We start from the raw sequence: 56,827 nt of genomic DNA on the forward strand, positions 1-56,827 counted from the left end.
TCACTTCGTGATCGCCTTCGGCGACCCTTGACAGCCCGACCCGCCCCGGAAAGCCGAAAGACTGCCGGGAAACCCCCAAAAGAACGGTCACGGGGGAGAGGAGGGAGGGACGGGCCTGTCATGGACGAGACGAGCGGCCGGGCGCCGGCCACCGGGCATCCGGGCCCCCAGGAGCCGAGATCCGGGACCACGGGTGCTCTACCTGCACGGAAGGACGACAGGACCGTCCTGCGGACCACCCAGGCGCGACCGATCGCTACGCGCTCCTCCCGATTTGGCGTCCGGCGACCGTCCGGGGCTGATACCTGCGCTAGAGGACGACCAGATCGACCTGGGGAGCCGCCAGGCGCGGCAGATCGCTACGTGCTCCTCCCGGCTTGGCGTCCGGCGACCGTCTGGGGCTGATACCCGCACCAGAGGTTGATCAGAGCAGTCCAGGTCGCCGGTGGGCGCATTGGATCGCTACGTGGTGCCCAGATCACCGCGTCTCACGGTGATCTGGGGCGACCGGCACGGTCAGGGGGCGATGGGGAGCCGGCGCTTGTGCTCGGTGAGGCGGTAGCGGTTGACGATGGTCTCGAAGGCGCGCTCGTCGACCGGCTTGCCCTCCAGGAAGTCGTCGATGTCGTCGTACGTGACACCCAGGGCGTCCTCGTCGGCCTTGCCCGGGTCGAGGGTCTCGAGGTCGGCCGTCGGGATCTTCCACACCAGCTCGGCGGGTGCGCCCAGCAGGTCCGCGAGGGCGCGCACGCGGCGCTTGGTCAGGCCGGTCAGCGGGACCACGTCCGCCGCGCCGTCGCCGAACTTGGTGAAGAAGCCGGAGATGGCCTCGGCGGCGTGGTCGGTGCCGACCACCAGCCCGGCCTGTGCACCGGCGACGGCGTACTGGGCGATCATGCGCTGGCGGGCCTTGATGTTGCCGTGCACGAAGTCCTGGTGGTGGGCGTCGCGGAAGGTCACGCCGGCGGCCACCGACGCGTCGAGCGCCGCGTCGCTGGCGGGCTTGATGTCCACGGTCAGGACGTGGTCGGCCTGGATGAAGGACAGCGCGAGCTGGGCGTCGTGCTCGTCCGCCTGGACGCCGTAGGGCAGTCGCATCGCGTAGAACTCCGCCTGGTGGCCCGCCTCACGGGCCCGCTCGACGGCGAGCTGGCAGAGGCGGCCCGTGGTGGTGGAGTCGACGCCACCACTGATGCCGAGTACGAGGGACCGCAGTCCCGTGGAGGTCAGCCGCTCGGCGAGGAAGGCCACCCGGCGCTCGATCTCCCGCTCGGCCTCGAAGGTCTCGGCGACCTGGAGTTCCCGGGCGATCTCCTGCTGGAGGGCGATGGCGCTCACGACTGCTCCTTGTTCCGGTTCACGATGTGCCGTCCACCCTAGCCGGAGCAGGGTTTCCGGAGAGATGGGGCGCATGAAGCGATCCCGTGCGCCTGACCGCTCCCCACGCCGCTCTGCTCAACCTCCAGTGCAGGTATCAGCCCCGGACGGTCCCAGGACGCTCGGCAGAGAGGAGCGCGTAGCGATCGGTCGCGCCCAACTGCAACCTGGACTGCTCTGATCAACCTCTGGTGCAGGTATCAGCCCCAGACGGTCGCCGGACGCCAAGCCGGGAGGAGCGCGTAGCGATCGGTCGCGCCTGGGTGGTCCGCAGGACGGTCCTGTCGTCCTTCCGTGCAGGTAGAGCACCCGTGGTCCCGGATATCGGCTCCTGGGGGCCCGGATGCCCGGCAGGCCGGCGCCCGGCCCCTCGTCTCGTCCATGACAGGGCCGCTCCTCCAACCATGGACCGTGCCGTTCTTTTGGGGGTTTCCCGGCAGTCTTTCGGCTTTCCGGGGCGGGTCGGGCTGTCAAGGGTCGCCGAAGGCGATCACGAAGTGACGCGACGAAGGAGCGCCCTTGAGGGACCGGCACGACACGGAAGGACGATGGGACTGACGGGAAGCCCCCAGCGCCTCCCTGATTCGGCCCAGGGGGCTACCGCCCCGGTTACCCCGCCGTGCTCTTCTTCCTCTGCGAGCGCACCGCGCCCATGCTCGCCGCGATCACCAGGGCGATCGCCAGGGCGTCCAGCGGCGACAGGGCCTGGCTCAGGAGCAGGAAGCCGGCGGTCGCCGCGATGGCCGGTTCCAGGCTCATCAGGATCGCGAAGGTCGGGGCGGGGAGGCGGCGCAGGGCCAGGAGCTCCAGGGTGTACGGGAGCACCGACGACATCACCGCCACGCCGAGGCCCAGGGCCAGCGTGCTCGGGTCGAGGAGGTCGGAGCCCGCCTCCGCCACGCCCAGCGGGAGCGAGAGGACGGCGGCCACCGCCATCGCCAGGGCCAGGCCGTCGGCCTGGGGGAAGCGGCGTCCGGTGCGGGCGCTGAAGACGATGTACGCCGCCCACATCGCGCCCGCGCCCAGGGCGAAGCCAACGCCGAGCAGGTCGAGGCCGCCGAGGCCTCCTCCGCCGTGGCCGGCGAGCAGGGCGACGCCCGCCAGGGCCAGGGCGGCCCACAGCAGGTTCACCAGGCGGCGCGAGACGATGACGGACAGGGCCAGCGGGCCGAGCACCTCCAGGGTGACGGCGGCGCCGAGCGGGATGCGGTCGATGGATTGGTAGAAGAGGCCGTTCATGCCCGCCATGGCGACACCGAACGCGAGCACCGTGCCCCAGTCGGAACGCCGGTAGCCGCGCACCTTGGGCCGGCACAGGACCAGCAGCACCAGTGCGGCGGCCGCGAGCCTCAGGGTGACCACGCCCGCCGCGCCCACCCTGGGCATGACCATCACCGCGAGGGCGGCGCCGAACTGCACCGACACCCCGGCCGCGACCACCAGCGCGACCGGCCCGAACCGGGACCCCCGGGCGGGGGCGGAAACCGGGGTGGCGGTCGTCGGGGCGGCGGTCGTCGGGGACGAAGGGGAGGGTGCGGGCATGAATCCAGCCTAAGGGGTGCGTAAGCCCCATCAACCCGAGTTTTTCCTTACACCCCTTCCCCCGCCCCCTCCCCCTCCAGCCCCTCCGCCAGGAGTTCCGCCAAGTGGCGGGCCCGTCGGCCGGCCAGCTGCGCGATCTGGGTGCGGCAGGAGAACCCGTCCGCCAGCACCGCGGCGTCGGGGGCGGCCGCACGCAGCGACGGCAGCAGCTGTTCCTCCGCGCACGCCACCGAGACGGCGTGGTGGCCGGGCTCGAAGCCGAAGTTGCCCGCGAGGCCGCAGCAGCCGCCGCTGAGCTCCCCCGTGAGCCCGGCGCGTGCGCGGAGCCGCCGGTCGGCGGCGTCGCCGAGGACGGCGTGCTGGTGGCAGTGGGTCTGTCCGGCGACGGGCCGGTCCAGGCGGGGCGGGGTCCAGTGGGGGGCGTGCTCCTCCAGGGTCTCCGCGAGGGTGCGGACGGCTGCGGCGAGGCGGTGGGCGCGGGGGTCGTCGGGGAGGAGGGCCGGGAGGTCGGTGCGCAGGGCCGCCGCGCAGCTGGGTTCGAGGAGCAGGACGGGTCCGCGTACCTCGCCCAGGGCCTCCAGGGTGTGCCGGAGCACGGTGCGGGCGCGGTCCAGGCGGCCGGTGGAGACGTAGGTGAGCCCGCAGCACACCCGGCCGCCCGCGGGGACGATGACGCGGAGCCCGGCGTCCGCCAGGACGCGGAGGGCCGCGCGGCCGGCTTCGGGGGCGAGGTACTCGGTGAAGGTGTCGGGCCACAGGGTCACGGTCACGGCACCGGCACCGGCGTCTGCGCCTACGCCAGACCCGGCACCGGCACCGGCACCGGCACCGGCACCAGACCCGGCCCCGGGGCCGCCCGAAGACCCCGCCCCCGCCCCCGCCGTCAGGGCCCGTACCGAGCGGGTGAACGGGACCCGGGCCAGTTCCGGCAGGGGCCGTTCGCGGGCCAGGCCGGGTACCCGCAGTGCGCGTCCGGCGGCGTTGACGGCTCGGGCCGCGCGCAGTCGGGTGATCAGCCGGAGCCACGTGGGGAGGCCGCCCAGGGTGTAGTGGGCCAGCGGGCGGGGGCGGCCGGACCAGTGGCGGTGCAGGAACTCCGCCTTGTACGCGGCCATGTCCACGCCGACCGGGCAGTCGCTGCGGCAGCCCTTGCAGGCCAGGCAGAGGTCGAGGGCTTCGGCGACCTCGGCCGAGCGCCACCCGTCGGTGACGATCTCCCCGGCCAGCATCTCGTGCAGCAGCCGGGCCCGGCCGCGCGTGGAGTGCCGTTCCTCGCCGGTGGCCCGGTAGGAGGGGCACATCACCGCGGGTCCGCCGGTTTCGGTGGTGCGGCATCGGGCGACGCCGACGCAGCGGGTGGCTTCCTCGGCCAGCGGGGCGCCCTTCGGCACCACCGTGAAGCGGAGGTTCTCGTCGAGCCGGGCCGGGCGGACGAGGATCCCGGGGTTCATGCCGCCGGCCGGGTCCCACACGTCCTTGTACGCCGCGAAGACCCGCATGACCTGCGGCCCGTACATCCGGGGCAGGAGTTCCGCGCGGGCCTGTCCGTCGCCGTGCTCCCCCGACAGGGAGCCGCCGTGGGCGACGACCAGGTCGGCGAGTTCCTCGGAGAAGTCCCGGAAGCGGGCCAGGCCCGGGGCCGTGACCAGGTCGAAGTCGATGCGGACGTGGACGCAGCCTTCGCCGAAGTGCCCGTACGGGGTCCCGTGCAGCCCGTGCCGTGCCAGCAGGGCCCGGAACTCGCGCAGGTAGGCGCCGAGCCGGGCGGGCGGTACCGCGCAGTCCTCCCAGCCGGGCCAGGCCATCCGCCCGTCCGGGGTCCGGGTCGCGGTGCCGGCGGCGTCCTCGCGGATCCGCCACAGGGCGCGCTGCGCGGCCGGTTCCGTCACCAGGGCGGCGTCGAGGGCGTCGGCCTCCCGCAGCAGGCGCCGTCCGGCGGATTCGTCGGGCATCTCCACGAACAGCCAGGCGCCGCCCCTGGGGAGTCCGGTGGCGCCGCGCACCAGGTCTTCGGCCATGCCCTCGACGGTGAGCGGCCCGTGTCCGAGGAGCCCGGCGGCGGCGTCGGCGGCCGCCGTCTCGTCGGGGTAGCCGAGTACGGCGAGGACGGGTGCGGGGGGCAGCTCGACGAGGCGCACCACCGCCTCGGTGACCACGCCGAGGGTGCCTTCGCTGCCGCAGAAGGCGGCGGCGAGGCGGGTGCCGCGTTCGGGGAGGAGGGCGTGGAGTCCGCCGTAGCCGGAGACGCGGCGGGAGAAGGAGCCGGCGGCGAGGCCGGTGCGGAGCACCGCGAGGTCGTCCCGGACCAGTTCCCGCAGGCCGGCCGGTGCTCCCGTCCAGCCGGTGGCGATGCGGTGCTCCGCGCCGCCGTAGGCGGTCACCGCCAGCTCCGTCACGTTGTCGGCTGTGGTGCCCCAGGCCACCGAGTGGGCCCCGCAGGCGTTGTTGCCGATCATCCCGCCGAGGGTGCAGCGGGAGTGCGTGGCCGGGTCGGGTCCGAAGGTGAGCCCGTGGGGGCGTGCGGCGTCGCGCAGCCGGTCGAGGACGAGTCCGGGCTGGACCACCGCGGTCCGGGAGGCGGGGTCGAGGGACAGCAGGGCGTTCATGTGCCGGGTGAGGTCGAGGACCACGCCGACGCCCGTGGCCTGTCCGGCGAGGGAGGTGCCGCCGCCGCGCGGTACGACGGGGACGGCGGCGTCGGCGCAGATCCGCAGGGCGGCCGCGACATCGGCGGCGTCGTGGGGGGTGACGACGCCGAGCGGGACGCGGCGGTAGTTCGAGGCGTCCATGGTGGCGAGGGCGCGTGCGGCGGCTCCGAAGTCCACCTCCCCGCGCAGTTCCGTCCGCAATGTCCGTTCGATCTCCCGGGGTGAGGTCACGAGGGACACCTTCCCACCGGCCCCCCGCGTCTCACCGGGTGGACGCGCCTCCGACGCGCGGTCCGGGACCCGCTACGCTCCGCTCGTGGCTGAGATCCAGATTCCCGCTGACATCAAGCCCGCCGACGGTCGCTTCGGCGCGGGCCCCTCCAAGGTGCGGACCGAGGCGCTGGACGCCCTCGCCGCCACCGGTACCTCCCTGCTCGGCACCTCGCACCGCCAGGCCCCGGTCAAGAACCTGGTCGGCTCGGTGCGCGAGGGCCTCCGGGACCTCTTCTCCCTGCCCGAGGGTTACGAGGTGATCCTGGGCAACGGCGGCTCCACCGCCTTCTGGGACATCGCGACGGCCGGTCTGATCGAGCGGAAGTCCCAGCACCTCACCTTCGGCGAGTTCTCGTCGAAGTTCGCCAAGGCCGCGAAGCTCGCGCCGTGGCTGGACGAGCCGTCGGTGATCTCCTCCGAGCCGGGCACGCACCCGGACCCGGTCGCCGAGGCGGGCGTGGACGTGTACGCGTACACGCACAACGAGACCTCGACGGGTGTCGCGGCGCCGGTGAAGCGCGTCGCGGGCGCGGACGCCGGGTCCCTCGTCCTGGTGGACGCGACCTCCGGTGCGGGCGGTCTGCCGGTGGACATCACCGAGACCGACGTCTACTACTTCGCCCCGCAGAAGTCCTTCGCCTCGGACGGCGGCCTGTGGCTGGCGGCGTTCTCCCCGGCGGCCCTGGAGCGGGCCGCGCGGGTGCACGCCTCGGGCCGGCACATCCCGGAGTTCTTCTCGCTGCCGACGGCGATCGACAACTCGCTGAAGAACCAGACGTACAACACCCCGGCGCTGTCGACGCTGTTCCTGCTGGACCAGCAGCTGAAGTGGATGAACGCGCAGGGCGGTCTGGAGTTCACGACGGGCCGTACGGCGGCCAGCGCGCGCAACCTGTACGGCTGGGCGGAGGCGTCGAAGTACGCGAGCCCGTTCGTGCAGGACGCCGGCAAGCGTTCCGCGGTCATCGGCACGATCGACTTCTCCGACGACGTCGACGCGGCGGCGGTGGCGAAGGTGCTGCGCGCCAACGGCATCGTGGACACCGAGCCGTACCGCAAGCTGGGCCGCAACCAGCTGCGCATCGCGATGTTCCCGGCGGTGGACCCGGCGGACGTGCAGGCGCTGACGGCGTGCATCGACTACGTGATCGAGCAGCTCTGATCCGATCGGCAGCTCTGATCCGATCGCGCGAGGCACTGATCGCGCGAGGCGCTGATCCGATCGGGCAGCCCTGATCCGACGGGATCCTCCGTCCCGTCCGTGCGTGTGGAGCCCCCGGCGCCTTCCCGGCGCCGGGGGCTTCCGTGTTCCGTCGCGGAGGGCTGCGGCGGCCTGCGAACGGCTGCGGAGGCCTGCGGCCACTCCGGGTCTTTGGTCCCAAAATTCGGGGCAAAGCCTCCGTAAACGGGCGGCCATCACCCCTCTCCCGCCTGCGGATTCGCCTCCCGGGACCTTCGGCCCGACCGTCCCGGCCGCCCCGGACCCCCGAAACCGAACGGGCGGGATGTCCCTCTTGTCCGGTGTGCCGGGAACGGAACCCGGCCCGCCCGTTCAGGAGGAACTCATGCGCAAGGCACTCACCATCACCGCCGTGGCCCTCACGACGTCCCTGGCCCTCGGTGGCGCCACCGCCGCCTTCGCCGCCGGCACCCCCACCCCCTCGCCCACCGCCACCGCGAGCACGCACCCCGCCGTCTCCGCCCGCGTGGAGGTGCCCTCCTCCCCCGTGAAGCCCGGCGACGCCGTCAGCGTCACCGTCACCGCACCGGCCGGCTCCACGCACCCGGCCGTCTCCTCCGCCGCCCTGGGCGACGTCAAGCTCACCCCCGCCAAGGACGGCGTCTGGAGCGGCACCGCCAAGGTCGCCGACGTCAAGGACGGCTCCTACGGTGTCTCCCTCACCGCAACCGCCCCCGACGGCACCAAGCTCCAGGCCACCACCCAGCTCACCGTCAAGAAGGGCGGCACCCCTGCCCCGCCCACCCCGGCACCCTCCACCCTCCGCCTCTCCACCGACTTCGGCCGCCCCGGCGACAAGGTCACCGTCACCGTGAAGACCACCGCGAAGGAGGCCTACGTGAAGTCCGCCGCCTTCGCCGGAGGCCGCGTCGACCTGAAGAACGACGGCCACGGCACCTTCACCGGCACCGCGACCGTCGCCAAGGACGTGAAGAGCGGCTACTACGGGGTCGACGCCTTCGCGGGCGGCAAGAAGTTCGACACCGCCAAGTTCTCCGTCGAGGCCAAGGGCAACCCGGACGTGACCCCCGTGACCCCGGTGACCCCCCTCAAGCCCTCCGAGCACAAGACCCCCAAGGGCTCCGTGAACACCGGCCAGGCCCCCGCCGATGCCTGAGCCCGCCCCCTCCCCCCGCCGGGGCGGCCGCGCGCACCGCGCCGCCACCCTGGCGGGGGCCGCGGCCCTGGCCGTCGCCGCCCTCGCCACCGGCTGCTCGGCCGGCGCCGAAGCGCACGCGACCACCCCCCGCACGGCCGCCACCGCGCTCCCCGCGTCCGTCCCCGACCGGATCGAGATCCCCGGCATCAAGGTCGACGCACCCCTCGACACCGTCGGCCTCGACGCCCAGGGCGTCATGCAGGAGCCCGACTTCGCCAAACCGAAGGACGCCGCCTGGTACAAGGACGGCCCCACCCCCGGCGAGGCGGGCGCCTCCGCGATCGTCGGCCACATGGACACCCCGCAGGTCCCCGAGGCCGTCTTCTTCCGCCTCAAGAACCTGAAGAAGGGCCAGGAGATCGACGTCCACCGCAGCGACGGCACCACCGCCGTCTTCTCCGTCGACGCCGTCGACACCTTCCGGAAGGACTCCTTCCCCACCGGAAAGGTCTACGGCGACACCCACGGCAAGGCCGAACTGCGCCTGATCACCTGCGGCGGAAACCTCACCGCCGACCGCCACTGGGACGCCAACGTCGTCGTGTTCGCGCACCTCACGGGCAAGGCGTAGCCCACCACACGATACCTTCAGCACTCCAGAGGCAGTACGCAGCACAGCGTGGAGGCAGCGGCGTGAACGTGCGAGTGACGGCGGCCCAGAGCGGCGTTGACCCCTTCGGCACCGCCCGGCTGCGACGCGGGGTGCTCGACGCGTGGGGCGCGGGGCCGGCCCGGTTCCGGGAGGACGCCAACGCCGAGGAGGACCTCGCGCTCGGCGGCTACCGGGACCGGCTCGTCGTCGAACTGGCCCAGAACGCCGCCGACGCCGCCGCCCGCGCCAAGGTTCCCGGCCGGCTGCGCCTGACCCTGCACCCCGCCGGACCCGACGGCCCCGCCGTGCTGGCCGCCGCCAACACCGGCGCCCCGCTCGACGCGACGGGCGTCGAATCGCTCAGCACCCTGCGCGCCTCCGCCAAGCGGGAGAACGACCAGGGCTCCGTCGGCCGCTTCGGCGTCGGCTTCGCCGCCGTACTGGCCGTCTCCGACGAACCGGCGGTCCTGGGCCGCCACGGCGGCGTCCGCTGGTCCCTCGCCGAAGCCCGCGAGCTGGCCCGGGACGCCGCCAACGGCAGCCCCGGCCTCGGCGACGAACTCCGCCGCCGCGACGGCCACGTCCCGCTGCTGCGGCTCCCGCTGCCCGCCGAGGGCACCGCCCCCCAGGGGTACGACACCGTCGTGGTCCTCCCGCTGCGCGACGCCGCCGCCGAGGACCTCACCGAACGCCTGCTGGCCGGCATCGACGACGCACTCCTGCTGACCCTGCCCGGGCTGCGCGAGGTCGTCATCGAGACCCCGACCGCCGGACACCGCGTCCTCTACCGGCGCATGGACGGCCCGTACACCGTCATCGAGGACTCCGCCACCGGCACCCACCGCTGGCGCACCGTCCGCCACACCGGCCCCATCGACCCCGCCCTCCTCGCCGACCGTCCAGTCGAGGAGCGGCTGCGCCCCGACTGGACGGTCACCTGGGCCGCGCCCGTCGACGCCGACGGCGCCCCCGTACCGGTCCACACCGCGCCCGTCGTCCACGCCCCGACCCCCACCGACGAGCCGCTGGGCGTCCCCGCCCTGCTCATCGCCTCGCTGCCGCTGGACACCTCCCGCCGCCACCCCGCGCCCGGGCCCCTGACCGACTTCCTCGTCGAGCGCGCGGCCGACGCGTACGCCGAACTCCTCGGCGCCTGGGACCCGGTGACCACCGCCCTCGTCGACCTCGTCCCCGGGCAGCTCGGCGGCAGCCCCCTCGACGGCGCCCTGCGCGCCGCCGTACTGCAGCGGCTGCCCCGCACCTCCTTCCTCGCCCCGGCCGCCCCCACCGAGGAACTCCCTTCGCTGCGCCCCTTCGAGGCCGAGGTGGTGGAGGGCGCCGGCGCCGACACCGTACGGGTCCTCGCGGAGGTCCTCCCGACGCTGCTGCCCGCCGGGCTGGAACGGCGCCCCGAGCTGCGCACCCTGGGCGTGGGCCGGCTGCCGCTCGGCGACGCCATCGAGCGGATCGCGGGCATCGACCGCACCCCCGACTGGTGGCACCGCCTCTACGACACCCTGGCCGGCGTGGACCCCGACCGGCTGTCTGGGCTGCCCGTGCCGCTCGCCGACGGCCGCACCACCATCGGCCCCCGCCACGTCCTGCTGCCCGGCCCGGACACCCCCGCGGACCTGGCCCGTCTCGGCCTGAAGGTGGCCCACCCCGAGGCCGCGCACCCGCTGCTGGAGAAGCTGGGCGCCCTCCCCGCCACCGCGCGCGCCGTCCTGACGACCCCGCAGATCCGTGCCGCCGTGGCCGCCTCCCTGGACGCGGGAGAGGTCTGGGACGAGGACGCGCTGGATCCGGACGAGCTCGCCGAGACCGTCCTGACCCTGGTCCGGGCCGCCGGGCTGGCCCCCGGCGACGAGCCCTGGCTGGGCGCGCTGGCCCTGCCGGACGAGGACGGGGAGCTCACCCCGGCCGGTGAACTGCTGCTCGCCGGAAGCCCGCTGGCGTCGGTGCTGCGCGAGGACGAAGTCCCGTACCTGGACGCCGAGCTGGCCGCCCGCTGGGACGCGGACACGCTGGCCGCCTGCGGGGTGCTGACCGCGTTCCAGCTGGTCCGGGCCACCGACGTGGTCCTCGATCCGGACGAACTGGAGCCCCGCGAGGGGGACTTCGCCGAGCCCGACGACGCGGGCCTGCTGGACGCGGTCGACGTGTGGTGCGAGGACCTCCTCGACCAGTTCCCGGACACCCCGGTGCCGCCGGTGGCGACCGAGCTGATCGCCGTCCGGGACCTGGACCTCGTCGACGACGACCGCTGGCCCCAGGCCCTGGCGATGCTCGCGCAGCCCCCGCTGCGCGACGCCCTGACCCAGCCGGTGCGGATCCTGCTCCCGGACGGCACCACGCGCTCGGTGCGCTCGTACACCGCGTGGTGGCTGCGCGACCACCCGGTGCTGGACGGCCGCCGCCCCGCCGGGCTGCGGGCGGCCGGCGGCGATCCGCTGCTGGCGGGCCTCTACACCCCGGCGGACGCGACCGGCTTCGAGGACGAGCAGGTGCTGCGGGCCCTGGGCGTACGGACCTCCGTGCGCGCCCTGCTGGAGGAGCCCGGCGGCGCGGCCGAGCTGCTGGGCCGGCTCGCCGACCCGGAGCGCGAGGTGAGCGGCCGCCAGCTGCACGGCCTGTACGGGGCGCTGGCCGACCTGGACCCGGAGCAGGTCACGCTGCCGGACGAGCTGCGGGCGGTGGTGGACGGGGAGGTCGTCGTGGTGGACGCGTCCGAAGCGGTCGTGGCCGACGCCCCCGACCTGCTCCCGCTGACGGCGGGCCTGCCGCTGCTCCCGGTGTCCCCGGCGCGCGCCGCGGACCTGGCGGAGCTGTTCCAGGTGCGGCGCCTGTCGGAGACGGTCCCGGCGGAGGTGGCCACGCCGGGCGAGCGGCACGAGGTCCCGGAGTCGGTGCGGATCCTGCTCGGCCCCGGCACCCCGGCGACGTACGTGGAGCACGAGGAGCTGGTGGCGGGCGGCACGGAGCTGGACTGGCGGCTCACCCCGGACGGGGTGCTGCACGCGGCGACCCTGGAGGGCGTGGCGGCGGGCCTGGCCTGGTCGGCGTCCCAGTGGCCGCGCCGCTTCGAGGTGGCGGCCCTGCTGGAGGACCCGTCGCGGACGGCGGAACTGGCCCGCGACAGGTGGTTCGACTAGCCGGCCGGGCCCCGGCCGGGCCCTTCTATGCCGGGAAGCGGCGGTCCACCCACCGGAAGGTGAACTCGATCAGGGCCGCCGCTGCCGCCGCGACCGCGACCGCGATCCACGGCATGGTCACGCCCTCCAGCTTGAGCTGGAAGAACTCCTGGAGCCACGGCACGACGAGGACGACGAGGAAGGCCGCGCCCATCGCGCCGACGAGGGCCACCCGCCACCACGTGTAGGGGCGGGCGATGATCGCCAGCACCCACATGGAGGTCAGGAACAGGGCCAGGGTCGCCGCGCTGGTCTCGGCCTTCAGGGCGTCCGGGCCGCTGTAGTGGGCGCGGGCGATCAGGTACGTGGCGAAGGTGGCGACGGCCGCGACCACGCCGCCGGGGATCGCGTACCGCATGACCCGCTTCACGAAGTGCGGCTTGGCGCGTTCCTTGTTCGGGGCGAGCGCCAGGAAGAAGGCGGGGATGCCGATGGTGAGGGTGGACAGCAGGGTGAGGTGGCGGGGCAGGAAGGGGTATTCGACCTGCGAGCAGACCACCAGGATCGCCAGCAGCACCGAGTAGACCGTCTTGGTGAGGAAGAGGGTCGCGACGCGGGTGATGTTGCCGATGACCCGCCTCCCCTCGGCGACGACGGAGGGGAGGGTGGAGAAGCTGTTGTTCAGCAGCACGATCTGCGCCACGGCCCGGGTCGCCTCCGAGCCGGAGCCCATGCTGACGCCGATGTCGGCGTCCTTGAGGGCGAGGACGTCGTTGACGCCGTCGCCGGTCATGGCGACGGTGTGGCCGTTGGACTGGAGGGCGCCGACCATGTCCCGCTTCTGCTGCGGGGTGACGCGGCCGAAGACCGAGTTGCCGTCGAGGACCTCGGCCATCTCGGCCCGCTCGGAGGGCAGCTCGCGGGCATCGACGGTGTTCGCCGCGCCGGGCAGCCCGAGCTTGCCGGCGACGGCTCCGACGGAGACGGCGTTGTCACCGGAGATGACCTTGGCCTTGACGTTCTGCTCGTCGAAGTAGCGCAGGGTGTCGGCGGCGTCGGGCCGCAGCCGCTGTTCGAGGACGACGAGGGCGGTGGGCCGGACGCCGGTGGCGACGGCGGGGTCGTCGAGCTCGCGGGAGGAGCGGGCCAGCAGCAGGACCCGCAGGCCCTGCTCGTTGAGGTCGTTGATCTCGTCGAGGGCGGGGTCTCCGGCGGGGAGCAGCACGTCGGGGGCGCCGAGCAGCCAGGTGTTGTTCTCGCCGTCGCCCTCGCTGAAGCTGGCGCCGCTGTACTTGCGGGCGGAGGAGAAGGGCAGTGATTCGGTGCAGCGCCACTCCGTGCTGTCGGGGTAGGCGTCGATGATGGCCTGGAGGCTGGCGTTGGGGCGCGGGTCGGACTCGCCGAGGGCTCCGAGCACCTTCTTGACGTACGCGGGTTCCGTGCCGCCGAGCGGGCGGAGCTCGGTGACGTCCATGCCGCCCTCGGTGAGGGTGCCGGTCTTGTCGAGGCAGACGACGTCGACGCGGGCGAGGCCCTCGATGGCGGGGAGCTCCTGGACGAGGCACTGTTTGCGGCCGAGCCGGATGACGCCGATGGCGAAGGCGACGGAGGTGAGGAGGACGAGGCCCTCGGGGATCATCGGGACGATGCCGCCGACGGTGCGGGCGATGGAGTCCTTGAGGTTGGAGTCCTTGACGACGAGCTGGCTGATGATGAGGCCGATGGAGGTCGGGACCATCATCCAGGTGACGTACTTGAGGATGGTGGAGATGCCGCTGCGCAGCTCGGAGTGGACGAGGGTGAAGCGGGAGGCCTCTTCGGCGAGCTGGGCGGCGTAGGCCTCGCGGCCGACCTTGGTGGCGGTGAAGGCGCCGCCGCCGGCGACCACGAAGGAGCCGGACATGACCTGGTCGCCGGGCTTCTTGAGGACGGGGTCCGCCTCGCCGGTGAGGAGGGACTCGTCGATCTCCAGTCCGTCGGCCTCGCCGACGACGCCGTCGACGACGACCTTGTCGCCGGGTCCGAGTTCGATGACGTCGTCGAGGACGATCTCGGAGGTGGAGACCTCGGCGGTGGTGCCGTCGCGGCGGACGCCGGGTTTGGCCTCGCCGATGACGGCGAGGCCGTCGAGGGTCTTCTTGGCGCGGAGTTCCTGGATGATGCCGATCCCGGTGTTCGCGATGATCACGAACCCGAAGAGGCTGTCCTGGATGGGCGCGACGATCAGCATGATCACCCAGAGGACGCCGATGATGGCGTTGAAGCGGGTGAAGACGTTGCCGCGGACGATGTCGGCGGTGGAGCGGGAGGAGCGGACGGGGACGTCGTTGACGTCCCCGCGCGCCACGCGCTCGGCGACCTCGGCGGTGGTGAGGCCGCCCGGCTTGAAGCGGGGGGCGGGGGGTTTCACCGGGTGTACGGGGTCGAGCTCGGCTCCCGCGTCGATGGCGGCGCCGCCGGCCCGTTCCGGCCCGTCATGGTCGATCCTCGCCCGCTGCGTCATGCTTTCGACGGTAAAGGCGGTTCGAACGCTTCACCCCCCGAGCGGCCGGAAGATCCGACTTCAGGATGACCAGGATCGTCCCCTGGGCTAGGGCGTGTCCGGTTCGCCGGCGGCCCGGGCGGCGGCCTGTTCCGCCGCGTGGCGCTTGAGGGCGGCGTCGCGGCCGCGGACGTACCAGATGCCGATGAGGCCGAGGCCGCCGCCGGCGGCGCAGGTCCACAGCCACCACAGGAGGTCGCGGTCGGCGAACCAGCCGTAGAAGGGCAGCTGGACGAGGAACATGGCGAACCAGAGGATCGTGCCGCCGGTGATGGTGGCGACAACCGGGCCCTCCAGGGGCTCGGGCGCCTCGTACTTCGCAGTCCACTTCGCCATGCGGTCAAGTCTAGGTGGCGCGTTTTGGGGTCTACGCGCGGAGATGGACTGCCCTTCGTTCATGTGTTCATACTGAAACGGTTTGCCTGCGACCGGATTCGTTCGTAGAAACCGCCCAATAGAACCGTTTGAGGACCGCATGAGCACCTCGGCACCCGCCGCGGCCCCCACCACCGGCCTGGACCGCTACTTCAAGATCTCCGAGCGCGGCTCCACCGTCGCCCGCGAGGTCCGGGGCGGCTTCGCCACCTTCTTCGCGATGGCCTACATCATCGTGCTCAACCCGATCATCCTGGGCAGCGCGAAGGACATGTACGGGCACCAGCTCGACGCCGACCAGCTCGTCACCGCCACCGTCCTGACGGCCGCCTTCTCCACCCTCCTGATGGGCGTCATCGGCAACGTCCCGATCGCGCTGGCCGCCGGCCTCGGCGTCAACACCGTCGTCGCCCTCCAGCTGGCCCCGCGCATGAGCTGGCCCGACGCCATGGGCATGGTCGTCCTGGCCGGCTTCGTGGTGATGCTGCTGGTCGCCACCGGTCTGCGCGAGCGGGTCATGAACGCCGTCCCGCTGGGCCTGCGCAAGGGCATCGCGATCGGCATCGGCCTGTTCATCATGCTGATCGGCCTCGTCGACTCCGGCTTCGTCACCCGCATCCCGGACGCCGCGCACACCACCGTGCCGCTCCAGCTCGGCGGCAACGGCCACCTGCACGGCTGGCCGGTCCTGGTCTTCGTCGTCGGCGTGCTGCTCACGCTCGCGCTGCTGATCCGCAAGACGCCCGGCGCGATCCTGATCTCCATCGTGGCCATGACCGTCGTCGCCGTCGCGGTGCAGCTGATCACCGACCTGCCGGACCTGGCCTGGGGCCTGACCGTCCCGCAGTGGCCGGGGAACCCGGTCGCCGCGCCCGACTTCGGCCTCGTCGGCCAGGTCAGCCTCTTCGGCGGCTTCGAGAAGGTCGGGATGCTCACCGGCGTCCTCTTCGTCTTCACCGTGCTGCTGTCCTGCTTCTTCGACGCGATGGGCACCATCCTCGGCGTCGGCGACGAGGCCAGGCTGACCAAGCCCGACGGCACCTTCCCCGGCATCAACCGGGTCCTGCTGATCGACGGCCTGGCCGTCGCCTCCGGCGGCGCCACCTCGTCCTCCGCCACCACCTGCTTCGTGGAGTCCACGGCCGGGGTCGGCGAGGGCGCCCGCACGGGCCTGGCCAACGTGGTGACCGGCGGCCTGTTCACCGTCTCGCTCTTCCTGACCCCGCTGGCCACGATGGTCCCCTCGCAGGCCGCCACCCCCGCCCTCGTGGCGGTCGGCTTCCTGATCCTCGCGGGCTCGGTCCGGGACATCGACTGGAGCGACTTCACCATCGCCGTCCCGGCCTTCATGGCCATGGTGATGATGCCCTTCACCTACTCGATCACCAACGGCATCGGCATCGGCTTCATCAGCTTCTGCGTGCTGCGCCTGGCGACCGGCCGGGGCCGCGAGGTCCCGGCCGCCATGTACGCCGTCTCCGCGGTCTTCGTCTTCTACTACGCGATGCCGGCCCTCGGCCTCACGTAGCTCACGTAAGACCGTAGAACTTCTCCGTCTCGTCGACGGCGGCCTTGAACCGCTCGTCGAAGTCATCGCGAATGAGCGTCCGGACGACATAGTCCTGGACGCTCATTCCGCGTTTGGCGGCATGGTTCCGGAGCCGGTCCAGCAGCTCCCCGTCTATGCGCATGCTCAGCACATGTGTCCCCATGCCCGAAAGGGTCGGGCCAGACGGTGCGGACGCGTGTCACTTTCCGCCGCTCACTCACCCGTACGAGTGAGACGGGAAGCACTCCGAACCCGTTTTTCTTTAGGCAGAGTAATGAGTTACTCTAAAGACATGCATGACCTCTCCCATGGCGACGACGCCGCCGCCGTGAACGATCTGCGCTCCGCCGTGATGCGGCTGGGCCGGCGCCTGAAGCACCAGCGCGTCGACGAATCGCTCAGCCCGACCGAGATGTCGGTGCTCGGCACCCTCGCCCGCTGCGGCCACGCCACCCCCGGTGAGCTGGCCCGGCGCGAGCACGTCCAGCCCCCGTCGATGACACGCATCGTCGCGCTGCTGGAAGCCAAGGGACTGGTCACGCTGGAGCCGCACCCCGAGGACCGCCGCCAGAAGGTGGTCCGCCAGACCGCGGAGGCCGAGGCGATGCTCGAAGAGAGCCGCCGCAAGCGCAACGCGTTCCTGGCCGGGCTCGCGGCCGAGCTCACCGAGGACGAATGGGCCAAGCTCCGCGCGGCCGCACCCGTCCTGGAGAAGCTCGCCCACCTATAGGAACGACGCCAGGAGGCGAACGCTTTTGAGTACGGGAACCGGAGCAGACTCCGCACCCGGCCATACATCCACCCCTACACACAGCGCGGGCAGACAGTCCACGTTCAGCTCGCTGAAGATCCGGAACTACCGGCTCTTCGCCACCGGCCAGGTCGTCTCGAACACGGGCACCTGGATGCAGCGCATCGCGCAGGACTGGCTGGTCCTCTCCCTGACCGGCTCCGCCTCCGCCGTCGGCATCACCATCGCCCTGCAGTTCCTGCCGATGCTGCTCTTCGGGCTCTACGGAGGCGTACTCGCCGACCGGCTGCCCAAGCGACCGCTGCTGATCGCCACCCAGAGCGCGATGGGCCTCACCGGCATCGGCCTCGCCGCGCTCACCCTGGCCGGACACGTCCAGGTCTGGCACGTCTACCTCGCCGCCTTCCTGATCGGCCTGGTCACCGTCGTCGACAACCCGGCCCGGCAGACCTTCGTCTCCGAGATGGTCGGCCCCGCACAGCTCGCCAACGCCGTCAGCCTGAACTCGGCGAACTTCCAGTCCGCGCGGCTGGTCGGCCCGGCGATCGCCGGCGTGCTCATCACCGCCGTCGGCTCCGGCTGGGCCTTCCTGCTGAACGGCCTGTCCTTCGCCGCGCCCATCGCGGGCCTCCTGCTGATGCGCACCCGTGAACTGCACCCCGTCACCCCGCAGCCGCGCGCCAAGGGACAGCTCCGGGAAGGCCTGCGGTACGTCGCCGGACGGCCCGAGCTGGTCTGGCCGATCGTGCTCGTCGGCTTCATCGGCAGCTTCGGGTTCAACTTCCCGATCTGGCTGTCGGCCTTCGTCGACGACGTCTTCCACGGCGACGCCGGCACGTACGGGCTGTTCAACACCCTCATCGCGGCCGGCTCCCTCGCCGGAGCCCTGCTGGCGGCCCGCCGCGGGCACGCCCGCCTGCGGCTGCTGGTGGCGGCGGCCGTGCTGTTCTCCGTCCTGCTCCTGGTCACCGCGTTCGCCCCGGGCCTGTGGCTCTTCGCGGCGCTGCTGGTGCCGATCGGGATGTTCGGCCTGACCGTCAACGTCGTCGCGAACTCCAGCGTGCAGATGGCCACCGACCCCGAGATGCGGGGACGGGTCATGGCCCTCTACATGATGGTCTTCACCGGCGGCACGCCCGTCGGAGCACCGCTGGTCGGCTGGATCACGGACACCTACGGCGCCCGCCTCGGCATGGCGGCCGGAGGCCTGATCTCCCTCGCGGCGGCGGTCGCGGTGGGCCTGGTCCTGTCCCGCGTGGGCAACCTCCGCCTCCGCCTGAACCGCCACGGAGTCGTGTTCGTCCCGGCCCCCCGCCGCGACCTGGCACCCGCCGCCTGAACCCTGGCCGGGCGCGGGGCCCTGCGGTGCCGTCCGTACGGGCCCTCCGCCCCGGACCCCCCGGCCGGGCGCAGCGCTCCCGTCGCCGCAGACGCCGGCGGGGCTGAGGTCAGCCCCGCCGGCGTCTGCGGCGCGGGGGCCTGGGGCGGGCCCGCAGGAACGGGGTCCGGGGCAGCGCCCCTGGGGGTACCGCCCAGCGGTAGCTGGGGGAGGAACGGGCGAAGGGCGGGGCGGGGACCTCGCCCCGCGCAGCGGCGCCCACCCTCCGCAGCCGCCGCACCAGCCACACCCGCCGCACCGGCCCCGGCGGCACCGGCGGCACGGCCGGAGCGATCGGCCCGCGCGGCCGGCGCGTCCGGCATAGGGTCGGGACCGTGAGGCTCTTCGCCGCCGTACTGCCCGGCACCGCCGCCACCGCGGAACTGCGCGCCGCCGTCGCCGCCGCGCCGCGCCCCGACGGCCTGCGGTGGACCGCGGAAGCGGGCTGGCACTTCACGCTCGCCTTCATGGGCGAGGTCCCCGACCCCCTCCTCCCCGACCTGTACGCCCGCCTCGCCCGCGCGGCCCACCGCAGCGCCCCCTTCCCGCTCCGCCTCCACGGCATCGGCCACTTCGGCCACCGCGCCCTGTGGACCGGCGCGGCCGGCGGCATCGACGCGATGCGGCTGCTCGCGGACCGCGCCGACGCCGCCGCCCGCCGGGCCGGGGTGTCCATGGAGCACCACCGCCGCTACACCCCGCACCTCACCCTCGCCCGCGCCACCCACCCCCACACCGACCTGCGGCCCTGCCTCGACGCCCTCGCCGGCTTCGACGGCACGCCCTGGCAGGTCGACACCCTCAGCCTGGTCCGCAGCAACCTCCCCACCTCCGGCGTCCCCGGCGAGCAGCCCCGCTACGAGGTCGTCCAGGCCTGGCCGCTGACCGGCTGAGGGGCGCGAAGGCCCAGCGTTCGGGGACGGTTCACCCCCTGGTGGCCCGTACTTCGGGGCGCGGAATCCGGATTCCGGTGAAACAGAAGCAGTAGAGGCGACCCCGGCATGCTCCGGATCACGTACCTGGCAAGCCGCCCGCTGACGCACGCACGCACCGCACCACCGGTCGCCCCGCCACCCACCCGCGGGGCGGCCCGGAATCCCTCCGGCCACCCTCGAAGGAGTCCCCGTGCCGCTCACCGAGCCCACCGCCGCAGCCACCACCACCCCCACCCCGGCAACGGCGGCGACCGCGCCCACCACCCCCGCGCGCGTCGCCACCCGGCGCAGGCTGCTCATGTGCCGTCCCCGGCACTACGACGTCACGTACTCGATCAACCCCTGGATGCACCCCGAGAAGAGCACCGACCCCGCCCTCGCCGTCTCCCAATGGGAGCGGCTGCGCGACCTGTACCGCGAACTCGGCCACTTCGTCGAGGAGATCGACCCCGTCGAGGGCCTGCCCGACATGGTGTTCGCCGCGAACGGCGCCACCGTCGTCGACGGCAAGGTCTACGGCGCGCGGTTCCGGCACGCGCAGCGCACCGCCGAAGGACCGGCGTACCTGGGCTGGTTCGAACGCCGCGGCTACCGCGACGTGCTCTGGCCCGAGTTCGTCAACGAGGGCGAGGGGGACTTCCTCACCGTCGGCCGCCGGCTCCTCGCCGGCACCGGCTTCCGCACCGACCCGCGCTCGCACGCCGAGGCCCAGGAGTTCTTCGGCCTGCCGGTGACGAGCCTGACCCTCGTCGACCCGGAGTACTACCACCTGGACACGGCCCTGGCCGTGCTCTCCGACGACGAGGTCATGTACTACCCGGCCGCCTTCTCCGAGGGCAGCCGGTCCGTGCTCCGCACGATGTTCCCCCACGCGATCCTCGCCACCGCCGAGGACGCCGCGGTCTTCGGGCTGAACGCCTTCTCCGACGGCCGCCACGTGCTGCTGCCGGAGGCGGCGACCGGCCTGATGGCCCAGCTCAGCGCGCGCGGCTTCGAGCCGATCGGGGTCGGGCTCTCCGAACTCCTGAAGGCGGGCGGCAGCGTGAAGTGCTGCACCCTGGAGCTGCGCGACCGCTGAGTCCCCACCGACGTCACCCCGACGTATTTCCGGAAAGGACCGTTGTGACCTCTGCGACCGCGATCGCGGACAGCTACGCCCGCCTGCTCGACCTCCTGGCGGACGGAGGAGCCGACTACCGGCTGCTGCGCCACGCCCCGGAGGGGCGTACCGAACTCGCCAGCCTGATACGCGGCCACCGCCTGGAGCAGGCTGCCAAGTGCCTGGTCATCAGGGTCGCGCTGGGACGCAAACAGCGCCGCTACGTGATCGCCGTGGTCCCGGGCCACTGCCGCGTGGACCTGGAGGCGGTACGCGCCGAGTACGGCGGCACGAACGCCTCCTTCGCCGTCCGCGAGGTCGCCGAGGAGCTGACGGGCTGCGTCAGCGGTTCGATCATGCCGGTCAGCTTCGACCCGGACGTCGACGTGGTCGTCGATCCGGCGCTGCTGGAGCACGACGAGATCTGGTTCAACGCGGGCCGCCTCGACGTGTCGGTGGCGCTGCGCACCGCCTGGTACCTGGCACTGGTGCGGCCGAGGACGGCCCCGATCAGCGAGGAGCCCGCGTTGGTCTAGAGGACGCCCCCCTGGGGTGCGTCGTCCACGCGGCGGGTGAGGGTGACGTACAGGTACTCGTCGATGACCTTGGCCAGGCTGATGCCCGGCCGGCCCAGGTCCGCGGTGAGCGCGTCCTCCTCCAGCCCGCTCTCCGCGAGCGCGGCCCGCGCCCAGGCCCGGCCGGTGCGCAGGTGCCGGCCGAAGGCCCGCTCGTCGCGGGCGCCGTGCAGCCGCAGGGCGATGGCCTCGTCCCAGGGCATCACGGTGCGCGGCCGCACCGCGAACAGGGCCTTGGCGGCGGCCGTCGGGCCCAGGGTGCGGCGGCCCGCCGGCAGGGCGGCCAGCTCCGCGTACCCGGCGGCGAGCAGGCCGATCTCCCGGTCGGTCAGGGCCGCGAGCGGGGCGTCGGGCAGGGAGTGCCGGCCCCACCAGCTGCCGAGCCCGGCCCCGAGCGGGTCGGGCTCGCCCGCGCGCGGGTAGCGGATGCGGCAGCCCCAGGCGTTGAGCCAGCGGTGCAGGGCGGTGCGGTGCGCGGCGTCGGAGAGGTCGATGCCGGGTGCGGTGGCCGTCCGCAGGGCCTGCCAGCTGCGGTCGGCCCGGTAGCCGGCGAACACCTCGGCGGCGGCGCGCAGCCGTTCGAGTCCGGGCGCGGGCGGCAGGGCGCCGTCCAGGTGGGCGCGGGCGACCTGGGCCGGTACGCACATCCGCCAGGCGTCGGTGACCAGTTCCTCCAGCTCCGCGGCGTCGAGGGCGGCCATGCGGGCGTGCGCCCAGTGGTGGCGCATGTCCGCGGCGCCGGGGAGGGAGAACGTGCCGGGCCGGGAGGCGACGAGCGCGGCCCGTTCCTCCTTGGGGAAGGCGAAGCCGAGCTCGGTCTCGTCCCGGGAGAGGGCGAGGTAGACGATCCGGCCTGTGCGGAACTTCACCCGGTCGCGGATGAGGTGTTCCTCGGTGCGCGGCAGCGCGAGCGCGAGCCGCCGTACGTCGTCGACGGTGACCATGAGGGAAGTCTCGCAGCCCCTGGCGCGGGGCGTGGGCGGGAGGGCGTTAGTCTCGACGGGTGGATCCGAAGACCAGAAACCGTGTCATGGCCGGTGTGCTCGTGCTGATGTTCCTCGTCGTGGCGGTGGCGTCCGCGGTGGGCCAGTAGGCCCGTCCGGGCCCCCGCCTCGACGCGTACCCCGCAACCGCCCGCCCCGCCCGCGCCGAAGCGCGTGCGGGGCGGCGCCGTAGCCGCCGGGCCCTACCAGGCGAAGGCCTCCGGGGAGGGTCCGGTGCCCGGGAAGATCTCGTCGAGGGCGGTCAGGACCTCATCGGAGAGGTCCAGTTCCACCGCGCGCAGGGCCGAGGCGAGCTGGTCCGCAGTGCGCGGGCCGACGATCGGGCCGGTGACGCCGGGGCGGGTCAGCAGCCAGGCCAGGGCGGTCTCGCCGGGTTCCAGGCCGTGCTTGTCGAGGAGGTCCTCGTACGCCTGGATCTGGGCCCGTACGGAGGTGTCGGCCAGGGCGTCCGCGGAGCGTCCGGAGGCCCGCCGGCCGTCGGTGGCCTCCTTCTTGAGGACGCCGCCCAGCAGGCCCCCGTGCAGCGGGGACCAGGGGATGACGCCGAGCCCGTACGCCTCGGCGGCCGGGATGACCTCCATCTCGGCGCGCCGCTCGGAGAGGTTGTAGAGGCACTGCTCGCTGACGAGGCCGACCATGCCGCGCCGGGCGGCCGTCTCGTTGGCCTGGGCGATCTTCCAGCCGGGGAAGTTGGAGGAGCCCGCGTAGAGGATCTTTCCCTGCTGAATGAGGACCTCGATGGCCTGCCAGATCTCCTCGAAGGGGGTCCGGCGGTCGACGTGGTGGAACTGGTAGACGTCGATGTGGTCGGTCTTCAGGCGGCGCAGGCTGTCGTCGACGGCCCGGCGGATGTTCAGTGCGGAGAGGCGGTCGTGGTTGGGCCAGGTCTCGCTCTCGCGGGACATGGAGCCGTAGACCTTGGTGGCGAGGACCGTCTTCTCGCGCCGGCCGCCGCCCTGCGCGAACCAGGTACCGATGATCTCCTCGGTACGGCCCTTGTTCTCGCCCCAGCCGTACACGTTGGCGGTGTCCAGGAAGTTGATGCCCGCGTCGAGGGCGGCGTCCATGATCGCGTGGCTCTCCGGCTCGCCCGTCTGGGGGCCGAAGTTCATGGTGCCGAGTACGAGGCGGCTGACTTTGAGACCGGTGCGTCCGAGCTGCGTGTACTTCATGGGGCACTAGCCAACTGCCTGGAGTGCGCTCCAGGCAAGAGCCTTTCCGCGCAAGGGCCTCAAGGGGCGGCTGCGGGCCGGTAGGGGCCGCCGATGCCCCAGGCCTGGTGCAGGACGGCCGCGAACTCGCCCGCGAGGCGGTGTTCGCCGGAGGCGTTGGGGTGCGTGCCGTCGTAGGTGTCGTGGTGGATGTCGTACGCGGCCGGGCGCGCGGCCAGCAGGATCGGCGAGGCGTCGGTCGTCAGGTCGGCGACCGCCTTCGCGAGCAGTTCGTTGAACCGGGCGACCTCGGCGGCGAAGGGGGGTTCGTCCTCGGCGCGGACGTTGGGGATGACCGGCATGAAGATCATCCGGATGGCGGGGCGGGCCCCGCGCGCGGCCGCGACGAAGCGGCGGACGTTGGCGGCCGTCTGCTCGGCGTTGGTGTAGAAGCCGAGGTCGATCAGGCCGAGGGAGACGAGCAGGACGTCGGCCCGGGCCCCGGCGGCGGCGGGCCCGACGAGCGGGGCCATGTGCTGCCAGCCCTCGCCCCACCCGGCCAGGTGCCGGCGCGCGTGCTCCGGGAAGTCCGGGGCCGCGTAGTCCTGGTTGACGGCGGCGTCGGCACCGGTGTCGTACAGCGCGGTGCGCGGGCCGACGATCTCGAAGGAGCCGTCGCCCAGGGTGGCGCCGAGGTGCTGCCACATGCGGTAGCGCCAGGTGTAGTCGCCGGCGCGTCCGATGGTCATGGAGTCGCCGACGAACATGAAACGCATCCGGTCATCATCGCGGATCACGCGACGGGAGCCCCTGTGATGCCGGACACGCCGTACGCCCTGGCACGCTTGGGGGATGCGCCTGCTGCCCCGGTCGACCGCCGTTCCCGCCGCTCTCGTGCTCGCCCTGCTGCCCGGTGCCGCGGCCGCGGCCGAAACCCCCGCCGGGACGGCCGCCGGTACCGCCGCCGGTACCGCCACCGGGTTCACCATCACCGATCCGCGGATCAAGGAGTCGAGCGGGCTCGCGGCCAGCCGCGTCCACCCGGGCGTGTACTGGACGCACAACGACAGCGACGACGGCCCGTACGTGTACGCCGTGGACTCCGCGACGGGGAAGACCGTGGCACGGGTGACGCTCACCGGGACCGGCACCCCGCGGGACGTCGAGGCGATCTCGCTCGGCCCGGACGGGCGGCTGTACGTCGGCGACATCGGCGACAACAAGGACGGCACCTGGGACCACGTGTGGATCTACCGCTTCAAGGAACCGGAGGAACTGGGCGACCGGACCGTGCGGGCCGAGCAGTTCACGGTGGCCTACGCGGACGGACCGCGCAACGCCGAGGCGCTGATGGTGCACCCGGTGACCGGCCGGGTGTACATCGCGAGCAAGAACGAGCAGGGCGGCGGCCTGTACGAGGGCCCCGAACGGCTGTCGGCGGACGGCCGCAACGTCTTCCGCCGGGTCGCGGAGGTGCCCTGGGTGACGGACGGGGCGTTCTCGCCCGACGGCAGCCGGCTGACGCTGCGCGGGTACCTCACGGCCCGTACGTACCCGTGGAAGGACGGCCGCCCGGAGGGGGCGGGCGAGCGGGTGGACGCGCCGTGGCAGGGGCAGGCGGAGTCGGTGACGTACACGCCGGACGGGCGGACGCTGATGTTCGGGGCGGAGGGCGCGAACAGCAGGGTCGTGGCCGTACCGGTGGCACCGCCCCACGCCCCGGCCCCGGCCCCGGGCTCCCCGGACGCGGCGCGCCCCGGCTCCCCGCAGCAGCCCGCCGGCTCCGGCGGCCCGTCCGGGGCGCAGGGGGCGCCCGCGGGGCAGGACTCCGGGAGCTTCACCAAGGGGGCGCTGGTCCTGGCTGCGGGAACGGCCCTGGTCCTGGCGGGCAAGCGGCTGTTCCGGCGCCGCCCGAAGGCCTGAGCGCCCGAGCACCCGGAAGGCCCGGGCGCCCGAGCCCGAGCACCCGAAGCCGAGCACCCCGAAGGCCCGGGCTCCCGGCCCGGCCGGCTTCCCTGCCCCCCGCCACCGTTCCGTCAAACCTGTTGCACGGAACGTCAACGATCCGTGCGCGCACCGCACATGTCCTCGACGGACCGCCGCCTAGGCTCGGGTTCCGGCCACCGCGCACAGCCGGCCCCGGTCCTTCCGGACGGGATCCGCGTCGGGTGAGGGCCCTTGCCGTTCACGGGGGTGACGGCAGGGGCCCCTCCCGGACCGCGGGGTGATCCACCTCACATCCCGTCACGCGGGAGGAGGACGCGGTGTCTTGTGTCCGAACCCCGACCGGAGGAGGACACCATGAACGAGAACACCGCAGTGGTCGTGATCGGCGGCGGATACGCGGGCGTGATGGCGGCCAACCGCCTGACCCTGCGCCGCGACGTGACGGTGACGCTGGTCAACCCGCGTCCGTCGTTCGTCCACCGGATCCGCCTGCACCAGCTCGTCGGCGGCACCGACACGGCGGTCGTCGACTACCGCGAGGTCCTCGCCGACGGCGTACGGCTCGTCGTCGACTCCGTCGACCGCATCGACGCCCCGGCCCGCACCCTGGAACTCGCCTCCGGCGAGCGCCTCGGCTACGACTACCTCGTCTACGCCGTCGGCAGCACCGGCGCCGGCCTCCGCGTACCGGGAGCGGCCGAACACGCCCACCCCATCGCCACGCTGGAGGACGCCCAGCGGCTGCGCCCCGTCCTGGACGCCGCGCCCGCCACCGCCCCCGTGACGGTCATCGGCGCCGGCCCGACGGGCATCGAGACCGCCGCCGAACTCGCCGGGGCGGGCCGCGCCGTCACCCTGGTCTGCGGCGGGGACCTCGGCCCCTACCTCCACCCGCGCGGCCGCCGCTCGGTGGCCCGCCGCCTCGCCCACCTGGGCGTCACCGTCGTCGACGGCCCCGGCAGCACCGTCACCGCCGTCACCGCGGACGCCGTCCGCCTCGCCGACGGCCGCGAACTGCCCAGCCGGGTCACCGTCTGGACCGCCGGCTTCGCCGTCCCCGACCTCGCCGCCCGCAGCGGGCTCGCCACCGACCCGGAGGGCCGCCTGCTCACCGACGAGACGCTGACCAGCGTGGACGACGACCGGATCGTCGCCGCCGGTGACGCGTCGGCGCCCTCGGGCCTGCCGCTGCGGATGAGCTGCCAGGCCGCGATGCCCCTGGGCGCGCGGGCCGCCGACACCGTCCTCAGCCGCCTCGCCGGGGAACGCCCCGGAACGCTCAACCAGCCCTTCGGCGCCCAGTGCATCAGCCTCGGCCGGGGCGACGGCATCTTCCAGTTCGCCAAGGCCGACCACGCGATCTGGTTCCACGTCGACGGCCGGCCCGGCGCCAAGCTCAAGGAGACCGTCTGCAAGGTCGTCGTCAAGCACCTCGCCGACGAGGCCCGCAAGCCCGGCGGCTACCGGCTCCACCGCGGCTCGGGCGCCGCCACCCGCCGGAAGAAGCTCCAGGCGGCCCGGCCCGCGGCGCGGGCGACGGCGCCCGCCGCCTGATGCCGACGGGCGGGACCCCGGCTACGAGGAGCGGCTACGAGTGCCCCAGGTCGGCGGACGGGAGGTCCGCCGGGGGCACCGAGCCGGTGTCGGCGGCCGGGCGCAGCGGGAACTCGTCGGTCGCCATCGAGTCCAGCACCGGCGGCGCGGGCCGCGGCGGCTTCGGCATGACCGCGGCCTCCGAGTGGCCGCCGCAGCCGTACGACAGGGACACGAGCCGGCCGTCGGCCGGGCCGAACTCGTTCGCGCAGATGCCGAAGGCCTGCCCCAGCGAGCCGCCGATCGCCACGAGGAACCCGCACGAGACGCACGACGCGGGCGCGGCCTGCGCCATCGGCGTCTTCGCCCCGAAGGACTCGTCCCAGCGGTCGGCCGCCGTGTGCAGCCCGTACCGCGACAGGACGCGGGCACGGCGCATGCCGAGCTCCTCCGCGACCGCGCTGATGGAGCCGCGCGCCGGGACGACCACCCGGTCGGTGACGTCGGCGTCCTCCGCCTCGACCAGTTCGGCCATCTCGGTGGAGACCACCGAGTTCGGCGGGGGCGCGTCCTCCCCGGACCAGCCCGGCTCCAGCCGCAGGTCGTCGGCGTCCGTCGGCAGCAGGTCGCCGGGGCCCATGTCCCCCGGGCGCAGCCGGTCGCTCCACGGCACCCATTCGGGGGCGAGGAGCGCGTCGTCGCCGGGAAGGAGCACCGTTTCGTCGAGGGTGACGTTCTTCGCGCGGGAGGCGCGGGTCACGGTGACGGCCCAGCGCCAGCCGCGGTAGCCCGGCTCCTTGCACTCGAAGAAGTGCGTGACGACCCGGTCGCCCTCGGCTACGACGGACACGTGCTCGCCCACCACACCGGGGTGGGCGGCCTCTTCGGCCGCCGCGCGGGCGAACTCGACCGCCTCGGCGCAGAGGCGGTCCGGGGCGGGCGTACGCGGGGTACGCGGGGTACGGCTTCGCGTCGTCGCAGCACTCACAGGTCTCGTTCTCTCCTACGCCGTCTCACGAGTGCGCCGTCCGTACTGTCGTCCACAACGACCCGTCGGTCTCGTCCGTACGTAGCGCGGGCGGAGCGGACCAGAGGGCCGCGTCGACGTCCGCGCCCCGATCGGCCTCGGGCGCACCCCACTGTGATCCATTCTGCGGGATCACGAAGAGGCGCGCGGCCAAGTGCAACCGCCGGTGGCGCGCTACGCACGCTACCTCCTTCGAAGCCTTCGGCCCACATGCGAGGTCCGATTCGCGGACAACGCACGCGCGACGCGGGTGTGCGGACGGAGTCCGGGAACCCTCGCGGACCCCGTCCCCGTCCGGCCGGGAACGTGCCGGGAGGGGTCCCGGACGGCCCTGTGGGGCACTATGGCCACGTGGCACCCGTACGGTCGTCCGCAGGCGGCCCGGGACCGGCCAGGCGGGCCGGCCGGGCCGTCGGGCGTGCCCTGCACCTCCCCATCACCGGTACGGCGCGCGGCATCCGGCGCGCCACGCACGCCCACGGGGCGGGTGAGTCGGGACTGGGCCGGCTGATCGAACTGCACGCGATCAACGGCGCAGGCGACGTCATGATCACCGTGGCGCTCGCCTCGACGGTGTTCTTCTCCGTCCCCACGGACGAGGCACGCGGACGAGTGGCCCTGTACCTGGCCATCACCATGGCCCCCTTCACCCTGCTGGCCCCCGTGATCGGCCCCCTGCTGGACCGGCTGCCGCACGGCCGGCGGGCGGCGATGGCGGGCGCGATGCTGACGCGGGCCCTGCTGGCGCTGACGATGTCCGGCGCGGTCGCCACCGGCGGGCTGGAGCTGTACCCGGCGGCACTGGGCGTCCTCGTCGCCTCGAAGGCGTACGGCGTCGTACGCAGCGCCGTCGTCCCGCGCCTCCTCCCGCCGAAGTTCTCACTCGTCAAGGCGAACTCCAGGGTCACGCTGGCGGGCCTCCTCGCCACCGGCGCGGCGGCACCCGTGGCGGCCGGACTGCACACGATCGGACCGCCGTGGCCGCTGTACGGGGCCTGCGCGATCTTCGTCTGGGGCACCTTCGCGGCGTTCCAGCTGCCCCACGAGGTGGACGACGCCAAGGGCGAACGCCGGGCCCGCCTGTCCACCCACGAGGCGCACTCGAAGCGCCCGGGGCTGCGCACGGTCAGCCGTCCGGTGCTGTGCGGGCTGCTGGCGAACGCGTCGATGCGCGCGCTGTCCGGGTTCCTGATCTTCTTCCTGGCGTTCCTGCTGCGCGAGCACCCGCTCGCCGGGCAGAGCGCGGCGGTGTCGCTGGGCATCGTCGGCGTCGCGGCGGGCACCGGCAACGCCGCCGGGACGGCGGTCGGCGCATGGCTGCGCGCGCGGGCCCCGGAGGCGATCGTGGCGGCGGTGCTGTCCGTCACCCTGGGCGTGGCGATCGTGTCGGCGGTGCTCTTCAGCGGGCTGTTCATGGCCGTCCTGGCCGCCACGGCGGGCTTCTGCCAGGCGCTGGCGAAACTGTCGCTGGACGCGATGATCCAACGGGACGTCCCGGAGGCCGTCCGGACGTCGGCCTTCGCCCGTTCGGAGACGCTGCTCCAGGTGGCGTGGGTGCTGGGCGGCGCGATCGGCATCGCCCTGCCGCTGAACGGCGTCCTCGGCATGTCGGTGGCGGCCGCGCTGGTGGCCCTGGGCACCGCCATGGCGGTGAGGGGCCTCCTCACCACCCCCACCCGCCACCCGACCCCCTCCCGCCCCCGCGTGGCGTAGGAATCCCCGGGGCTGAGAGCGCCGGCCATCTCAGCCCCGCCGGCGCTCGAGACGCTGGGGGCACCTCCCCGCGGTAGCCGGGGGAGGGTCTGGGGGCGGAGCCCCGACCGCCCCGCCACGGCCCGGCCAGGGGCCCGCCGCACCCGCCGCCACGCCCGGCCGGGGCACCGGCACCCCCGTGCGGCGGCGCGGCCCACCGGCCCGATAGCCTTCGGCTCATGACCGCACCGCTTTTCCCGGGTAGGGCCCGCCGCAGCGTCGCGGCCCTCGGAGCCGTGTCCGCCGGCCTCCTCCTCCTGTCCGCCTGCGACAAGCCGACGCCGCTCGCGACGGTGACCGTCGGCAGCTCGTCGGTGTCCGCCGAATCCGAGGCCGACTGCAGCTCCAACGGCCAGGACCTCTCCATGGACAAGGTCCAGGAGTGCCTGACGGACCCCAAGAACGCCAAGACCATCGACTACGGCCGCGGCGACACGCTGCGCCTGGGCGTCGAGCCCGAGATCGTCGAGGACGGCAAGAAGTGGCAGGCGGTCCTCGACGGCCAGCCGATCACCGAGCCCTCCTCGAACACCTACCGCAGCTTCCAGGGCGCCGACGTCTTCGCGACCGGCGGCCAGGGCGAGGCGCCCCAGTCGAAGCTGCTCGGCTTCGTCCAGGTCGGCGAGGACGGCAAGCCCCTCAACGTCTGGTCCTTCAAGCTCAAGCTGAAGAAGTAGCGGCAGGCGCAGCGGCGTGCGCGCGCTGATCGTGACGGCGGTGGCCGCGGAGGCAGACTCCGTGGCCGCCGGTCTCACCCCTCATCCGGATCCGGTCACGCCCGAGCCGCGCCACCTTCCCGGCAGGTACCCCCTCACCCGCCGGGACCTGCCCGGTCTCGCCGCCGACGTCCTCGTCGGCGGTGTCGGCCCGGCCGCCGCCGCGGCCGCCACGGCCACCGCGCTCGCGCTGGCCGACTACTCCCTCGTCATCTCCGCCGGCATCGGCGGCGGGTTCGCGCCCGCCGCCCCGCTCGGCTCGCTGGTGGTCGCCGACGCGCTCGTCGCCGCCGACCTGGGGGCCGAGACCCCCGAGGGGTTCCTGCCGGTGCAGGAGCTCGGCTTCGGCCGCAGCGTGCACCTGCCGCCCGCCGAGCTCGCCGCACGCGCCGCCGAGGCCACCGGGGCGCTGCTCGCGCCCGTCCTGACCGTGTCCACCGTCACCGGCAGTGCCTCCCGTGCCGCCGAGCTCGCCGCCCGGCATCCGCTGGCCGGGGCCGAGGCGATGGAGGGCTTCGGGGTGGCGGAGGCCGCCGCCGCGCACGGACTGCCGGTCCTGGAGGTCCGCGCCGTGTCCAACGCCGTCGGGCCGCGCGACCGGGCCGCCTGGCGCATCGGGGACGCGCTCGCCGCCCTGACCGCGGGGTTCCGCGCGCTGGGACCCGTACTCGTCACCTGGGGAGAACGCCATGAGCACCGCTGAACCGCTCGCCATCGCCTACTCGCCCTGCCCGAACGACACCTTCGTCTTCGACGCGTGGGCGCACGGCCGCGTCCCCGGCGCGCCCGCCCTCGACGTGACCTTCGCCGACATCGACATCACCAACGGCATGGCCGAGCGCGGCGAGCTGGACGTGCTGAAGGTGTCGTACGCCGTCCTGCCGTGGGTGCTGGAGGAGTACGCGCTGCTGCCCTGCGGCGGGGCCCTGGGGCGCGGCTGCGGGCCGCTCGTGCTGACGCGCGAGCCCGGCGTGGACCTTTCCGCCGGCACGGTCGCGGTGCCGAGCGAACGCTCCACCGCCTACCTGCTCTTCCGGCTGTGGGCGGCGGACGTCCTCCCGGACGGCGTCGGCAAGGTCGTCGTGCTGCCGTTCCACGAGATCATGCCGGCCGTGCGTGACGGCCGGGTGGACGCCGGACTGGTCATCCACGAGGCCCGGTTCACGTACCAGGACTACGGGCTGCACCGCCTCGCCGACATGGGCGAGCACTGGGAGTCCACCACCGGGCTGCCGATCCCGCTCGGGGCGATCATCGCCAAACGCTCGCTGGGCGAGGAGACGCTGCGCGCGCTGGCCGAGTCGGCCCGTACGTCGGTGCGGATGGCGTGGGACGACCCGGAGGCCTCGCGGCCGTACGTACGCGCCCACGCGCAGGAACTGGACCCGGCGGTCGCCGACCAGCACATCGGGCTGTACGTCAACGAGTTCACGGCGGACCTCGGCGACGCCGGGTACGCGGCCGTCCGCGGGCTGCTGACCAGGGCCGCGGCCGAGGGGCTCGTTCCGGCCATCCCCGCGGACGCCCTGCGCTTCCCGTGACGCGTACGACGTGACGGTGCCCCGCCGCTCGGAGCGAGCGGCGGGGCACCGGTACGCGCGTCGTGCGCTGCTCAGACGTCGAGCTGGTCGGCCACCGCGCGCAGCAGACCGGCGATCTTCGTGCCGTGCGCCTTGTCGGGGTAACGGCCCCGCTCCAGCATCGGCGTGATGTTTTCGAGCAGGGTCGTCAGGTCCTGCACGATCGAGGCGAGCTCGTCGGGCTTGCGGCGCTGGGCGGCCGCGACGGAGGGCGCCGGATCCAGCACCGTCACCGAAAGTGCCTGGTCACCGCGCTGCCCCGCGACGACTCCGAATTCCACCCGCTGCCCGGGCTTGAGGGCGTCGACCCCGGCCGGGAGCACCGACGAGTGCACGAAGACGTCTCCGCCGTCGTCACGGGAGAGAAAGCCGAAGCCCTTCTCGCTGTTGAACCACTTGACCTTGCCGGTAGGCACGTCCGTCCTCTGTCCTTGTGCTCGTCGGGTCCGGTTCGCCGTGGTGAACGGCTCCGGATAGCAGTACAGCGGGTCCTCCGACCCGCCTCCTCCAGGCTAATGGTCCAGAAACCGCTGGCAAGACGTTCCCCGGTCCTTCGCGCTCCACCGCTTCGGCCAGGGAACTACCCTGGTGGGGTGACTGTTACTCCTCATCCCGACGAAGCACGGGCCGGCGACGGCCTGGTCAAGGCCGGCGGCATCGTGTTCGTGGTGGGCGCCGTGGCGACCCTGGCGACCATGGCCCCGCTGTTCCTGGGCACCGACCCGTTCCCGTCCTACGCGTGGGCCGTGTGCATGCTGATGGGCGTCGGCTTCGCCATCTCGGCGGCGGGCGTGCTGCGCTCGGCGGCCGCACAGCGCCGGGCGGCCCGGGAGTCCCAGGCCGCCTGACGCCTTCCGCGTTTCGCCTTGGCCTTCCGCCGTGGCCTTTCGCCTTCGCCCTGGCCTTCCGCCGGGCGCGGGCGCGGGCGCTCAGGCCGCGCGGGCCCGCTCGTACTCCGCGAGCCACTGCGGCAGCTCCGTGAGGTCGTTCAGCACCACGTCCGCGCCGGCCTCACGCAGCTCCGTCTCCGAACACGGCCCCGTCGGCACCACCACCGACAGCGAACCGGCGGTGCGGGCGCCGCGCACGTCGCCGACGTGGTCGCCGACGTAGACCTGCGCCCCGTACTCGCGCAGCGCCTTCGCCTTGGCCTCGGCCCAGAGCCAGCCGATGACGGCGTCGGGCTCTATCCCGAGGTGCTCCAGGTGGTGCCGGGCGTTGGGCTCGTTCTTCGCCGTCACGACGATGGCCCGCCCGCCGAGGGCCTGGACGGCCTTGACCGCCTCGCGGGCTCCGGGCATGGCGGGCGTCGGCAGGATGGCGTGGTCGACGTACATCTCCCGGTAGAGGTCCCGCATCGCCGGGATCTCCTCCTCGGGGAACCAGTAGGCGAGCTCCTCTTCCAGCGGCGGCCCGAGGCGCGTGATGGCCTCGTCGGCGTTGATGTACGCCCCGGTCTTGGCGGAAAGCGCCTGGTAGGCGGCTTTGATGCCGGGCCGGGAGTCGATGAGCGTCATGTCGAGGTCGAAGCCGACGGTGAGCTGTGGGGGGATGTGGGAGGTCATAGCGCCATTGTGCCGAGGCTCCAGCGAGGTGCGGGAACGTAAGCGGAGGTTGGCTTATCGGATGCCGGTATTTGGCGAAATGTCAGCTCTGTGACGGTTTCCCATTACACCCCCTTTACGCGCGGCTGGGGTGCCCATGGGGGTGGGGCGGGGTACGGGGCCCGCCCGGCGGGGGCGCTGTCTCCCCCGCGAGGGGGTGGGGGCGGGGGCGGGGTGCGGTGGGCGGTAGCCCCTTGGCCCGTCTCAGGGAGGGGCTGGGGGTTTCCCGTCAGTCCCATCGTCCTTCCGTGTCGTGCCGGTCCCTCAAGGGCGCTCCTTCGTCGCGTCGCTGCGCGATGGCCTTCGGCCACCCTTGACCGACCGGCCCGCCCCGGAAAGCCGAAAGACTGCCGGGAAACCCCCAAAAGAACGGTCACGGGGCAGAAGAGGGAGGGACGGGCCTGTCATGGACGAGACGAGGGACCGGGGGCCGGCCCGCCGGGCATCCGGGCCCCCAGGAGCCGAGATCCGGGACCACAGGTGCTCTACCTGCACGGAAGGACGACAGGACCGTCCTGCGGACCATCCAGACGCAACAAATCGCTACGCGCTCCTCATTGCTTGGCGTCCGGCGACCGTCCGGGGCTGATACCCGCAGCAGAGGACGAACAGAGCAGCGCAGGAAGCGGTCAGGCGCGACGGATCGCTACGCGCTTCTGTCTGTCGGCGGCCGACCGCCGCTCAGAGATCTGCATGCGACAGCCGTAGGCCCGGGGCGCCTTTATGCGAAGACGTGCATAGTCCCGTTCGCGCATGGACGGGTGCAGAGGTCCCCCGTACGGTCATGGACACCAGGTCCACTCAGGGCCTGTCACGGAGGAGGCTCCTCATGGCACATGAGGAACTGACCAGGCTCACCGGCAACGGCAATGGGGGAACTTGCGGGCAGGGCGACTGTCCGAATGTCTACAGGACGACATCCCGCCGGAGAAGACATCCGCATTCTCGATGTGACCCATCGCCCGAACCCGCTGCCCGGCGTGCAGGACTTCTGGATGTTCGACCGCTCCACAGTCGTGCTCATGCACTACGAGGCCGACGGCAGGCAGATCGGCCGCGAGCTGTACGCAGGCGACCCCGCGCCGTTCGTCGAGTACCAGCGGATCGCCGTAGAGGCGTCCGTTCCATTCCTGGAGTACATCGGTAGGTGACGGTCGAACCCGAAGAACTGGACCAGTCAGGCGAAGAACTGGCGGCTCTGTTGAAGGCCGTCCGCAAGCGGGCCGGCCTCGCGGGGGCTCGGGTCGCTGCCCGCTGCAACATGTCCCAGTCCAAGATCAGTCGCATCGAGAACGGCAAGGTACGCCCGTCCCTGGTGGACGTGGAACAACTCCTCCGCGCCTGCGACGCACCCTCGACGCTGGTCACTCAGGTCATGACCCTGGCACGGCGGGCGAACACGGAGTGGCAGGGCGCCCGTGGGATGCGTCGCAAAGGCCTCGACAAGAAACAGCTGGAGCTCGCCGGCCTTGAAGCGTCGTCAGCAGAGTTCCGCTTCTTCCTGCTGTCGATGATCACAGGGCTCCTCTCGACGCCCGAGTACATCCGCGCAAGCCTCGCTCACGTTCCTGGCGATCACGCAAAGACGATCGCCAGGAAACTCGAACGGCAACAGGTGCTGTACGACCGGTCGAAGCGGTTCACGTTCATCCTCACGGAGCAAGCCGTCCGTTGGCCTCTCGTCGGTCCCGACGCGCTCGCCGTGCAGATCGACCACTTGGCCTCGCTCACGCATCTGCCGAGCGTCAGGCTTGGGGTCATCCCCATAACGGTGCCGACGGGGCCCGCACCGTTGAACACCTTCACGGTCTACGACGACCGCATGGCCACGGTCGAACTGTCCTCCGGGGTGATGGTCTTTCGGGATCCCCGCGACGTGATGGGGCATCTGCACGAGTTTTCGCGCTTGGAGGAGCGGGCCGTCTTCGGGGAAGGCGCACGAGCCTTCCTCAGCGGGTGCGCAGCCGCCCTCAGGTGATCTTTAGTCCAAGACGCGCATGATCCGTCTGCGCCGCTGACCAGCGGTGAAGGATGACGCACCGAACGTCAGACAACGACGAAGGGGTGCACCATGGCGCGGGCCAAGGCGCTTGCCACGGACAACGACCCTCACAAGTGGGAGTACGTCACTTACGCCCCGCCGGGGAGCAGGTGTGCCGCCTGCCTTCGCCAGGTGGAGCCGCTGGAAGCCGTGCGTCGCGGAGCCATCGAGGAGGCCTCTGGCAGTTCCGTAGTCGTCTACCGGCACCTCAACAGGTGCAGCCGCACGGGAGGCAGTCGATGACTGAGCAGTACGAGTACGTCCCCCACCGCCTGCTCCGCCGTCGCGTGCGCGACACCGCCTCTGGCGTGGAAGGCGAGCTGATGGCGGTGATCAACGAGAACGTCTCGAACTCCGTCGCCTACGAGCGCTGGATGGAACTGGCCTACATCCGCAACGCCTCGGGGCGCGAGTTCACGACCGCCGTCGCCAACGTCGAACCCGCCCCAGCCCAGCCCCAGACGGCGGCCGGCCGCCGAGATCGGAGAAGCGCGTAGCGATCTGTCGCGCCTGACCGCTTCCTGCGCTGCTCTGGTCGTCCTCTGCTGCATGTATCAGCCCCGGACGGTCGCCGGACGCCATCCGAGAGGAGCGCGTAGCGATCTGCTGCGCCTGGGTGGTCCCCAGGTCGCTCTGATCGACCTTTCCTGCGGGTAGCCGCGCCCCCGGCTCCGGATCCTGACCTCTGGGGCCCGGATGCCCGGCCGGCCAAGGCCCGGTCCCTCGTCTCGTCCATGACAGGCCCGTCCCTCCTCCTCTCCCCCGTGACCGTTCTTCTGGGGGTTTCCCGGCAGTCTTTCGGCTTTCCGGGGCGGGCCGGTCGGTCAAGGGTCGCCGAAGGCGATCACGAAGTGACGCGACCGAAGGGAGCGCCCTTGACGGACCGGCACGACACGGAACGACGATGGGACTGACGGGAAACCCCCAGCACCTCCCCGACCCGGCCCAAGGGGCTACCGCCCCCCACACCCCCGCCCGGCAGGCGAGGGGGCGCGAAGGCGCCCTACCGTCGCCGGGAGCGCCACAGGAGGTACGCCGCCGTGATGGCGGCCGCCGTGCGGGCCAGGGTGGGCCAGAGGGGCTGGAAGGTCTGGCCCACCTGGTCGGAGGCCAGGGGGTCGCCCCAGCGGCCCGTGGTGCGGCCCCAGAGCCAGAGCATGGCCAGGGTGAACACGGCTGCGGGCAGGCCGAGGAGGACCCACTTGCGCTCGCGGGGGCCGAGTACGCGGGAGGCGTACGCCACCAGGGCTCCGGCGCCGAGCAGCAGCCAGTACCCGGTGAGGGCTCCCGCCAGGAGCAGCGCCGCCGCCAGCAGGAGGAACGCGTGGGGGCGGGGCCTGGGTTCCCCCTCCGGCGCGGCGGCCTTCTTCTGCTCGCGCCGTTCGCGCCGGTCGCGCAGGAACCGTACGAAGCCGCCCGCCCCTGCGGGAGGGGTCCCGGCCGGTTCGGGCTTCTTCTGCTCCTCCCCCGCCTCCTCCTCCCGCTCGCGGAAGAGCTCCGGGAACTCGATGCCGCCCGCGAATCCCTCCACCTGCGGCCCCCGCCCGGAGGCGCCCGGGGACAGGCTCCACCAGTCGGGTTCGGCTCCGGCGGTCGCCCCGAGTTCGTCGAGACCGGCCAGGTGCGGCGGGACGTTCCCCGGCACGTCCCGCGGGGCGTCCCGCGGGACGCTCGGGGTGCTGCCCCGCTGCGCCGGCACCCCCGCCGGCACCCCCAGCCCTGCGGGCGGGGTGGACGCGCGGGCCGCGCCCACGGTGTCGAGGACCTCCTCCGGCGTGCCGATCCGCTCCAGGATGCCGCGTACGGCGGCCGGAGTGTCGGGCTCGTACTTGGCGCGCCGGCGGTCGATCTCGTCCCGCAGCCCCGAGACCAGCCGCATCCGGTCCGCGGACGACAGCTGCCGCCGCTGCGCCAAGTCCCCGACGCGGCTCAGGTATTCGTAGACCAGATGGTCGCTCTCGATCGCCACGCCCCCGACGGTAGCGCGTGCGTCCGTGGAGCGGCCGACGGCGCAGCGGATACCGTTGGCCGGATGGGGACCGGACGGCGGTCCGGCCGGCGTGACCAGGAGGCGACCAACGTGCCCGAGGCTAGTACCGCTGCGGCGAACGCCCCGCGCTCCCTCGCCGAGGCGCTCCGCGCCCGCGACGACGTGGCGCTCGCCGCCCTGCTGCACGCCCGCCCCGACCTGCTGAACCCGGTGCCCGGCGACGTCACCCAGCTGGCCACGCGCGCCGGCACCCGGGCCTCGGTGGTGCGCGCCCTGGACCGGCTGGACCGGTTCGCGCTCCAGACGGCCGAGGCCCTCGCGGTGGCCCCGGACCCGTGCCCGTACCCGGTGCTGGAGGCGCTGCTGACCGGTTCCGGCGGTGAGGACGAAGCGGCCCGTGACGCCCTCCCCCGGGCCCTGGGGACCCTGCGCGACCAGGCTCTGGTGTGGGGGGACGACGACCGGCTGCGGCTGGTGCGCACCGCGCGGGAGCTGCTCGCCCCGTCGGCGCAGCGGCCCTCCCCGACGGGGCTGGGGCCGACCGTGGCGGAGGCGACGGCGGGGATGTCGCCGACCCGGGTGCAGGAGATCGTGGCGGCGGCCGGGCTGCCGGCGACGCACGATCCGGTGTCGGCGGTGGCGGCGCTGACGGCGCTGTTCACCGACCCGGAGCGGATGTCGGCGCTGCTGGACGGGGCTCCGGCGGAGGCGCACCAGGTGCTGGGGCGGCTCGTGTGGGGGCCGCCGTACGGGGAGGTGACGCCGGATCCGACGCCGCCGGTGCGCTGGCTGCGCGACCGGGGGCTGCTGCTGCCGGCTTCGGCGCGGACGGTCGTACTGCCGAGGGAGGTGGCGCTGCACCTGCGGGGCGGGCTCGCGCACCGGCTGACGGCGCCGGTCGCGCCGGTGGTGGGTGTGCACCGGGAGCACCGTCCACAGCTTGTGGACGCGAACGCGGCGGGCCAGGCACTGGCGGCGCCGGCCACCGTCGAGGAGCTGGTGAAGTCCTGGGAGCACGCGGGGCCGCTGGTGCTGCGGGCGGGCGGGCTGGCCGTGCGGGACCTGAAGCGGACGGCGGCGGCGCTGGACACCACGGAGGACGCGGCGGCGTTCTGGATGGAGCTGGCGTTCGCGGCGGGGTTGCTGGCCAGTGACGGGGAGGCCGACGAGCGGTACGCGCCGACGCCCGCGTTCGACGAGTGGCGGGAGCTGCCGCCCGCCGAGCGGTGGACGGCGCTGGCGGCGGCGTGGCTGCCGGCCACCCGTACGGCGGGGCTGGTCGGGGAGCAGGACGCCAAGGGGCGCACCCTGTCGGCGCTCGGCCCGGACCTGGACCGTTCGGCGGCGCCCGAGGTGCGCCGCCGGGTCCTGGAGCTGGTCGGGGAGCTGCCGGAGGGCGGGGCGCCCGATCCGGAGGCGGTGCTGGAGCGGCTCGCGTGGGAGCGGCCGGCGCGCGGGACGAGCGTCCTGCGGGCCCGGCTGGCGCGGTGGGCGCTGCACGAGGCCGAGGTGCTGGGTGTCACGGGGCGGGGTGCGCTCAGCTCGTTCGGGCGGGCCTTGCTGGAGCACCGGGATCCGGCGGTGCTGCTGGCGCCGCTGCTGCCGGAGCCGGTGGACCACGTGCTGTTGCAGGCGGACCTGACGGCGGTGGCGCCGGGTCCGCTGCTGCGGCCGCTGGGGGAGTTCCTGGCGGTGCTGGCGGACGTGGAGTCCAAGGGCGGGGCGACGGTGTACCGGTTCACTCCGGGTTCGGTGCGGCGGGCCCTGGATTCGGGGCAGACGGCTTCCGACCTGCACGCGTTCCTGGCCGAGCACAGCCGTACGCCGGTTCCGCAGCCGCTCGCGTACCTGATCGACGACGTGGCGCGGCGGCACGGGCACCTGCGGGTCGGGGCGGCGTCCTCGTACGTGCGGTGCGACGACGACGCGATGCTGGGCGAGATCCTGGCCGACCGGCGGTCGGCGGCGCTGGGTCTGCGGCGGCTCGCGCCGACGGTGGTGGCGGCGCAGGCGGATCCGGCGGCGTTGCTGGAGGGGCTGCGGGCGATGGGGTACGCGCCGGCGGCGGAGTCCCGTACCGGCGACGTGGTGGTGGCGCGGGCGGACGCGCACCGCACCCCGGCGCGTTCGGCGCCGGTGCCGGTGCCGGACGGGCCGCCGGTGCCGGACGCGACGCTGCTGGGCGCGGCGGTACGGGCGATCCGTGCGGGCGATCTGGCGGCGACGGCCGTGCGCAAGGAGCCGGCGTCGGCCTCGGCGTCGGAGTCCTCGGGTGCTCCGGGGGAGCTGCCGCGTACGAGCGCGGCGGAGACCCTGGCGACGGTGCAGGCGGCGGCGCTGACCGGGTCGGCGGTGTGGATCGGGTACGTGAACGCGGAGGGGGCGGCGAGCCAGCGGGTCATCGCCCCGGTGCGGGTGGAGGGCGGCTTCGTCACGGGCTACGACCACACGGCGGACGAGGTGCGCACGTACGCCCTGCACCGCATCACGGGGGTGGCGGAGCTGGCGGAGGACCAGGTCTAGTGCTGTGACCGGAAAGGGTTGTGGGCCTTTCCGGTCACAGCACCAGGGACCCGGCCGGGCGGAAAACCGCTGGTCGGCGGCTGCGGGACCGGGCACGCTGGCGCCATGTCCGAAGCGATCCCGCACCCGACGCCCGAACCCGCACCCGCACCCTGCCCCGGAACCCGCCCCGAACCCGCACGCGCACCCGCGCCCGCACCCGCACCCGGCACCAGAGCCCGCACCGGAGCCGGAGCCCGGCGCGGAACCGGAGCCCGGCGCGGAACCGGAGCCCGCACCGGAGCCGGCGCCGACCCCGCGTCCGCATCCGCGTCCGCGTCCTCGGTCCCCCGGCACCAGATCCGCGCCGCCCACACCGCCGCCACCGTCACCGTCTACCAGGCCTACGCCCCGCGCCTGGGCGTGCCCGCGGCCCGCGACGGGCGTTTCCCGCCCGCGTGGAAGCGGGAGCGGATGACGTGGATCAAGCCGTCGTTCCTGTGGATGATGTACCGCTGCGGCTGGGCCACGAAGGCCGACCAGGAGACCGTCCTGGCGGTGGAGATCAGCCGCGAGGGCTTCGACCGGGCGCTCGCGCAGGCGTGCCTGTCGCACTACGTGCCCGGTGTCCACGTGGACCGCGAGGCGTGGAAGGCCGCCCTGGCCGGCTCCCCCGCCCGGGTGCAGTGGGACCCGGAGCGGGACCTCCACCTGAACCCGCTGCCCCACCGCTCGCTCCAGCTGGGCCTGTCGGGTCCGGCGTCACGGGCGTACGCCGACGAGTGGACGGTGTCGATCCGCGACGTCACCCCGCTGGCCCGGGAGATCCACGCCCTGGTCCGCGCGGGCGACACCGCTGCCGCCCGCGCGCTGCTCCCGGCCGAGACCCCGTACCCGGCGGGCCCGCTGCCTCACCTGGGCGCGTAGTCGACCAGCCCGGCGCCGAAGGGCCACACCTCGCGCAGCCAGGCGCTCACGGCCCCGTGCACGACGGCGTCGAGGTGCGCCCGGTCCTCGCGCACCCAGGAGCTGACCTGCACCCGCCCGGGCTGCTCCTTCGCCGGGTAGACGTACAGGCAGCCGATGACCTCCGCGTCCCCTTCGAGGACGCTGTACGTGAAACCGCGCCGCTCGGCGAAGTCCCGCGCGTGCCGCTCCAGGTCGGCGAGGTTGGCCTCGGCGGACATGCCCGCCTCCGGCGGCCAGCTGCGGCCCGTGAAGCCGGGCGTGGCCCGGATGTGCGCGATGCTCCCGCTCCAGGCGGCGAGGTCGCGCGCGTTGTGCCCGGCGCCGAGCGGTTCGAGCCGGAAGCCGTCACCGGAGAGCGTGCGCGGTACGTCGAAGTCGTCGGGTACGAAGGGCTGCTGATCCTCACTCATGCCCGGACCGTACGCCGCGCCGCCGGGCGGCGTCAGCGCCTTTTCCCCGGCCCGGCCGGGCAGGACACCCCCGCCCGCGGCGGGATGCGGCAGACTGGAGGTTTGGCCGCCCGCGCCCGGGCGGCCGCACCCCCGCCGGAAAGGGACAGCGTGAACGGGCCCCTCATCGTCCAAAGCGACAAGACGCTCCTCCTCGAGGTCGACCACGAGCTCGCCGGCGCCGCCCGCCGGGCCATCGCCCCCTTCGCCGAGCTGGAGCGGGCTCCCGAGCACATCCACACCTACCGGATCACCCCGCTCGGCCTGTGGAACGCCCGGGCCGCCGGGCACGACGCCGAGCAGGTCGTCGACGCGCTCGTGGAGTACTCCCGCTATCCGGTCCCGCACGCGCTGCTGGTCGACGTCGCGGAGACGATGGCCCGCTACGGGCGGCTCACCCTGTCCAAGCACCCGGTGCACGGGCTGGTGCTGACCAGCACCGACCGGCCCGTGCTGGAGGAGATCCTGCGCTCGAAGCGGATCACGCCGCTGGTCGGGGCGCGGCTCGACGCGGACACCGTGGCCGTGCACCCGTCGGAGCGCGGGCAGATCAAGCAGACGCTGCTGAAGCTGGGCTGGCCGGCCGAGGACCTCGCCGGGTACGTGGACGGCGAGGCGCACCCGATCGAGCTGGAGGAGAACGGCTGGGCGCTGCGCCCGTACCAGGCGCAGGCCGTCGAGGGCTTCTGGCACGGCGGCTCGGGCGTGGTCGTGCTGCCGTGCGGCGCGGGCAAGACGCTGGTGGGCGCCGGGGCGATGGCCAAGGCGAAGGCGACGACGCTGATCCTGGTCACGAACACGGTCTCGGCGCGGCAGTGGAAGCACGAGCTGGTGCGGCGCACGTCGCTGACGGAGGAGGAGATCGGCGAGTACTCGGGTACGCGCAAGGAGATCCGGCCGGTCACGATCGCCACGTACCAGGTGCTGACGACGAAGCGGAAGGGTGTCTACCCGCACCTGGAGCTGTTCGACTCCCGGGACTGGGGGCTGATCCTGTACGACGAGGTGCACCTGCTGCCGGCGCCGGTGTTCAAGTTCACCGCCGACCTCCAGGCCCGCCGGCGGCTCGGGCTGACGGCCACTCTGGTGCGCGAGGACGGGCGCGAGTCGGACGTGTTCTCCCTCATCGGGCCGAAGCGGTTCGACGCTCCGTGGAAGGAGATCGAGGCGCAGGGCTACATCGCGCCGGCCGACTGCGTCGAGGTCCGTGTGAACCTGACCGAGTCCGAGCGGCTCGCGTACGCGACGGCCGAGACCGAGGAGAAGTACCGCTTCTGCGCGACGACGGCGACGAAGCGGAAGGTCACGGAGGCGCTGGTGCGCAAGCACCGGGGCGAGCAGACGCTGGTGATCGGGCAGTACATCGACCAGCTCGACGAGCTGGGCGAGCACCTGGACGCGCCCGTCATCAAGGGCGAGACCTCGAACGCGCAGCGGGAGAAGCTCTTCAACGCCTTCCGCGAGGGCGAGATCAACGTGCTGGTCGTGTCGAAGGTCGCGAACTTCTCGATCGACCTGCCGGAGGCCACCGTCGCCATCCAGGTGTCCGGGACGTTCGGCTCCCGGCAGGAGGAGGCGCAGCGCCTGGGCCGCGTACTGCGGCCGAAGGCGGACGGGCACGAGGCGCGGTTCTACTCGGTCGTGGCGCGCGACACGATCGACCAGGACTTCGCCGCGCACCGCCAGCGCTTCCTGGCGGAGCAGGGGTACGCCTACCGGATCATGGACGCGGACGAGCTCCTGGCGAGCGACTGACGCCGCCTGCGGCGGGCGGTCGCGGGGCCGGGATCCCGCGCCCGGGCGGACGGTGGCCGGGGCGGCCGTGACCGGGGCGGCCGTGACCGGGGTGGCGGGTGCGGCGGCGGTGGACCGCGCCCGTCAGGGCGGTGAGGAGCGGTACGGCCCACACCCACAGCTGCGGCCACTCCCGCAGCAGGGTCCGGCCGCCCGCCGGGAGGTGGTGGGCCCAGAAGTCGGCGGAGGCCTCCGGGAGCACCAGCAGCCCGAGCAGGGCGGTGCCGGTGAACCCGGCGAGGGCGGTCAGGGCGGCCCGGACCCGCCAGGTCACCAGCAGGTACGGGACGAAGAGCGCGGGAGTCAGGGTGATCCCGGCGGCGACGCCGAGGGCGAAGCCCTGGCCGAGGGCCGCGCGGGGCCGGCCGAGGTCCCAGACGGCGAGGCAGGCGAGCGCCAGGTTGATCTGGCCGGGCAGCGGGCTCTGGAACAGCGGCTCCAGCCAGAGTCCGGCGATGGTGGCGGCGAGTACGGGCCCCCGCCGGGCCCGTACTCCGGCGAGCCGGCAGGAGAGCAGGACCAGCAGGGCGAGCAGGCCGGCGTTGCCGAGGACGAGGACGGCCTTGAGCACACCCGCCGGCAGCCAGGCGGCGGGCGTGAAGAGGATCGCGGCGAACGGCGGATAGGCGGCCGGCGGATGCCAATCGGCGGCGGAGAAGCCGCTGAGGAAGGCGTCGGCCGTCGGAATGCGCAGGGCGATGCACAGGACGCCCAGCGCGAGCAGCGAGCCCGTGACCAGCACGCCTGCGACCGGCGGGGACGAAGAAGCGGAATGGGGACTGCGGGTCACGCGCGTGACCCTAGTGGATCAACGCCGGCCCCCCGCCAAGTTCAGGCCAAGGCCTGCGGGAACGGAGTCGCCCGAAGCCGCGCCTGGCCTCTCGGCGGCGCCCGAGCGGACGGGCGGCGGATCGGACGGCGGGCGGCCGGGCGGCCACACGGACGGCCGGAGCACGGCCAACGGCATGGCCGAAGGAATGGCCGGGGACACGGCCACACGGACGGCCCGGGGACACGGCCAACGGAACGCCCGGGGCACGGCCGGGGCAGGCCACACGGACGGCCCAGCGAACGGCCGGGGACACAGCCAACGGAACGGCCGGGGGCAGGGCCACGCAAGCGGCCCGGGGATACGGCCGGGGACACGGCCAACGGAACGGCCGGGGCACGACCACACAGGCGGCCCGGGGACACAGCCAGCGGGACGGCCGGAGTCACGGCCACGCAGGCGGCCCGGGGACACGGCCAACGGAACGCCCGGGGCACGGCCACGCAGGCGGCCCGGGGGCACGGCCACGCAGGCGGCCGTGAGCGGGGCCGTCAGCGGCGTATGACGCCCGCGTCCTCGGCGTACTCGCCCAGGACGACCACGCTCACGGCGGCGGTGGCGAAGACCTTCGCGGCGCGCAGGACATCGCCGACGCGGTGGCGGGGACGGTAGTCGGAGGTGGCGGTCGCGCCGCTGGGGCGCCCGCCCTGGACCGGGTTGAGGGTTGCGGTGCTCATGTATCCATGGTGCGTCCCCGTCCCTTCCCGCACATCGCCCTCGGGACGGAATCCGCAGGCCTCCCGCGTCCTCCTCCCGGCCCATGGGATCCCCTAGTGGCTCTGCCCAAGGTCTGACACTCCCGGGTATGACACCCGTTCGGAGGTCCCGCCCCCTCAGGACTTCCGGCCCCGAAACCCGTTCGCGCCGCACCGCCCCGCTGATTACAATCTCCGCTCTTGCCGCCTCCCGCCGTCCATCGGGGAGTGCCGCCTTCCGGCCGGAAACCGGGGGCTTTCCGTACCGCACCAGCTGGAGGCTCCTCCGTGTCCGCGCACGCCCCCGACCCCACCGCCGACACCACCGACACCACCGACACCACCGGCCCGCTCGGCCGCGAGCGGGCCCACCTGGCCGCCTCGCGCTCCGCCCTGCGCGCCATGCGCGAGGACGTCGAGGCCCTCGACATCCGCGACGTCACCGCGAACTGGGTGAACGCCATCGTCCTCCAGGCACAGATCGACGACCGCATCAAGGCCCTCGCGGACCTCGCCCACACCCCGCTCTTCTTCGGCCGCCTCGACTACCTGCACGCCCCGGGCGCGGAGCTCGCCGAAGGTGCCGGGGGCGAGCAGTTCTACATCGGCCGCCGCCACGTCCACGACGCCGAGGGCGACCCGATGGTGATCGACTGGCGCGCGCCGGTCTCCCAGCCCTTCTACCGGGCCTCCAAGGCCGATCCCCAGGACGTGGCGCTGCGCCGCCGCTTCGGCTACACCGGCGGCGAGCTGACCGCGTACGAGGACGAGCACCTCTCCGACCCGGGCGAGGCGGCGGCCGTCAGCAGGCTGCTCCAGCAGGAGATCGAACGGCCCCGCGTGGGCCCGATGCGCGACATCGTGGCGACGATCCAGCCCGAGCAGGACGAGATCGTCCGCTCCGGCCTGTCCGGCTCGGTCTGCGTGCAGGGCGGCCCGGGCACCGGGAAGACGGCCGTCGGCCTGCACCGGGTCGCGTACCTCCTGTACGCGCACCGCGAGCGGCTGGCCCGGACGGGCACGCTGGTCATCGGGCCGAACCGTTCCTTCCTGCACTACATCGAGCAGGTCCTGCCGGCGCTGGGCGAGCTGGAGGTCAAGCAGGCCACGGTGGACGACCTCGTCGCCCGCGAGGGCCTGGAGGTGCGCGGCACCGACGCCGCCGCGACGGCGGTGGTCAAGGGCGACGCCCGCATGGCGGAGGTCCTGCGGCGCGCGGTCCGCTCGCACGTCACCCCGCCCGCCGAGCCCCTGATGGTGGTGCGCGGCTCGCGCCGGTGGCGGGTGCCGGCGTACGAGCTGGAGGAGATCGTCGCCGAGCTGATGGCCCGCGACATCCGCTACGGCGCCGCCCGCGACGCGCTGCCGCGGCGGATCGCGCACGCGGTGCTCGTCCGCATGGAGCAGGCGGGCGAGGCGCCGGACGACCGGGTGCAGGACGCGGTGGCCCGCAACGCGGCGGTGAAGGCGGCGGTGAAGGCCGTCTGGCCGCTGGTCGAGCCGGCGAAGCTGGTGCTGCGGCTGCTGTCGGACGCGGAGTTCCTGGCGGTGCACGCCGACGGGGTCCTCACGGACGAGGAACAGAAGCTGCTGCTGTGGACGAAGCCTTTCCGGAGCGTGAGGTCGGCGAAGTGGTCGGCGGCGGACCTGGTGCTGATCGACGAGGCGGCGGACCTGGTGGAGCGGACGCCCTCGCTCGGCCACGTCGTCCTCGACGAGGCGCAGGACCTGTCCCCGATGCAGTACCGGGCGGTGGGGCGGCGCTGTACGACGGGCTCGGCGACGGTCCTCGGAGACCTCGCGCAGGGCACCACCCCGTGGGCGACGCGCAGCTGGGACGAGGCGCTGGCGCACCTGGGGAAGCCGGAAGCGGTGGTGGAGGAGCTGACGGCGGGCTTCCGCGTGCCGCGCGAGGTGATCGCGTACGCGTCGCGGCTGCTGCCGGCGATCTCGCCGGGGCTGGCGCCGGTGTCGTCGGTGCGTGAGGCGCCGGGGTCGCTGACGGTGACCCCGTCGACGGTGGACGGCCTGACGGCGGACGTGATCGCCGCGTGCCGGGCGTCGCTCGCGCACGAGGGCTCGATCGGGCTGATCGCGGCGGACGCGCGGATCCCGGTCCTGGCGGAGGCGCTGGCGGAGGCGGGGCTGGCGTACCTGTCGCCCGGCGAGGAGACGACGGCGGAGTCGCGGCTGACCCTCGTCCCGGCGTCGCTGGCGAAGGGTCTGGAGTACGACTACGTGGTCCTGGACGAGCCGGCGGCGATCGTGGACGGCGAGCCGGACGAGCGGACGGGGCTGCGGCGGCTGTACGTGTGCCTCACCCGAGCGGTGTCGGGCCTCACGGCGCTGCATGCCGCGGCCCTGCCGGCGGCGCTGGCCTGACCCCCTGCGGGCGCCCCGCCGGGGCGGGGGCTGCGGGCCGCCGCCGCGCGGGGCGGGGTCCCCTGGCCTCAATCTCCAGCCCGCCGGCGATTGAGGCGACGGGCGCCGCGCGCCCGTACCGGGGTCAGGGGCGGAGCCCCTGGGAACGGTGGAAGGGCGGGGAGGGGCAAGCCCCCGCAGGACAGCCGCCGCACGGCAACCCCCGCACGGCAGCAGCCCCCGCACGGCCGGCGCCTCCGCCCTGCCCGGGCAAGGGCCCCGCAGGGCAGGGCCCCGCAGGGCAGGGGCCGGAACTAGCCCAGTGCCTCGCGCCACCGCGCGACGGCGGCGGCCGAGACCGGCCGGTCCCACCCGGAGGGACGGGCCGCGCCGCCGATGTGGAACGCGTCGACGCCCGCCTCCCGGAGCACCGGCAGGTGCGCCAGCGACAGACCGCCGCCGACCAGGATCCGCGGCTCGTATCCCGGCTCACCGCGCCGCCCCGCCGCGGCCTCCGCGATCAGCACGCCGAGCCCCTCCGCGACACCGGCCGCCGAGCCCGCCGTCAGGTACGTGTCCAGCCCGGGCAGGTCCGTGAGTGCCTTGCGCAGGCCGTCCCGGTCCGCGGCGCGGTCGATGGCCCGGTGGAAGGTCCAGCGGCAGCCGTCCAGCTCCGCGAGCACCGCCTCGACCGCGTCGAGGTCCGGGCTGCCGTCGGGGTGCAGGAAGCCGAGGACGAACTCCTCCGCGCCCTCCGCCCGCAGCCCGTGCGCCGTCTCCACGAGCGCGGAGACGTCGCCCGCCGCGAATCCGTCCGACGTGCGGAGCATCACGCGCAGCGGGATGTCGACCGCCGCCCTGATCGCCGCGAAGGTCTCGCGCGACGGGGTCAGCCCGTCGGCGGCCATGTCGGTGACCAGTTCGAGTCGGTCCGCTCCACCCGCCTGGGCGGCGACCGCGTCCTCCGCGTCGAGGGCGATCACCTCCAGGAGTGCACGGTTGCTCATGTGATCCCATCCTTCATGCCCATGTGGAAATAGGTCTAGTCCAATATCCAGAGTACGGGCCTCACCCCGTGCACCACCAGCAGAATGACGCCACCCCCACAATGTCCGCATGGACACGCCCGACACGCCGCGCGACACCCCGCCCGGCACGCAGCCCGGCACCAAGCCCCCCACCAAGCCCGGGACGGCGCCCGGCACCGCCGCCCTCCGCGCCCGCTGGGACGCCACCGCCACCGCCGCCGGCGCCACCCGCGACCCCGCCCCCTACGCCGACCGCCTCCTCACCGCCTGGGCGGAACCGCAGCGCCGGTACCACACCACCGCGCACCTGGCCGACGTCCTCGCGCGGGCCGACGTACTCGCCGGACACGCCGCCGACCCCGCCGCCGTCGAGCTCGCCGCCTGGTTCCACGACGCCGTCTACCGCCCCGACCGCTCCGAGAACGAGGAGCGCAGCGCCGCCCTCGCCGAACGCGCCCTCCCCGAGCTCGGCGTCGACGCCGCCCGCACCGCCGAGGTGGCCCGCCTGGTCCGGCTCACCGTCACCCACGACCCCGCCCCCGGCGACACCAACGGCGAGGTGCTCTGCGACGCCGACCTCGGCGTCCTCGCCGGCACCCCCGACGCCTACGCCGCCTACGCCGCCGCCGTCCGCGCCGAGTACGCGTTCGTCCCCGACGAGGCCTTCCGCACCGGCCGCGCCGCCGTCCTGCGGCAGCTGCTCGCACTGCCGCGCCTCTTCCGCACCCCGTACGGAACCGCGCACTGGGAGGCCCCGGCCCGCCGCAACCTGGAGGCCGAGCTGGCCGCGCTGACCTGACATACGCGACGGGGCGCGGGAATGCGTCCTGCTTCGAGGCGGTTCGGGTAGAACATGCCAGCATCCCGAACCCGATCCCGCATGCCCGTCGCCGTCTACGTCCTGGGCCTGTCCGTCTTCGCGCTCGGCACCAGCGAATTCATGCTGTCCGGTCTGCTCCCGCCCATCGCCGAGGACATGGGCGTCACCATTCCGCAGGCGGGCCTGCTGATATCCGCCTTCGCGATCGGCATGGTCGTAGGGGCACCCCTGCTGGCGGTCGCCACGCTGCGCCTCCCTCGACGCACCACCCTCATCGCCCTCATCAGCCTCTTCGGCCTCGGCCAGGTGGCGGGTGCGCTGGCGCCCTCGTACGCGTTCCTCTTCGTCTCCCGCGTGGTGTCGGCCCTGGCCTGCGCCGGGTTCTGGGCCGTCGGCGCGGCCGTCGCCATCGCCATGGTCGACAAGGGCCAGCGGGCCCGCGCGATGGCCGTCATGATCGGCGGCCTGTCGATCGCCAACGTCCTCGGCGTCCCGGCCGGAGCCTTCCTCGGCGAGCAGTTCGGCTGGCGCTCCGCGTTCTGGTCGGTCGGCGCCGCCTCCGCCATCGCCCTCGCCGGCATCCTGGCCCTGATCCCGAAGATCCCCCTGCCCGCCGAGAAGCCCCGCCTCGGCCGCGAGCTGCGCATCTACCGCGACCGCCAGGTGTGGCTGTCCATCGGCGTCACGGCCCTGGCGGCGGGCGGCGTCTTCTGCGCCTTCAGCTACCTGTCGCCGCTGCTCACGGACGTGGCCGGGCTGGACTCGGAGTGGGTGCCGTGGATCCTGGGCCTGTTCGGCGTCGGTGCGCTGATCGGGACCACCGTCGGCGGGCGGATCGCCGACGCGCACCTGTTCGGGGTGATGCTCTGGGGCATCACCGCCTCGACGGTGTTCCTCGGGGCCCTCACCGTGCTGGCGTCCAGCGCCGCCGCCGCGATCGCCCTGTCGTTCCTGCTCGGCGTCTCGGCGTTCTTCACGGCCCCGGCGCTGAACGCCCGGATGTTCAACGTCGCCGGCGCCGCCCCCACCCTCGCGGGGGCCACCACGACGGCCGCGTTCAACCTGGGCAACACCGGCGGCCCGTGGCTCGGCGGCACGGTCATCGACGCCGGCTTCGGCTTCGCGTCCCCGGCGTGGGCGGGCGCGGCGATGACGGTCACCGCGATCGCCCTCACGGCCCTTGCGCTCCGCTGGGAACGCCGTACGCCGGCCGGTGCGAGCCGGGTCGTCGCCGGCTCGGCCGCCGCCCGGGCATCGGCGGACGCTGTCAGGGGGACGTGAACGGCATCGAGTGCCCGCGAACGGGGGTGGCCTGCGCGTTGAACCCCGCGGTGCTCCCGGCCTCAGTGGCGATGCGGACCTCATAGGGTCCGGGCGCCAGCTGGGCGACGGTCAACGAGACCGTCTCCTCCTTGTTGTCCGCCGTGAAGGTCCGCTTCGTCGACCCCACAGCGGTCACATAGGTGCCCTTCGAATCGACCGCCCAGACGGTCACCGTGACCTGCTTCGGCACGGTCGACCGGACTTTGGCCGTCAGCGTGATCCGCTTGCCGTCCTTCACGTAGCAGACCGTCTCGTGGACGCTCGGGACATTGTTGTTCTGGTTCGAGCCTCCGCACTGCTCCTCCGGGCCGGCAGCCTTCTGCGGGACGGGCGCCGAGGCGGACGGGGCCGAGGCGGACGGTGAGGCGGAGCCCCCGGCCGACGGCACGGGCGAGGGCGACGCCGCTGCGACTTCCTTGCCCGGCACCGCAGGGCCGGCCGCCGGGGCGGCCTCCAGGTCCGTCTTCCGGTCCCCGTCCTCACCCTTGCCGTGCAGGAACATCGCCACGATCGCGACCATCGCCACCAGCGCCAGCACCCCGCCCCCGGCCAGGACCCCGGCCCGGCCGGACCTGGCGGCCGCCTCCGCCCGCTTCGCCTCCGGCGAGGTGGGCGGGGCCGGCGCGGGGTCCCGCTGCCAGATCTCCACGTCCCCACCGATCGGCTGGATCACCAGCGTCACGGGCGTCTGGAGCTGCCGGGCACCCAGGCGGTGACCGGTGAAGTGCTCCTTGACGTGCGCGACCAGCGCGTCGAGGTCCGTCTTCAGGCCCGGCGAGTGCTCCTCCAGCCAGTCCATGACGGCGGTCGAGAAGGCCCCTGTCCGCCCGGCACCACGCTGCTTCGCCGCCTGTCCCGGCGCGGCCGCGAGCAGCATGAACTGCTCCACCGGGAGGCGGCTCTTGCCCGTCGGCAGGGTGGCGACGGCCGGTCTGGTCTCCCCGGCCTGGACGAATGTCGCGCAGGTGTCCACCAGGAAGACCTGCCTGCGGCAGCGCGCGACGTCCGGACGGGTCAGGTACTCCCGCAGGTCCATCAGGTCCAGGCAGCGCGGCTCGGCGTCCGAGGCGTCCGGGCAGAACAGCAGCCTGCGGTCACCCCGGTCCAGTGCGCCGTGGCCGCCCCAGTACACGTACAGCAGGTCGCCCTCGGGCACGGTCCGCGGCGGGGCGAGCTTGTCGAGGATCTGGTCCCGGGAGATGACGGTCTCGATGTCGAGGCCCAGGTCCCGCGCCTGGGTGTTGAGGTCCGCCCAGGAGGCTTCCACGGGCCCCAGCAGCAGCCGGATGTTCCGGCCGGGTACCCCGCGCCTGCGCAGCCAGCGGGCGAGCCGCATCGCGTCGGCGGCAGCACCCGGCAGCTCCCTGTCCTTGACGCGCGGGTAGTGCTCGATGGCGACCAGCAGCGCGTGCACCCGTTCCGGGTCGGGGGCGGTCAGTTCAGCCATGCGTCGACCGCGCTCCAGACATCGGGGTTGGACCAGTACGTGGTGTGCGCCCAGGGGAAGGGCTGGCGGTTGTCGACCCGGTGGTCGTCGGCCCGGCCCGGGAACACCTCCGAGGCCCGGTACGAGAGGAGGTCGCGCTCGTCGTAGACGTTCAGCCACTTCGCCGGGAAGCCGGCCGGCAGGGTCTCGGGGTGTTCGAGGGAGACCAGGGCGCCGATCTCGTAGAAGTACGGCGCCTGCGAGCCGACGGTGATCAGCTGGTCCACGCGCTCCAGCCGCTCGCGCACCAGCAGGTCGACGCAGGCGACCCCGCCCAGGCTGTGCGCGATCACGGTGACCGCGTCTCCGGGGGTGTTCTCCAGCGTCCGCTTGATCTGGTCGCGTACGCCCTGGCCACGGGCCTGGTACTTCAGGATGTCGCCGATGGCCGGCAGCGCGGCGTCGCCCCACGCCCCGCGGCGGTGGCGGCCGCGCCAGCCGGCGGGCCGGGCGAGGGCCCTGGCGAGGAAGCCGCCGACGGACCGGCCTTCGGCGTACAGCTCGGTGCCGAGGACGGCGAGCAGTTCGTCGCGCACGATGCCGGAGACCTCGCCGCCCCGGTCGAAGGAGAGGGCGAGGGTCATGGCCACCACCGCGCGGGCCACGGCGCGCCGGTGCTCGGTGCCGTCGGCGTCCGCGGTGGCGGCGGCGTCGTGGAGTTCGGGCGCGCCGACCACGACCCGCAGCGCCTCGGTGAACTCCTCGGCCAGGCCGCGCGCGGCGAAGGCCTCGACCACCGCGGGCCCCGGTACGTAGCCGGTGATCTCGGCGAGGAACTCGTCCGAGGGCGGCAGTCCGAAGCCGAAGCCGGTTTCGGGGGCGGGCTGGAGGCCGAGCAGCCGCAGTTCGTACCAGGGGTCCTCGTACAGGACGTCCCAGACGGCGATCTCGTCGTCCTCCGGCGCACCGCCGCGCGACTGGTGGTAGCGGGGGACGGAGGCCCCGTCGAGGGTCATGGCCGCGCCCTGCTCCCTGCCCCAGAAGCAGCCGCGGACCTCCAGGCCGGGCCGGATGTCCGCGAGCCGGGCCCGGACCGCGCCGAAGGTCTCCTTGTACGAGGCCTCCCGGACCCCTGTCCCGTGTACGAACAGCACTGACCGACGCACGATCCCCCTCATGCCGATACGAGTGGCCGAACCGCGGTCATCCTAGTCCAGCAAATCGCCCTGGAAGCAGGAGAGATGACGGGCATTCAGGCCACTGGCGGGCGATGTTTCGGCCGTCGCAGGCCCGCCGCCGTGAGGCGGCGGACCAGTTCCTTGCTGCCGATCTCGACCGCGCCCGCCGCGACCGCGTCCGCGTAGCGGTGCGAGGGCACGTCGTAGTGGTCCCGCTCGAAGGCCCGCGGCGGGCAGCCGATGCCCGCCGCGAAGGCGTGCAGTTCCTCGTACGAGACGTCGCTGACCAGGTGCGACCACATGCGCCCGTGGCCCGGCCAGACCGGCGGGTCGATGTACACCGTCACCGGCGGCTCACCGGCCCGGGTGGAAGACGGGGCCGAGACCGCCCACGGCCGCCACCTTCACCCCGGCTTCCGAGCACACCCAGTGCGGGTCGGGCCCCAGCTCCGGTTCCACGTCGAGCGCGTGCGGTTCACCGTGCGCGCAGACGGGGCACAGGGGCCAGCGCCCGTACTTCTCCAGCAGGGCGTCCTTCACGTCCTGCGCGACGAGTCCGGCGAGGTAGTCGACTCCTTCCGGCCACTGCTCCACCCACCACCGGCGGTGCGTGACCGAGTCCTCGACGAGGGAGACGACATCGGCATCGGCGACCTCACCGGCGGCGAGATCGGCGAGAACGAGGGCACGGGCGACATGCAGCGCCTGTTCGAGGGGGGTCGCGTGGTCCATGGGCTCATTGTCAACCCGCACCCGCCGCCAGACGAAGAGTCCCTTTGCATATATTTTGCTCCGATTTTCTACTATTCAGGCTCTGCGGCATCGGAGCGCGGGGCGTGCCTTCTTGCCCCCGGCCCCGCCGGAAAATAGGTTCCAGCCGTGAGCGAGAACCGCACGACCGCGTACACCGCACTCCGCGCCCAGCTCGACACGCTGACCACCGAGGCCTTCCGCCCCGAGCTCGCGGAGATCGACCGGCTCTCCACCCTGGAGATCGCCCGCGTCATGAACGCCGAGGACGCCACCGTCCCCGCCGCCGTCGCCGCGCGGCTGGAGGAGATCGCCGCCGCCGTCGACGCCATCGCCGAACGGATGGCCCGCGGCGGCCGGCTCGTCTACGCGGGCGCCGGCACCGCCGGGCGGCTCGGGGTGCTGGACGCCAGCGAGTGCCCGCCCACCTTCAACACCGACCCGGCGCAGGTCGTCGGCCTGATCGCGGGAGGCCCCGAGGCCGTGCTGAGGGCCGTCGAGGGCGCCGAGGACTCGCGCGAGCTGGCCGCCGCCGACCTCACCGCCCTCGGCCTGACCCGCGAGGACACCGTCGTCGGCGTCTCCGCCTCCGGCCGCACCCCGTACGCGGTCGGCGCGGTCGAGTTCGCCCGTGCGCGCGGCGCGCTCACCGTCGGCCTGTCCTGCAACGCCGGGTCCGCCCTCGCGGCGGCCGCCGAGCACGGCATCGAGGTGGTCGTCGGGCCCGAGCTGCTCGCCGGCTCCACCCGGCTGAAGGCCGGCACGGCGCAGAAGCTCGTACTGAACCTGATCTCGACGGTCACGATGATCCGCCTCGGCAAGACGTACGGGAACCTCATGGTCGACGTACGCGCCTCGAACGAGAAGCTGCGCGCCCGCTCCCGCCGCATCGTCGCGCTGGCCACCGGCGCGCCCGACGCGGAGATCGAGGCCGCCCTCGCGCAGACCGGCGGCGAGGTGAAGGACGCCGTCCTCGTCGTCCTCGGCGGGGTCGACGGCGCGGAGGCCGCCCGTCTGCTCGCCGCGTCCGGCGGGCACCTGCGCGAAGCCCTCGCCCGTACCCGGAGAGACCGCAAGGACCGCAAGGACCGGTAGGACCGGCAGGACCGGCAGGACCCGCCCGCTATCCCCCCACGCAAGGCGAGTAGATGTCCACTGACAAGAACCGCGCCACGGCCGCAGCGATCCTCCCCCTGGTCGGCGGCCCGGACAACATCGGCTCCGTCGCCCACTGCATGACCCGGCTGCGGATCGGCCTGCACGACCGCTCCCTCGTGGACGACGCCGCGCTGCGGGCGGTGCCCGGGGTGCTGGGCGTGGTCGAGGACGACACGTACCAGATCGTGCTGGGTCCCGGCGCCGTCGCCCGGATCACCCCCGAGTTCGAGGCGCTCGTCGAGGAGGGCCGCTCGGCCGGCCCGCGGCCCGTCACCGCCGAGGAGCTCGCCGGCCGGGGCGCCGCGCTGAAGGAGGCGCGCAAGGCACGCAACTCCACCCCCTTCAAGCTCCTCCTGCGCCGCATCGCGAACGTCTTCGTCCCGCTGATCCCCGCCCTCATCGGATGCGGGGTCATCGCGGGTCTGAACGGCCTGCTCACCAACCTCGGCTGGGCCCCGGCCGTGGTCCCGGCGCTCGCCGCGATCGCGTCCGGGTTCATGTCGCTGATCGCGGTCTTCGTCGGTTTCAACACCGCGAAGGAGTTCGGCGGCACCCCCGTCCTCGGCGGGGCCGTCGCCGCCGTCATCGTCTTCCCGGGAGTGGCCCGCATCGACGCCTTCGGCGAGCACCTCTCCCCCGGCCAGGGCGGGGTCATCGGCGCGCTGGCCGCGGCCCTGCTCGCCGTGCGGGTGGAGCGGTGGTGCCGGCGCTGGGTGCCGGAAACCCTGGACGTGCTGGTCACACCGACCCTCACGGTCCTCGTCACCGGCCTGGTCACCCTCTTCGGCCTGATGTTCCTCGCCGGTGAGGTGGCCGCCGCGATCGGCGCCTTCGCGAACTGGCTGCTGACCGCCGGCGGGGCCCTCGCCGGGCTGGTCCTCGGCGGCCTCTTCCTGCCGCTGGTGATGCTGGGCCTGCACCAGGCCCTGATCCCCATCCACACCACCCTCATCGAGCAGTCCGGCCACACCGTCCTGCTGCCGATCCTCGCCATGGCGGGCGCGGGCCAGGTCGGCGCGGCCATCGCCGTCTACTGCCGCCTCCCGCGCAACGGCTCGGTCCGCACCACCATCAAGTCGGCGCTCCCGGCCGGCTTCCTGGGGGTCGGCGAGCCGCTGATCTACGGGGTCTCGCTGCCGCTGGGCCGCCCGTTCGTCACCGCCTGCGTCGGCGGCGCGGCGGGCGGGGCCTTCGTCGGGCTGTGCAACCAGCTGGGCGTGGCCTTCGGTTCGACGGCCATCGGCCCCTCCGGCTGGGCTCTGTTCCCGCTGCTGGACGGTACGTCGGGCATGGGCGTGACCGTCGCCGTCTACGGGGGCGGCCTCGCGGTGGGCTATCTGGTCGGCTTCGCCGCGACGTACTTCTTCGGCTTCACGAAGCGGATGCTGGCCGAGCTCGACTCCGACCCGGGGCCCGCCGCTCCGGCCGGCCCCACCGCGTCCAAGGAGGCGGTACCGGCCTGATCAGCCGCCCCCGCGCTGGTGCAGTACGGCGGCCAGCCGCAGCGCGGTCTCGATGTTGCAGCGGCCGAGGTCGACCAGCGGCAGCCCGTACGAACCGGCGGCCGAGACCCGCTCCACGTCCAGCGACGGGAAGACCACCCCCACCCCGTGGAGGGCGTCCTTCAGCTGCCGTACGGCCTCCTCGGCCGCCCGCATCCGCTCCTGCGGGGTGAACGTCATGACGTGCCGCCTTTCCACTCCGGGTGTTCGGGTCCGGCACACAGAGTGGCGATCAAGGGCCCGGGGTTCAACCGGGCCCTCGGCGCCGGGAACGTCAGAGACCGGAGGTGAACAGCAGCTCGTTCGGGGTACCCGGGCTGACGGAGGACAGGACGTCCTTGGAGGACCCGTGGTGCAGGAAGGCGGCGATGGCCGCGGGGAGTTCGGCCGGGTGGGCCTGCTTGTGGAGCACGGCGACGCCCGCGACGTGCGGCGCGGCCATCGAGGTGCCGTTCAGGGCGATGCCGCCGCCGCCCAGCTTCGCGGAGACGATCTCCTGCCCGGGCGCGTAGAGGGAGACGCAAGAGCCGTA

General features: G+C 73.6%; 50 protein-coding genes and 1 pseudogene (1 of these 51 cut by a window edge). 28 read left to right on the forward strand and 23 right to left on the reverse strand.

What is annotated here, in order from left to right; all coding sequences use genetic code 11:
- Positions 1 to 516: 516 nt before the first annotated feature.
- The 3 genes from nadE to AC069X_RS34580 all read right to left on the reverse strand — a co-directional run bounded on the left by nadE (position 517) and on the right by AC069X_RS34580 (position 5,798).
- The gene (nadE, locus tag AC069X_RS34570) at positions 517 to 1,338 is read right to left on the reverse strand and encodes an ammonia-dependent NAD(+) synthetase (protein WP_478735036.1); all 822 of its coding nucleotides are present in this window, start codon (positions 1,336 to 1,338) and stop codon (positions 517 to 519) included.
- Positions 1,339 to 1,986: 648 nt separating this feature from the next.
- Complete coding sequence (locus AC069X_RS34575; protein WP_478735038.1) at positions 1,987 to 2,919, reverse strand: EamA family transporter; 933 nt, start codon at positions 2,917 to 2,919, stop codon at positions 1,987 to 1,989.
- Between the two features lie 47 nt (positions 2,920 to 2,966).
- Positions 2,967 to 5,798, reverse strand: a complete 2,832-nt coding sequence (locus AC069X_RS34580; protein WP_478735040.1) for an FAD-binding and (Fe-S)-binding domain-containing protein — start codon at positions 5,796 to 5,798, stop codon at positions 2,967 to 2,969.
- 85 nt (positions 5,799 to 5,883) lie between these two features.
- On the opposite strand from AC069X_RS34580, the gene serC reads away from it, so the two are divergent.
- The 4 genes from serC (at position 5,884) to AC069X_RS34600 (ending at position 11,983) form a co-directional block, all read left to right on the forward strand.
- Positions 5,884 to 7,002, forward strand: coding sequence for a phosphoserine transaminase (serC, locus tag AC069X_RS34585; protein ID WP_478735042.1), 1,119 nt, complete (start codon positions 5,884 to 5,886; stop codon positions 7,000 to 7,002).
- A gap of 403 nt (positions 7,003 to 7,405) precedes the next feature.
- A complete protein-coding gene (locus tag AC069X_RS34590) occupies positions 7,406 to 8,197 on the forward strand; it encodes a hypothetical protein (protein ID WP_478735044.1) in 792 nt (263 codons plus the stop codon).
- Positions 8,190 to 8,810: a class F sortase gene (locus tag AC069X_RS34595; protein ID WP_478735046.1), complete on the forward strand. Its 621-nt coding sequence runs from the start codon at positions 8,190 to 8,192 to the stop codon at positions 8,808 to 8,810. The genes AC069X_RS34590 and AC069X_RS34595 overlap by 8 nt, the downstream gene beginning before the upstream one ends.
- Before the next feature lie 62 nt (positions 8,811 to 8,872).
- Positions 8,873 to 11,983: a sacsin N-terminal ATP-binding-like domain-containing protein gene (locus AC069X_RS34600; RefSeq protein ID WP_478735048.1), complete on the forward strand. Its 3,111-nt coding sequence runs from the start codon at positions 8,873 to 8,875 to the stop codon at positions 11,981 to 11,983.
- A gap of 25 nt (positions 11,984 to 12,008) precedes the next feature.
- Here the strand turns inward: AC069X_RS34600 and AC069X_RS34605 are convergent, their stop codons facing one another.
- Both AC069X_RS34605 and AC069X_RS34610 read right to left on the reverse strand, forming a co-directional pair.
- Positions 12,009 to 14,465 carry an HAD-IC family P-type ATPase gene (locus AC069X_RS34605; RefSeq protein WP_478735049.1) on the reverse strand — a complete coding sequence of 819 codons (2,457 nt, stop codon included), beginning with the start codon at positions 14,463 to 14,465 and terminating at the stop codon, positions 12,009 to 12,011.
- Positions 14,466 to 14,552: 87 nt separating this feature from the next.
- Positions 14,553 to 14,840, reverse strand: coding sequence for a DUF2530 domain-containing protein (locus tag AC069X_RS34610; protein WP_478735051.1), 288 nt, complete (start codon positions 14,838 to 14,840; stop codon positions 14,553 to 14,555).
- Positions 14,841 to 14,979: 139 nt separating this feature from the next.
- On the opposite strand from AC069X_RS34610, the gene AC069X_RS34615 reads away from it, so the two are divergent.
- Positions 14,980 to 16,407, forward strand: coding sequence for an NCS2 family permease (locus AC069X_RS34615; protein ID WP_478735053.1), 1,428 nt, complete (start codon positions 14,980 to 14,982; stop codon positions 16,405 to 16,407).
- A 1-nt stretch (position 16,408) separates the two neighbouring features.
- Here AC069X_RS34615 and AC069X_RS34620 read toward each other — a convergent pair whose 3' ends face one another.
- A complete protein-coding gene (locus tag AC069X_RS34620; RefSeq protein ID WP_478735055.1) occupies positions 16,409 to 16,591 on the reverse strand; it encodes a ribbon-helix-helix protein, CopG family in 183 nt (60 codons plus the stop codon).
- A gap of 129 nt (positions 16,592 to 16,720) precedes the next feature.
- Here AC069X_RS34620 and AC069X_RS34625 point away from each other — a divergent pair, with 129 nt between their 5' ends.
- From AC069X_RS34625 to AC069X_RS34645, 5 genes are all read left to right on the forward strand, one after another.
- Positions 16,721 to 17,158: a MarR family winged helix-turn-helix transcriptional regulator gene (locus AC069X_RS34625; RefSeq protein WP_478735057.1), complete on the forward strand. Its 438-nt coding sequence runs from the start codon at positions 16,721 to 16,723 to the stop codon at positions 17,156 to 17,158.
- 25 nt (positions 17,159 to 17,183) lie between these two features.
- A complete protein-coding gene (locus tag AC069X_RS34630; RefSeq protein ID WP_478735059.1) occupies positions 17,184 to 18,518 on the forward strand; it encodes an MFS transporter in 1,335 nt (444 codons plus the stop codon).
- Positions 18,519 to 18,892: 374 nt separating this feature from the next.
- Positions 18,893 to 19,450, forward strand: a complete 558-nt coding sequence (gene thpR, locus AC069X_RS34635; RefSeq protein ID WP_478735061.1) for an RNA 2',3'-cyclic phosphodiesterase — start codon at positions 18,893 to 18,895, stop codon at positions 19,448 to 19,450.
- A 232-nt stretch (positions 19,451 to 19,682) separates the two neighbouring features.
- Positions 19,683 to 20,570 carry a dimethylargininase gene (gene ddaH, locus AC069X_RS34640; RefSeq protein WP_478735063.1) on the forward strand — a complete coding sequence of 296 codons (888 nt, stop codon included), beginning with the start codon at positions 19,683 to 19,685 and terminating at the stop codon, positions 20,568 to 20,570.
- Between the two features lie 44 nt (positions 20,571 to 20,614).
- Complete coding sequence (locus tag AC069X_RS34645) at positions 20,615 to 21,127, forward strand: YbaK/EbsC family protein (RefSeq protein ID WP_478735065.1); 513 nt, start codon at positions 20,615 to 20,617, stop codon at positions 21,125 to 21,127.
- Here the strand turns inward: AC069X_RS34645 and AC069X_RS34650 are convergent.
- From AC069X_RS34650 to AC069X_RS34660, 3 genes are all read right to left on the reverse strand, one after another.
- Positions 21,124 to 22,110 (reverse strand): MmcQ/YjbR family DNA-binding protein, encoded by a 987-nt coding sequence (locus tag AC069X_RS34650; protein ID WP_478735067.1) that lies wholly within the window; start codon positions 22,108 to 22,110, stop codon positions 21,124 to 21,126. The genes AC069X_RS34645 and AC069X_RS34650 overlap by 4 nt on opposite strands.
- 242 nt (positions 22,111 to 22,352) lie before the next feature.
- Positions 22,353 to 23,342 carry an aldo/keto reductase gene (locus AC069X_RS34655; RefSeq protein WP_478735069.1) on the reverse strand — a complete coding sequence of 330 codons (990 nt, stop codon included), beginning with the start codon at positions 23,340 to 23,342 and terminating at the stop codon, positions 22,353 to 22,355.
- Positions 23,343 to 23,401: 59 nt separating this feature from the next.
- Positions 23,402 to 24,097 carry a GDSL-type esterase/lipase family protein gene (locus AC069X_RS34660; RefSeq protein ID WP_478735071.1) on the reverse strand — a complete coding sequence of 232 codons (696 nt, stop codon included), beginning with the start codon at positions 24,095 to 24,097 and terminating at the stop codon, positions 23,402 to 23,404.
- Positions 24,098 to 24,173: 76 nt separating this feature from the next.
- Between AC069X_RS34660 and AC069X_RS34665 the strand changes: the two genes are divergently transcribed.
- The gene (locus AC069X_RS34665) at positions 24,174 to 25,244 is read left to right on the forward strand and encodes a YncE family protein (RefSeq protein ID WP_478735073.1); all 1,071 of its coding nucleotides are present in this window, start codon (positions 24,174 to 24,176) and stop codon (positions 25,242 to 25,244) included.
- A gap of 378 nt (positions 25,245 to 25,622) precedes the next feature.
- Positions 25,623 to 26,822 carry an NAD(P)/FAD-dependent oxidoreductase gene (locus AC069X_RS34670; RefSeq protein WP_478735075.1) on the forward strand — a complete coding sequence of 400 codons (1,200 nt, stop codon included), beginning with the start codon at positions 25,623 to 25,625 and terminating at the stop codon, positions 26,820 to 26,822.
- 34 nt (positions 26,823 to 26,856) lie between these two features.
- Here the strand turns inward: AC069X_RS34670 and AC069X_RS34675 are convergent, their stop codons facing one another.
- A complete protein-coding gene (locus AC069X_RS34675; protein WP_478735077.1) occupies positions 26,857 to 27,789 on the reverse strand; it encodes a DUF3027 domain-containing protein in 933 nt (310 codons plus the stop codon).
- 390 nt (positions 27,790 to 28,179) lie between these two features.
- Between AC069X_RS34675 and AC069X_RS34680 the strand changes: the two genes are divergently transcribed.
- The 4 genes from AC069X_RS34680 to AC069X_RS34695 all read left to right on the forward strand — a co-directional run bounded on the left by AC069X_RS34680 (position 28,180) and on the right by AC069X_RS34695 (position 31,837).
- Entirely contained in the window at positions 28,180 to 29,541 is a 1,362-nt protein-coding gene (locus tag AC069X_RS34680) for an MFS transporter (protein WP_478735079.1), read from the forward strand.
- Between the two features lie 218 nt (positions 29,542 to 29,759).
- Positions 29,760 to 30,257, forward strand: coding sequence for a DUF2771 domain-containing protein (locus AC069X_RS34685; RefSeq protein ID WP_478735080.1), 498 nt, complete (start codon positions 29,760 to 29,762; stop codon positions 30,255 to 30,257).
- A 16-nt stretch (positions 30,258 to 30,273) separates the two neighbouring features.
- On the forward strand, positions 30,274 to 30,999 hold the full coding sequence (locus AC069X_RS34690; protein ID WP_478735082.1) for a futalosine hydrolase: 726 nt from the start codon (positions 30,274 to 30,276) through the stop codon (positions 30,997 to 30,999).
- Positions 30,986 to 31,837 (forward strand): 1,4-dihydroxy-6-naphthoate synthase, encoded by an 852-nt coding sequence (locus AC069X_RS34695; RefSeq protein ID WP_478735084.1) that lies wholly within the window; start codon positions 30,986 to 30,988, stop codon positions 31,835 to 31,837. Before AC069X_RS34690 ends, AC069X_RS34695 begins: the two co-directional genes overlap by 14 nt.
- Before the next feature lie 71 nt (positions 31,838 to 31,908).
- Here the strand turns inward: AC069X_RS34695 and AC069X_RS34700 are convergent, their stop codons facing one another.
- Positions 31,909 to 32,292, reverse strand: coding sequence for a cold-shock protein (locus AC069X_RS34700; protein ID WP_037924790.1), 384 nt, complete (start codon positions 32,290 to 32,292; stop codon positions 31,909 to 31,911).
- Positions 32,293 to 32,469: 177 nt separating this feature from the next.
- Between AC069X_RS34700 and AC069X_RS34705 the strand changes: the two genes are divergently transcribed.
- A complete protein-coding gene (locus tag AC069X_RS34705) occupies positions 32,470 to 32,724 on the forward strand; it encodes a hypothetical protein (protein ID WP_478735086.1) in 255 nt (84 codons plus the stop codon).
- Between the two features lie 81 nt (positions 32,725 to 32,805).
- On the opposite strand, the gene AC069X_RS34710 is transcribed toward AC069X_RS34705, so the two are convergent.
- Positions 32,806 to 33,441, reverse strand: a complete 636-nt coding sequence (locus AC069X_RS34710; RefSeq protein ID WP_478735087.1) for an HAD family hydrolase — start codon at positions 33,439 to 33,441, stop codon at positions 32,806 to 32,808.
- A gap of 962 nt (positions 33,442 to 34,403) precedes the next feature.
- Here AC069X_RS34710 and AC069X_RS34715 point away from each other — a divergent pair.
- From AC069X_RS34715 to AC069X_RS34725, 3 genes and pseudogenes are all read left to right on the forward strand, one after another.
- Positions 34,404 to 34,631: pseudogene (locus AC069X_RS34715) on the forward strand (DUF6879 family protein); the annotation flags it as partial.
- Entirely contained in the window at positions 34,628 to 35,458 is an 831-nt protein-coding gene (locus AC069X_RS34720; protein WP_478735089.1) for a helix-turn-helix domain-containing protein, read from the forward strand. The pseudogene AC069X_RS34715 and the gene AC069X_RS34720, both read left to right, overlap by 4 nt.
- 302 nt (positions 35,459 to 35,760) lie before the next feature.
- The gene (locus AC069X_RS34725; RefSeq protein WP_478735091.1) at positions 35,761 to 36,018 is read left to right on the forward strand and encodes a hypothetical protein; all 258 of its coding nucleotides are present in this window, start codon (positions 35,761 to 35,763) and stop codon (positions 36,016 to 36,018) included.
- 506 nt (positions 36,019 to 36,524) lie between these two features.
- Here AC069X_RS34725 and AC069X_RS34730 read toward each other — a convergent pair.
- Positions 36,525 to 37,490 carry a hypothetical protein gene (locus AC069X_RS34730; protein ID WP_478735093.1) on the reverse strand — a complete coding sequence of 322 codons (966 nt, stop codon included), beginning with the start codon at positions 37,488 to 37,490 and terminating at the stop codon, positions 36,525 to 36,527.
- A gap of 63 nt (positions 37,491 to 37,553) precedes the next feature.
- On the opposite strand from AC069X_RS34730, the gene AC069X_RS34735 reads away from it, so the two are divergent.
- Together AC069X_RS34735 and AC069X_RS34740 are read left to right on the forward strand one after the other, a co-directional pair.
- Positions 37,554 to 40,034, forward strand: coding sequence for a helicase C-terminal domain-containing protein (locus AC069X_RS34735; protein ID WP_478735095.1), 2,481 nt, complete (start codon positions 37,554 to 37,556; stop codon positions 40,032 to 40,034).
- A gap of 339 nt (positions 40,035 to 40,373) precedes the next feature.
- Positions 40,374 to 40,940 (forward strand): DUF4291 domain-containing protein, encoded by a 567-nt coding sequence (locus AC069X_RS34740; protein ID WP_478735141.1) that lies wholly within the window; start codon positions 40,374 to 40,376, stop codon positions 40,938 to 40,940.
- Here AC069X_RS34740 and AC069X_RS34745 read toward each other — a convergent pair.
- Positions 40,925 to 41,392 carry a GNAT family N-acetyltransferase gene (locus tag AC069X_RS34745; protein WP_478735097.1) on the reverse strand — a complete coding sequence of 156 codons (468 nt, stop codon included), beginning with the start codon at positions 41,390 to 41,392 and terminating at the stop codon, positions 40,925 to 40,927. The genes AC069X_RS34740 and AC069X_RS34745 overlap by 16 nt on opposite strands.
- 150 nt (positions 41,393 to 41,542) lie before the next feature.
- Between AC069X_RS34745 and AC069X_RS34750 the strand changes: the two genes are divergently transcribed.
- Complete coding sequence (locus tag AC069X_RS34750; protein ID WP_478735099.1) at positions 41,543 to 43,186, forward strand: DNA repair helicase XPB; 1,644 nt, start codon at positions 41,543 to 41,545, stop codon at positions 43,184 to 43,186.
- On the opposite strand, the gene AC069X_RS34755 is transcribed toward AC069X_RS34750, so the two are convergent.
- Together AC069X_RS34755 and AC069X_RS34760 are read right to left on the reverse strand one after the other, a co-directional pair.
- Positions 43,152 to 44,015, reverse strand: a complete 864-nt coding sequence (locus AC069X_RS34755) for a glycosyltransferase family 87 protein (protein ID WP_478735101.1) — start codon at positions 44,013 to 44,015, stop codon at positions 43,152 to 43,154. The genes AC069X_RS34750 and AC069X_RS34755 overlap by 35 nt on opposite strands.
- Positions 44,016 to 44,545: 530 nt before the next feature.
- On the reverse strand, positions 44,546 to 44,731 hold the full coding sequence (locus tag AC069X_RS34760) for a hypothetical protein (RefSeq protein WP_478735103.1): 186 nt from the start codon (positions 44,729 to 44,731) through the stop codon (positions 44,546 to 44,548).
- A gap of 306 nt (positions 44,732 to 45,037) precedes the next feature.
- On the opposite strand from AC069X_RS34760, the gene AC069X_RS34765 reads away from it, so the two are divergent.
- The gene (locus AC069X_RS34765) at positions 45,038 to 47,131 is read left to right on the forward strand and encodes a HelD family protein (RefSeq protein WP_478735105.1); all 2,094 of its coding nucleotides are present in this window, start codon (positions 45,038 to 45,040) and stop codon (positions 47,129 to 47,131) included.
- Positions 47,132 to 47,424: 293 nt separating this feature from the next.
- Here the strand turns inward: AC069X_RS34765 and AC069X_RS34770 are convergent, their stop codons facing one another.
- Entirely contained in the window at positions 47,425 to 48,117 is a 693-nt protein-coding gene (locus AC069X_RS34770) for a copper homeostasis protein CutC (RefSeq protein ID WP_478735107.1), read from the reverse strand.
- Positions 48,118 to 48,226: 109 nt separating this feature from the next.
- Between AC069X_RS34770 and AC069X_RS34775 the strand changes: the two genes are divergently transcribed.
- The gene (locus tag AC069X_RS34775) at positions 48,227 to 48,937 is read left to right on the forward strand and encodes an HD domain-containing protein (protein WP_478735109.1); all 711 of its coding nucleotides are present in this window, start codon (positions 48,227 to 48,229) and stop codon (positions 48,935 to 48,937) included.
- 81 nt (positions 48,938 to 49,018) lie between these two features.
- Positions 49,019 to 50,239, forward strand: a complete 1,221-nt coding sequence (locus AC069X_RS34780; protein WP_478735111.1) for a Cmx/CmrA family chloramphenicol efflux MFS transporter — start codon at positions 49,019 to 49,021, stop codon at positions 50,237 to 50,239.
- Here AC069X_RS34780 and AC069X_RS34785 read toward each other — a convergent pair.
- From AC069X_RS34785 to AC069X_RS34800, 4 genes are all read right to left on the reverse strand, one after another.
- A complete protein-coding gene (locus AC069X_RS34785) occupies positions 50,226 to 51,728 on the reverse strand; it encodes a caspase family protein (RefSeq protein WP_478735113.1) in 1,503 nt (500 codons plus the stop codon). The two genes, AC069X_RS34780 and AC069X_RS34785, sit on opposite strands and share 14 nt — an antisense overlap.
- On the reverse strand, positions 51,716 to 52,873 hold the full coding sequence (locus AC069X_RS34790; RefSeq protein WP_478735115.1) for a lipase family protein: 1,158 nt from the start codon (positions 52,871 to 52,873) through the stop codon (positions 51,716 to 51,718). Before AC069X_RS34790 ends, AC069X_RS34785 begins: the two co-directional genes overlap by 13 nt.
- 86 nt (positions 52,874 to 52,959) lie before the next feature.
- On the reverse strand, positions 52,960 to 53,232 hold the full coding sequence (locus AC069X_RS34795; protein ID WP_478735117.1) for a DUF4031 domain-containing protein: 273 nt from the start codon (positions 53,230 to 53,232) through the stop codon (positions 52,960 to 52,962).
- A 7-nt stretch (positions 53,233 to 53,239) separates the two neighbouring features.
- Positions 53,240 to 53,617, reverse strand: a complete 378-nt coding sequence (locus AC069X_RS34800; RefSeq protein WP_478735119.1) for a hypothetical protein — start codon at positions 53,615 to 53,617, stop codon at positions 53,240 to 53,242.
- 147 nt (positions 53,618 to 53,764) lie between these two features.
- On the opposite strand from AC069X_RS34800, the gene murQ reads away from it, so the two are divergent.
- Together murQ and AC069X_RS34810 are read left to right on the forward strand one after the other, a co-directional pair.
- Entirely contained in the window at positions 53,765 to 54,730 is a 966-nt protein-coding gene (murQ, locus tag AC069X_RS34805; RefSeq protein ID WP_478735121.1) for an N-acetylmuramic acid 6-phosphate etherase, read from the forward strand.
- Positions 54,731 to 54,783: 53 nt separating this feature from the next.
- Positions 54,784 to 56,256, forward strand: coding sequence for a PTS transporter subunit EIIC (locus AC069X_RS34810; protein WP_478735123.1), 1,473 nt, complete (start codon positions 54,784 to 54,786; stop codon positions 56,254 to 56,256).
- Here the strand turns inward: AC069X_RS34810 and AC069X_RS34815 are convergent, their stop codons facing one another.
- Together AC069X_RS34815 and AC069X_RS34820 are read right to left on the reverse strand one after the other, a co-directional pair.
- Positions 56,257 to 56,475 carry a hypothetical protein gene (locus AC069X_RS34815; protein WP_478735125.1) on the reverse strand — a complete coding sequence of 73 codons (219 nt, stop codon included), beginning with the start codon at positions 56,473 to 56,475 and terminating at the stop codon, positions 56,257 to 56,259. It lies immediately after the preceding gene.
- A gap of 94 nt (positions 56,476 to 56,569) precedes the next feature.
- On the reverse strand, positions 56,570 to 56,827 hold the 3' portion of the coding sequence (locus tag AC069X_RS34820; RefSeq protein ID WP_478735127.1) for a S8 family peptidase. Its footprint extends 936 nt past the window's final position; only the last 258 of its 1,194 coding nucleotides appear in the window; the start codon falls outside the window, past its right edge; its stop codon occupies positions 56,570 to 56,572.

Source organism: Streptomyces sp. NPDC043896 (assembly GCF_056435605.1).

Excerpts from the sequence above, each read along its gene's own strand:
- AC069X_RS34670 (WP_478735075.1), top strand. The coding sequence starts at position 25,623 with ATGAACGAGAACACCGCAGTGGTCGTGATCGGCGGCGGATACGCGGGC.
- AC069X_RS34710 (WP_478735087.1), bottom strand. The coding sequence starts at position 33,441 with ATGACCTCCCACATCCCCCCACAGCTCACCGTCGGCTTCGACCTCGAC.
- AC069X_RS34625 (WP_478735057.1), top strand. The coding sequence starts at position 16,721 with ATGCATGACCTCTCCCATGGCGACGACGCCGCCGCCGTGAACGATCTG.
- AC069X_RS34770 (WP_478735107.1), bottom strand. The coding sequence starts at position 48,117 with ATGAGCAACCGTGCACTCCTGGAGGTGATCGCCCTCGACGCGGAGGAC.
- AC069X_RS34735 (WP_478735095.1), top strand. The coding sequence starts at position 37,554 with ATGGGGACCGGACGGCGGTCCGGCCGGCGTGACCAGGAGGCGACCAAC.
- AC069X_RS34615 (WP_478735053.1), top strand. The coding sequence starts at position 14,980 with ATGAGCACCTCGGCACCCGCCGCGGCCCCCACCACCGGCCTGGACCGC.
- AC069X_RS34655 (WP_478735069.1), bottom strand. The coding sequence starts at position 23,342 with ATGAAGTACACGCAGCTCGGACGCACCGGTCTCAAAGTCAGCCGCCTC.
- AC069X_RS34660 (WP_478735071.1), bottom strand. The coding sequence starts at position 24,097 with ATGCGTTTCATGTTCGTCGGCGACTCCATGACCATCGGACGCGCCGGC.
- AC069X_RS34605 (WP_478735049.1), bottom strand. The coding sequence starts at position 14,465 with ATGACGCAGCGGGCGAGGATCGACCATGACGGGCCGGAACGGGCCGGC.
- AC069X_RS34620 (WP_478735055.1), bottom strand. The coding sequence starts at position 16,591 with ATGGGGACACATGTGCTGAGCATGCGCATAGACGGGGAGCTGCTGGAC.
- AC069X_RS34595 (WP_478735046.1), top strand. The coding sequence starts at position 8,190 with ATGCCTGAGCCCGCCCCCTCCCCCCGCCGGGGCGGCCGCGCGCACCGC.
- AC069X_RS34815 (WP_478735125.1), bottom strand. The coding sequence starts at position 56,475 with ATGACGTTCACCCCGCAGGAGCGGATGCGGGCGGCCGAGGAGGCCGTA.
- AC069X_RS34745 (WP_478735097.1), bottom strand. The coding sequence starts at position 41,392 with ATGAGTGAGGATCAGCAGCCCTTCGTACCCGACGACTTCGACGTACCG.
- AC069X_RS34650 (WP_478735067.1), bottom strand. The coding sequence starts at position 22,110 with ATGGTCACCGTCGACGACGTACGGCGGCTCGCGCTCGCGCTGCCGCGC.
- AC069X_RS34665 (WP_478735073.1), top strand. The coding sequence starts at position 24,174 with ATGCGCCTGCTGCCCCGGTCGACCGCCGTTCCCGCCGCTCTCGTGCTC.
- AC069X_RS34810 (WP_478735123.1), top strand. The coding sequence starts at position 54,784 with ATGTCCACTGACAAGAACCGCGCCACGGCCGCAGCGATCCTCCCCCTG.
- AC069X_RS34800 (WP_478735119.1), bottom strand. The coding sequence starts at position 53,617 with ATGGACCACGCGACCCCCCTCGAACAGGCGCTGCATGTCGCCCGTGCC.
- AC069X_RS34695 (WP_478735084.1), top strand. The coding sequence starts at position 30,986 with ATGAGCACCGCTGAACCGCTCGCCATCGCCTACTCGCCCTGCCCGAAC.
- AC069X_RS34575 (WP_478735038.1), bottom strand. The coding sequence starts at position 2,919 with ATGCCCGCACCCTCCCCTTCGTCCCCGACGACCGCCGCCCCGACGACC.
- AC069X_RS34760 (WP_478735103.1), bottom strand. The coding sequence starts at position 44,731 with ATGAGCACCGCAACCCTCAACCCGGTCCAGGGCGGGCGCCCCAGCGGC.
- AC069X_RS34590 (WP_478735044.1), top strand. The coding sequence starts at position 7,406 with ATGCGCAAGGCACTCACCATCACCGCCGTGGCCCTCACGACGTCCCTG.
- AC069X_RS34725 (WP_478735091.1), top strand. The coding sequence starts at position 35,761 with ATGACTGAGCAGTACGAGTACGTCCCCCACCGCCTGCTCCGCCGTCGC.
- AC069X_RS34780 (WP_478735111.1), top strand. The coding sequence starts at position 49,019 with ATGCCCGTCGCCGTCTACGTCCTGGGCCTGTCCGTCTTCGCGCTCGGC.
- AC069X_RS34610 (WP_478735051.1), bottom strand. The coding sequence starts at position 14,840 with ATGGCGAAGTGGACTGCGAAGTACGAGGCGCCCGAGCCCCTGGAGGGC.
- AC069X_RS34685 (WP_478735080.1), top strand. The coding sequence starts at position 29,760 with ATGACCGCACCGCTTTTCCCGGGTAGGGCCCGCCGCAGCGTCGCGGCC.
- AC069X_RS34775 (WP_478735109.1), top strand. The coding sequence starts at position 48,227 with ATGGACACGCCCGACACGCCGCGCGACACCCCGCCCGGCACGCAGCCC.
- AC069X_RS34785 (WP_478735113.1), bottom strand. The coding sequence starts at position 51,728 with ATGGCTGAACTGACCGCCCCCGACCCGGAACGGGTGCACGCGCTGCTG.